Origin of the sequence: Streptomyces sp. NBC_00859 (genome assembly GCF_045161865.1) — a bacterium.
In the GTDB taxonomy this organism is placed as follows: domain Bacteria; phylum Actinomycetota; class Actinomycetes; order Streptomycetales; family Streptomycetaceae; genus Streptomyces.
The window spans coordinates 7,948,688-8,001,606 of record NZ_CP108826.1; the positions used below are offsets into that span (position 1 = coordinate 7,948,688).

43 protein-coding genes and 1 pseudogene (1 of these 44 cut by a window edge) are annotated in these 52,919 nt (G+C 67.7%); 25 read left to right on the plus strand and 19 right to left on the minus strand.

Going from position 1 to position 52,919, the window contains the following annotated elements; all coding sequences use genetic code 11:
* The 10 genes and pseudogenes from OG584_RS34885 to OG584_RS34930 form a co-directional block, all read left to right on the plus strand.
* Positions 1 to 563: the 3' portion of an alpha/beta hydrolase gene (locus OG584_RS34885; protein WP_405773700.1), read on the plus strand. The gene continues 622 nt to the left of window position 1, outside the view; the window shows 563 of its 1,185 coding nt (coding positions 623–1,185); its start codon lies off the left edge, out of view; its stop codon occupies positions 561 to 563.
* Positions 564 to 655: 92 nt separating this feature from the next.
* Positions 656 to 1,447, plus strand: a pseudogene (locus OG584_RS34890) (IS5 family transposase).
* A gap of 1,156 nt (positions 1,448 to 2,603) precedes the next feature.
* Positions 2,604 to 3,449 (plus strand): hypothetical protein, encoded by an 846-nt coding sequence (locus OG584_RS34895; RefSeq protein WP_405773698.1) that lies wholly within the window; start codon positions 2,604 to 2,606, stop codon positions 3,447 to 3,449.
* Between the two features lie 87 nt (positions 3,450 to 3,536).
* The gene (locus OG584_RS34900; protein ID WP_405773696.1) at positions 3,537 to 4,007 is read left to right on the plus strand and encodes a hypothetical protein; all 471 of its coding nucleotides are present in this window, start codon (positions 3,537 to 3,539) and stop codon (positions 4,005 to 4,007) included.
* A 29-nt stretch (positions 4,008 to 4,036) separates the two neighbouring features.
* The gene (locus OG584_RS34905) at positions 4,037 to 4,804 is read left to right on the plus strand and encodes a transposase (protein WP_405773694.1); all 768 of its coding nucleotides are present in this window, start codon (positions 4,037 to 4,039) and stop codon (positions 4,802 to 4,804) included.
* 127 nt (positions 4,805 to 4,931) lie between these two features.
* Entirely contained in the window at positions 4,932 to 5,138 is a 207-nt protein-coding gene (locus tag OG584_RS34910; protein ID WP_405773692.1) for a hypothetical protein, read from the plus strand.
* Between the two features lie 396 nt (positions 5,139 to 5,534).
* Positions 5,535 to 6,302, plus strand: coding sequence for a hypothetical protein (locus OG584_RS34915; protein WP_405773690.1), 768 nt, complete (start codon positions 5,535 to 5,537; stop codon positions 6,300 to 6,302).
* A gap of 427 nt (positions 6,303 to 6,729) precedes the next feature.
* Entirely contained in the window at positions 6,730 to 7,800 is a 1,071-nt protein-coding gene (locus OG584_RS34920; RefSeq protein ID WP_405773688.1) for a YaaC family protein, read from the plus strand.
* 400 nt (positions 7,801 to 8,200) lie between these two features.
* Positions 8,201 to 10,123 (plus strand): hypothetical protein, encoded by a 1,923-nt coding sequence (locus OG584_RS34925; RefSeq protein ID WP_405773686.1) that lies wholly within the window; start codon positions 8,201 to 8,203, stop codon positions 10,121 to 10,123.
* A 1,617-nt stretch (positions 10,124 to 11,740) separates the two neighbouring features.
* Entirely contained in the window at positions 11,741 to 13,570 is a 1,830-nt protein-coding gene (locus OG584_RS34930; RefSeq protein WP_405773684.1) for a hypothetical protein, read from the plus strand.
* 345 nt (positions 13,571 to 13,915) lie between these two features.
* Here the strand turns inward: OG584_RS34930 and OG584_RS34935 are convergent, their stop codons facing one another.
* The 8 genes from OG584_RS34935 to OG584_RS34970 all read right to left on the minus strand — a co-directional run bounded on the left by OG584_RS34935 (position 13,916) and on the right by OG584_RS34970 (position 23,331).
* Positions 13,916 to 14,908 (minus strand): hypothetical protein, encoded by a 993-nt coding sequence (locus tag OG584_RS34935; protein WP_405773682.1) that lies wholly within the window; start codon positions 14,906 to 14,908, stop codon positions 13,916 to 13,918.
* 220 nt (positions 14,909 to 15,128) lie between these two features.
* Positions 15,129 to 16,301, minus strand: a complete 1,173-nt coding sequence (locus OG584_RS34940; RefSeq protein WP_405773680.1) for an endonuclease domain-containing protein — start codon at positions 16,299 to 16,301, stop codon at positions 15,129 to 15,131.
* A gap of 218 nt (positions 16,302 to 16,519) precedes the next feature.
* Complete coding sequence (locus OG584_RS34945; RefSeq protein ID WP_405773678.1) at positions 16,520 to 17,668, minus strand: TniQ family protein; 1,149 nt, start codon at positions 17,666 to 17,668, stop codon at positions 16,520 to 16,522.
* Between the two features lie 158 nt (positions 17,669 to 17,826).
* Entirely contained in the window at positions 17,827 to 18,858 is a 1,032-nt protein-coding gene (locus OG584_RS34950; RefSeq protein ID WP_405773676.1) for an AAA family ATPase, read from the minus strand.
* Positions 18,846 to 20,984 (minus strand): transposase, encoded by a 2,139-nt coding sequence (locus tag OG584_RS34955; RefSeq protein WP_405773674.1) that lies wholly within the window; start codon positions 20,982 to 20,984, stop codon positions 18,846 to 18,848. The genes OG584_RS34950 and OG584_RS34955 overlap by 13 nt, the downstream gene beginning before the upstream one ends.
* On the minus strand, positions 20,981 to 21,685 hold the full coding sequence (locus OG584_RS34960; RefSeq protein ID WP_405773672.1) for a TnsA-like heteromeric transposase endonuclease subunit: 705 nt from the start codon (positions 21,683 to 21,685) through the stop codon (positions 20,981 to 20,983). Before OG584_RS34960 ends, OG584_RS34955 begins: the two co-directional genes overlap by 4 nt.
* Before the next feature lie 507 nt (positions 21,686 to 22,192).
* Complete coding sequence (locus OG584_RS34965) at positions 22,193 to 22,870, minus strand: hypothetical protein (protein ID WP_405773670.1); 678 nt, start codon at positions 22,868 to 22,870, stop codon at positions 22,193 to 22,195.
* Between the two features lie 251 nt (positions 22,871 to 23,121).
* Complete coding sequence (locus OG584_RS34970; protein WP_405773668.1) at positions 23,122 to 23,331, minus strand: hypothetical protein; 210 nt, start codon at positions 23,329 to 23,331, stop codon at positions 23,122 to 23,124.
* A 66-nt stretch (positions 23,332 to 23,397) separates the two neighbouring features.
* Between OG584_RS34970 and OG584_RS34975 the strand changes: the two genes are divergently transcribed.
* Positions 23,398 to 23,781 (plus strand): hypothetical protein, encoded by a 384-nt coding sequence (locus OG584_RS34975; protein WP_405773666.1) that lies wholly within the window; start codon positions 23,398 to 23,400, stop codon positions 23,779 to 23,781.
* 636 nt (positions 23,782 to 24,417) lie between these two features.
* On the opposite strand, the gene OG584_RS34980 is transcribed toward OG584_RS34975, so the two are convergent.
* The gene (locus tag OG584_RS34980) at positions 24,418 to 25,452 is read right to left on the minus strand and encodes a hypothetical protein (protein WP_405773664.1); all 1,035 of its coding nucleotides are present in this window, start codon (positions 25,450 to 25,452) and stop codon (positions 24,418 to 24,420) included.
* 170 nt (positions 25,453 to 25,622) lie between these two features.
* Between OG584_RS34980 and OG584_RS34985 the strand changes: the two genes are divergently transcribed.
* From OG584_RS34985 to OG584_RS35030, 10 genes are all read left to right on the plus strand, one after another.
* Positions 25,623 to 25,886, plus strand: a complete 264-nt coding sequence (locus OG584_RS34985; protein WP_405773662.1) for a helix-turn-helix transcriptional regulator — start codon at positions 25,623 to 25,625, stop codon at positions 25,884 to 25,886.
* 156 nt (positions 25,887 to 26,042) lie between these two features.
* Positions 26,043 to 26,903 carry a DUF6083 domain-containing protein gene (locus OG584_RS34990; protein WP_405773660.1) on the plus strand — a complete coding sequence of 287 codons (861 nt, stop codon included), beginning with the start codon at positions 26,043 to 26,045 and terminating at the stop codon, positions 26,901 to 26,903.
* A gap of 313 nt (positions 26,904 to 27,216) precedes the next feature.
* Complete coding sequence (locus tag OG584_RS34995; RefSeq protein WP_405773658.1) at positions 27,217 to 28,713, plus strand: UvrD-helicase domain-containing protein; 1,497 nt, start codon at positions 27,217 to 27,219, stop codon at positions 28,711 to 28,713.
* Positions 28,714 to 29,115: 402 nt separating this feature from the next.
* The gene (locus OG584_RS35000; protein ID WP_405773656.1) at positions 29,116 to 29,367 is read left to right on the plus strand and encodes a hypothetical protein; all 252 of its coding nucleotides are present in this window, start codon (positions 29,116 to 29,118) and stop codon (positions 29,365 to 29,367) included.
* Between the two features lie 163 nt (positions 29,368 to 29,530).
* Positions 29,531 to 30,073, plus strand: coding sequence for a hypothetical protein (locus OG584_RS35005; protein ID WP_405773654.1), 543 nt, complete (start codon positions 29,531 to 29,533; stop codon positions 30,071 to 30,073).
* 213 nt (positions 30,074 to 30,286) lie between these two features.
* Positions 30,287 to 32,329: a hypothetical protein gene (locus OG584_RS35010; protein WP_405773652.1), complete on the plus strand. Its 2,043-nt coding sequence runs from the start codon at positions 30,287 to 30,289 to the stop codon at positions 32,327 to 32,329.
* A complete protein-coding gene (locus OG584_RS35015) occupies positions 32,313 to 33,080 on the plus strand; it encodes a hypothetical protein (RefSeq protein WP_405773650.1) in 768 nt (255 codons plus the stop codon). The genes OG584_RS35010 and OG584_RS35015 overlap by 17 nt, the downstream gene beginning before the upstream one ends.
* A 322-nt stretch (positions 33,081 to 33,402) precedes the next feature.
* Positions 33,403 to 35,682 carry a DnaB-like helicase C-terminal domain-containing protein gene (locus OG584_RS35020; protein ID WP_405783800.1) on the plus strand — a complete coding sequence of 760 codons (2,280 nt, stop codon included), beginning with the start codon at positions 33,403 to 33,405 and terminating at the stop codon, positions 35,680 to 35,682.
* Positions 35,682 to 36,239 carry a hypothetical protein gene (locus OG584_RS35025; RefSeq protein ID WP_405773644.1) on the plus strand — a complete coding sequence of 186 codons (558 nt, stop codon included), beginning with the start codon at positions 35,682 to 35,684 and terminating at the stop codon, positions 36,237 to 36,239. Before OG584_RS35020 ends, OG584_RS35025 begins: the two co-directional genes overlap by 1 nt.
* A gap of 2 nt (positions 36,240 to 36,241) precedes the next feature.
* Positions 36,242 to 36,625 (plus strand): hypothetical protein, encoded by a 384-nt coding sequence (locus tag OG584_RS35030; RefSeq protein ID WP_405773642.1) that lies wholly within the window; start codon positions 36,242 to 36,244, stop codon positions 36,623 to 36,625.
* Positions 36,626 to 36,942: 317 nt separating this feature from the next.
* Here the strand turns inward: OG584_RS35030 and OG584_RS35035 are convergent, their stop codons facing one another.
* Entirely contained in the window at positions 36,943 to 37,074 is a 132-nt protein-coding gene (locus OG584_RS35035) for a hypothetical protein (RefSeq protein ID WP_405773640.1), read from the minus strand.
* 77 nt (positions 37,075 to 37,151) lie between these two features.
* Here OG584_RS35035 and OG584_RS35040 point away from each other — a divergent pair, with 77 nt between their 5' ends.
* Positions 37,152 to 37,412, plus strand: a complete 261-nt coding sequence (locus tag OG584_RS35040; protein ID WP_405773638.1) for a hypothetical protein — start codon at positions 37,152 to 37,154, stop codon at positions 37,410 to 37,412.
* A gap of 162 nt (positions 37,413 to 37,574) precedes the next feature.
* A complete protein-coding gene (locus OG584_RS35045; protein WP_405773636.1) occupies positions 37,575 to 37,952 on the plus strand; it encodes a hypothetical protein in 378 nt (125 codons plus the stop codon).
* Positions 37,953 to 38,473: 521 nt separating this feature from the next.
* On the opposite strand, the gene OG584_RS35050 is transcribed toward OG584_RS35045, so the two are convergent.
* The 9 genes from OG584_RS35050 to OG584_RS35090 all read right to left on the minus strand — a co-directional run bounded on the left by OG584_RS35050 (position 38,474) and on the right by OG584_RS35090 (position 49,556).
* A complete protein-coding gene (locus OG584_RS35050) occupies positions 38,474 to 40,486 on the minus strand; it encodes a class I tRNA ligase family protein (RefSeq protein ID WP_405773634.1) in 2,013 nt (670 codons plus the stop codon).
* On the minus strand, positions 40,483 to 41,562 hold the full coding sequence (locus tag OG584_RS35055; RefSeq protein WP_405773632.1) for an NAD(P)/FAD-dependent oxidoreductase: 1,080 nt from the start codon (positions 41,560 to 41,562) through the stop codon (positions 40,483 to 40,485). Before OG584_RS35055 ends, OG584_RS35050 begins: the two co-directional genes overlap by 4 nt.
* A gap of 5 nt (positions 41,563 to 41,567) precedes the next feature.
* Entirely contained in the window at positions 41,568 to 42,890 is a 1,323-nt protein-coding gene (locus OG584_RS35060) for a lysine N(6)-hydroxylase/L-ornithine N(5)-oxygenase family protein (protein ID WP_405783802.1), read from the minus strand.
* Between the two features lie 157 nt (positions 42,891 to 43,047).
* Positions 43,048 to 44,451, minus strand: a complete 1,404-nt coding sequence (locus tag OG584_RS35065; protein ID WP_405773631.1) for a KamA family radical SAM protein — start codon at positions 44,449 to 44,451, stop codon at positions 43,048 to 43,050.
* An 82-nt stretch (positions 44,452 to 44,533) separates the two neighbouring features.
* Positions 44,534 to 45,148, minus strand: coding sequence for an SET domain-containing protein (locus OG584_RS35070; RefSeq protein ID WP_405773629.1), 615 nt, complete (start codon positions 45,146 to 45,148; stop codon positions 44,534 to 44,536).
* 4 nt (positions 45,149 to 45,152) lie between these two features.
* The gene (locus OG584_RS35075) at positions 45,153 to 46,439 is read right to left on the minus strand and encodes a peptide ligase PGM1-related protein (RefSeq protein WP_405773628.1); all 1,287 of its coding nucleotides are present in this window, start codon (positions 46,437 to 46,439) and stop codon (positions 45,153 to 45,155) included.
* A gap of 11 nt (positions 46,440 to 46,450) precedes the next feature.
* Entirely contained in the window at positions 46,451 to 47,179 is a 729-nt protein-coding gene (locus OG584_RS35080) for a class I SAM-dependent methyltransferase (protein WP_405773627.1), read from the minus strand.
* Between the two features lie 259 nt (positions 47,180 to 47,438).
* Positions 47,439 to 48,299: an alpha/beta fold hydrolase gene (locus OG584_RS35085; protein ID WP_405773625.1), complete on the minus strand. Its 861-nt coding sequence runs from the start codon at positions 48,297 to 48,299 to the stop codon at positions 47,439 to 47,441.
* The gene (locus OG584_RS35090; protein WP_405773623.1) at positions 48,300 to 49,556 is read right to left on the minus strand and encodes an MFS transporter; all 1,257 of its coding nucleotides are present in this window, start codon (positions 49,554 to 49,556) and stop codon (positions 48,300 to 48,302) included. It abuts the gene before it with no gap.
* A 273-nt stretch (positions 49,557 to 49,829) separates the two neighbouring features.
* On the opposite strand from OG584_RS35090, the gene OG584_RS35095 reads away from it, so the two are divergent.
* Entirely contained in the window at positions 49,830 to 51,131 is a 1,302-nt protein-coding gene (locus tag OG584_RS35095; RefSeq protein WP_405773621.1) for an acetyl-CoA carboxylase biotin carboxylase subunit family protein, read from the plus strand.
* Positions 51,124 to 52,242, plus strand: a complete 1,119-nt coding sequence (locus OG584_RS35100) for a GNAT family N-acetyltransferase (protein WP_405773619.1) — start codon at positions 51,124 to 51,126, stop codon at positions 52,240 to 52,242. The genes OG584_RS35095 and OG584_RS35100 overlap by 8 nt, the downstream gene beginning before the upstream one ends.
* Positions 52,243 to 52,919: the final 677 nt, after the last annotated feature.

Sequence of the window (52,919 nt, forward strand, 5' to 3'; positions counted from 1 at the left end):
AGGGCTGGGTCTGCATCAGCGCCAACTACCGGCTGCGCCCCGACTTCCCGCATCCCGCCCATCTGATCGACGCGAAGAGGGTCATCTCCTGGGCGCGCGAACACGCAGCGGAGTACGGCGCGGCGCCTGCGGCGGCCGTGTTCGTGGCGGGGAGCTCCGCGGGTGGGCACATGGCGGCTCAGGCAGCACTCACCCCCAATGAGCCGGCCTACCAGCCCGGGTTCGAGGAGGCGGACACCTCCGTGACCGCCGCCGTCGTGCTCAACGGTTTTCTCGCGGAGTACTTCGACGGCGACCCGGCGACCTCGCCGGTGAACCTCGTCCGGACGGATGCACCACCATTCCTCATCGCGCACGGGGACCTGGACGAGCTGGTGGACACGGAGAACCCCAGGGCTCTTGTCACCGCTCTGGGGTCGGTCTCCACCTCGCCGATCGTGTACGTCGAACTACCGGGTGCCCACCACGCTTTCGACCTCTTCCACTCATTCCGGTTTGAGGCACTCATCGGCGGCGTCGAGGACTTCGCCGCGTGGGTGACGGCCCGGAAAAACCGGGCCTAGAGCTCGTAACAGGGACTTGTTGATGTGGGCTGGTTGGGCGTAACCGGTGTGATGATTCGGCCGTTCGTGAGGGTGTGGGTACTCGACCGTGGATCGTGGACGATGAGTTGTGGGCGTTGATCGAACCGTTGCTGCCGCCGTGGCCGGATCGGTCGCCGGGACCGCGGCCGGTGTCGGACCGGCTCTGCCTGCAGGGCATCCTATTCGTCCTCTACAACGACATAGCCTGGCAACTGCGCCCGGTTGAGCTGGGGTTCGGCTCGGGACAGACATGCTGGCGGCGGCTGGACCGGTGGCAAAAGGCAGGGGCTTTCGACCGGCTGCACCGGGTCCTGCTCGCCGAGCTGAACGCGGCCGGCGAGCTCGACTGGTCGCGGGCGTGCGTGGACGGCTCTCACATCCGTGTGAAAAAGGGGGACCCGACACCGGTCCGTCGCCGGTCGACCGGCGGAAGACGGGCAGCAAACACCACCTGATCTGCGACGGACGCGGCACCCCGCTCAAGGTCATCACTACCGCGGCCAACGTCAACGACGTCACCCAGACCCTCGCCCTGGTCGACGGCATCCCACTCGTCGCGGGGCCGCCCCGGCCGGCCCCGCCGACGACCAGAAGCCTTGCTCGGCGACAAGGGCTACGACTCCAACCCCAACCGCGACGAGCTCCGTCACCGACGGATCCTGCCCGTCATCTCCCGCAAGGGCTCACCCAACATCAAGGGCATCGGCAAGCTCCGCTACGTCGACGAGCAGACCTTCGCCCTGCTCCACCACTTCAAACGTCTCGCCGTCCGCTGGGAACGTCGCACCGAACTCCACGATGCCTTCCTCTCGCTCGCCTGCGGCCTCATTTGCTGGAGACGACTCAAGAAGGCCCGATCATGATCGTGTTACGAGCTCATAGAGGAGCGGACGTAATAAAGGTGGTGCCTGCCAGGCACCACCTTTTGCGTTGACCTACCAGTCGAGTGCGGTCCGTGGGTGCATCCGCCGTGAGGACTCGGACCCTCGCCGTATATGGGCTTCTGGCCGTATTGGTAGCGGGGAATGGCGATATCTTCGCAGGCCCAGTTGGCTCCTGCGTAGAGGTTTTTTAGCGGCATTCATCTCCGTGGAATTGACTGGGTGTCATCAAGGTTTTCAGTGTCCTCTCTGGGTTAAGATTGGCATAGACCAATTGACGGGCAGTCAGGGAAGATTATGGCACTTCCAGAGTTGGAGAGTGGCCACGTGTGAGAGAGGCTGACAGGTCGTCAATTCGGAGTGCATAGTGTAATAGAAGAGCCCGGGATGTGAGCGGCGCAGGACTGGCAACGAGGACCAGGACCACGGAAAGCATGCCGAGAAACATCATTTGACCAGCACAAACAGACGTACCTGCCGCTCTTTTGCTCGCAGCTGCCAAGGTCAGGCCGGAGGCCGGACCTACGGGCCGGAGGCCCGGCATCGTCACCGAAGGTGATGATGCATCAGGGCGCCGAAGGCGACCAAGGGTGCGGAGCACCCTGCATCTTGACGGCCCGTAGGTGTCGTGGCTCTCTCGAAGGTGAGCAGTGCCCAGGTGTCTGTGGCCTGCGGATTGCTCAGTTGGAGTGAGCAATTCTTGCCTGGTGACGGGAAATCGGCTGGTGTACAAGTGATCATGTCTACGTTCGGTAGAGGGGCTGACCTGCGCCTTCGAGGTGTGCGAGGGACTACTCACTAGGAGCGGTGAGTGCGCAGGGCTGAGGAGCGGCCAGTAGGGGTGGGTCGAAAAAGAGCCGTTCGGGGTTGAGGATGTGCCCCGCATGAACACCAGTTGAGATCTTTCGGAACCTCGAACCTGTTGCCCCCGCGGCCCTATCGGCGTCTGCACCTGCGCAGGAGAGCAACGGTGAGGAAGCGCATCTGAAGCCGGCAAGCGGACGGCGCGTCCGACACTCCTCGTGCACCACGGCACCCCCCTATGCACACTGCCGTGGAAACCAAGTGCGTTGCCACTGCCGGGCGTTAGAGTCCTGTCGCCGGTGCCGTGCTGACGGAGAGTAAAGGGGCGCCACGTATGAAGCGTGAACATGCGACGACAGTGCTGGAAGAGATGCTCGACCACCTGGAGCAGGGCATTTGGCCGGTGTGCCTAATCGAAGAAATCCATGTCTTCGGGTCCTACATCCGTGGCGCACTGAACGTGAATGACATCGACGTCGTGGTGCAGCACACCACCGACGAGCGCTGGACGCAGCACACGCTCAACGCGCTCTTCAGCGGCCGAGACGGCTACGCGCTCATGCGGCAGGCACTTCGCGGCCGACGACGCGGCGTCAGCTTTCAGTTCCAGGAGCGCAACGCCCTGAACGAGGAAGGGATCGCACTGCTCCTTCTCTGGCAGCGCGGCGAGCCGGCGGTCGTCGCCCGGCAGCGGCTGGCCGCGATCCCTCTGGACCCGGCCGCCGGCCGCGCACCGCGCGACCACGTCCTGCCCTCGTACGAGGCGCTCGCCGACCGGCTCCCACGCCCAGTCCGCATCGACCTCCACCGCCGGTGCACCGCCGGCACAGCGGCCGTCTCCGTCCTCGCCCTCCCCGACGCCCAGCCCCGTGCGCCACGTGACGGCACCCTCCTGGACGAGCGCTGGGTAGAGCACAGTCCGCTGCGCCGTGCCGCGAGCGCGGCACTCGCTCATCTGGCAAAGGCTGGCCAGAACCTGGACCGTGTAGAAGTGCACGGCCAGCATCTCGTCCCTGGTACAGCAGGCGAGGACATCGACGTCTTCGTGGACCTGGGGTGGCGCTATTGGCGAAGCTTGGACCGCTACCTAGACGACGGCCAGGCCTGGTTCGAGGTCCTGCCCGCCACAGCCCGCAAGCCCATGCATGCCCTGTACATCACTCCCGTTTCCTCCCGCTAGCCCGCGCCGGGCATGGGGGCCGTTGCCCAGGTTCCGTTCGTTCCATTTCCCGGTGGGGTGTCAGTGACCGCTTCTAGTCTCTGTGCCATGACAGTAGCGAGGCCCAAACGGCCGGTCACTGAGCTTCCGGGCGATCCCGCCCGCCTGCACCTGCACTACGGTCACGGACATTCCGCGGTGCCCTACGACAGTGAGGACACGCTGGAATCCTGGTACGCCGCCGTCACCTACAGGCTCGAGGGCGACGAGGAATGGGACGACGAGGCCGACGGGGACAGCCTTGCTCCCGCCCCGGGTACCACGGTCGGGCGCCTCGTCCTGTGGAGGCTGCGTGACGACACCGGCGACAACCGATGGGAAGTGGCCGACGCCGAGTCCGGCGATCTCGAAGTCATCGCCTCGGCTGTCCTCGGCCGATCCGGACGCGACGGTTACAGCGCTGCGTTCGAGAAAGCGATCACTCACCCTGTCGGTGACCTGCTGCTTCTTGACCGGGTGAGCCTCGACAAGGCGTGGAGGGGCTTCGGGCTGGGCCCGGTCCTAAGACCTGTCCCGTAACTGCTGGTCACAGGTGAGATGATCTTGCTGTGTCTGGTGTGATCACGGCGTCGGAGCCGTCCTGGATAGCCCCGTTCACCGGGCTGAGCCCGCGTATCTTCGGCAAGCTGGTGACCGCGCTGCGCCGCGAAGGTGCAGATCCGGTCCGCAAGGGCCGCCCGTGGTCTCTTCCGCTGGAGGACCGGGTGCTGCTGGTAGCGGCTTACTGGCGCACGAACTTGACGTTGCGCCAGATCGCCCCTCTCTTCGGTATCTCGAAGTCCGCGGCCGACCGCATCATCGACCACCTCGGCCCGTCCCTCGCGCTGCAGCCCCGCAAGCGGTTCCGCAAGGACACCGTGCTCATCGTGGACGGCACCCTGGTGCCCACCCGCGACCACACCATCGCCGAGCAGTCCAAGAACTACCGGTACTCCACGAACCACCAGGTCGTTATCGACGCCGACACTCGGCTCGTTGTGGTGGTCGGCCGGCCTCTGCCCGGCAACCGCAACGACTGCAAGGCGTGGGAGGAGTCCGGCGCGAAGGCCGCCGTCGGCAAGACGATGACAATCGCCGACGGCGGCTATCCGGGCACCGGGCTGGTGATGCCACACCGGCGCCGCAACGGCGAGGAACTGCCCGACTGGAAACACGCCCACAACAAGTCCCACAAACAGGTCCGCGCCCGCGTAGAGCACGTCTTCGCCCGCATGAAGACCTGGAAAATCCTCCGCGACTGCCGCCTCAAGGGCGACGGCGTCCACCACGCCATGCTCGGCATCGCCCGCCTGCACAACCTCAACCTCGCCGGATAGACGAGCGGTCGGGCTGGTCACCGCCCACGTCCACACCAGGCAGAGATCATTTACGGGACAGGTCTTAGTTGCCGAAGCGATTCGCCGCCTGTCCGGAGGCTGCTGCGCGGTCGCGGTGTACCCCGCCATGGGCGAGTATCCCGACGACCGTGAGCAGGTCACCGACGCCTACCGCCGCAAGGCGAAGAAAAAGATCGCTGCCCTGTGGCAGAGCATTGGCTTCCAGCCGTTCCGCCATGGCGTCTGGCTCCTGGACACGGCCCTGCGTCAACCCGAGGAACTCCTTCAAGCTCGCCGTGCCGAACTGCACACACTCAGCGCATCTTTCCAGTGACCCGACCCATCAGAGAGCAATCCGGCGACCGGCATCACTGCAGAGAACGGCACCCCGGCGTCGACCCGTACTGGCCGGGGCTGACGTCCTCGCAGCCGCTGCATCGCGTGACTGCGCAGGAACACCGAAGGGCGGCACCTGCGCTGTCTTCTTCAGTCCCACTCCTGGCAAGCAGAGGGCAGAAACCCAGCGCTGTGGCGGCTCCGGATGGCATATTGGAGGCTGCACTTGTGGACGCACACCGCCCCGCAGGGCCACCACCTCGGGTGAACCCGGCCGCCGCCAGGACCACAGTGATCTTCATCGGCTCCGCTCTGGTCTTCGTGCTTCCAGCGGTCTGCCGGAGACATTGTTGCGGTGGGATGTGTCCGATTGTGCAGGCCCGATGGGAACACAATGTCTGCTGGCCGTACGCACCGCACTCACCTGGCCCGCGCTTTCGCCCAGGCGCAGTCCGTGCCCTACCAAAAAGCCCTGGCTCACGTGATCGCCTGCAGCGAGGCCGGACTGCTTCCGCCCCGGCTTGACCAAGCGGGCATGGAGCAGGCTCTGACCATTCTGCGCCAGCACCTCGGCATGCCGACGGCCACGGAGCCCGAGGCCGCACCGACGGAGCCGAAGACCGCTGCGCTATCGCTCTCTCCGGTGGCCAAGCGTCCCTCACTGACCGCGGACCCGCGGTGCATTGCCCTGTCCGAGGCCCTGGTCCCCGTACTGCGGGCTACGAGCCCGGCCGGGGCCGGAGGCTACGGCGGTGCCTTGCAGGCCAACCTCCACCCCACAGATGCCCTGGCCCTAGGCGGAGTACCACTGATCCGTGCCGCGCTGCGCCGTGCGGCACGGCAACTGGGGTGGCGGGTTCAGACGCTGGGCTACCAGGGCAAACACGTCGCGCTGGTACTCGTCCACGACACCAGGCAGGAGCCTGCTGAATTCGCGGCAGCCCTGGAGGAACATCGTCAGCGGGCACGCGCGGAGGCGGCGGAACGTGCCTCGGCGTTCTTGGGCAGAAACAGCAGCGAAGGCCTGAGAGAGCTGGGGTCCAGTCCAGTTGAGCGGCAGACCCAGACGTTCCTGGAAGCAGTCCAGGCTGCCATGTCCGCTGCGCCAGAGGCATGGAGGCAGATGCAGTCAGTCCAGCAGCAGCCTGGGGCGACGCGATAATCATCTGGTGGACTGGCAATCGCCAAAGCTCGATTTCAGGGTGCACTGTCCAGTTCTGCGCCACGGACGTTCTCGGCCTTCACCGCTCACCTTTGCGGGGCCACCAGTGGTCGTGGTCGAGGATGAACTGCGGTTGTGTAGTTGTTCGCCGTCCGGTTGGTGGCCGGTGTGTTTCCTGCACTACCTCTTCGGTGGCCCGTCGTGTGAACAGCGGTCAGGGCGACGTGTCCGAAGAGGTGGTGTGGCGATACGGAGTTCACGGATCTGCAAGTCACATGCACCTTCAGCGCCGACGCCCGAGCGGAGACCGTTCGGGTGACGAGGACGGAGAGCCGAACCGACCAGGAGGGTCTCGGCGGTTGTCGGCGTGGAGGCGGCCCGGCTTCCTGCCCTCCTGGCGGGGCATCACCGCTGGCACAATGCCCGGATGGTACGAAGGCCATACCCCACTTACCGAGACCAGACCTATCCACCGACGGAAGCTGTCTGGCGTGCCCTGCGGGAACTACGGGCGGCTCCTCCCGGTCGGGCGGCGAAGGGCGCCCGTAAAGAAGTGTTCAGCGCAGCGCTTGAGCAGGCGGAGCAATTGTTCACCGCTGCCGCGGATACGGGCCCCGCCTCCCGTCCGCTGCTGCTGTTCTACGGCTTGAGCCAGGCCGGCCGGGCAGTCAATGCCTGTGCTGCCGGCGTCGCACACGATGACTTCCCACTCACCGGCCACGGCATCGTCATTGCCGATAACTCGATGACGCGCACGGACCTTGGCCTCGTGACGGTGAAGGACAAACTCTCCGCCAGAGGCAGAGAGTCCTTCGTGCAGGTCGCCGCTGCCCTCGGCTCCCGTTCTCTTCCAGAGCCGGCACGACTCGCCGACCTGTGGTCGACGATCGAAGAGGTAGAGCGCTGGCCTCTCACGTCGTCGACGCGGCCACTCGTCCATCTCAGCTGGGACATGCCCCATGACCAGCCGACGGGCGATTTCCTGCAGGCGATCGTTTCGGGCATGCCGGCAAGCCTCGCGAACATTCCCGACCCCGGGCAGCGGGAGGCCGAGGTGCGTGCATGGCTCGCGCAGTATCCAGCCCTCGGGGACTACGCGTTCCGGCGACCCGGCGCCATTCCAGATGCCGGGCCGGAGAGCTGGAGCGAGCGAGAAGCAACGATCGGCTGCCGCATCACCTGGACGGTGGAGAACCGTGACGGCGCCGCACGGGAGCAGTTCCGGCGCCTTGCGCCGTGGAACGGCCGACACCTCACCGACCAGGCGCGGACGCTACATGCCCAGTTGGGGTCCGACGGTCGTCAACTCCACCCGCTGCTCAGCTGGTGGGCTGTGCTCTTCGCCCTCTCGATGCTTGCCCGCTATCAGCCGGACCGATGGACTGCCTACATCAACGTGAACACGAGCAGGGACGCCGTGGCCGTCGAGTACCTGCTCGACGCAGCCCTCAAAGCCGTACCCGAACTGATTCTTGCGGCCATCGACGAGGTGCTGTGACCCCGCTGGCGGCATCACAGAACTGCGCCACGGCCTGGTCGTCTTGATCCTGGACGTAGGTTCGCGAGCACGTCGCTCTTCGGCGGGTGGCCCCGCGCTCACCCCTGCACCGAGCGCACCGCGCCGGCGAGTTCGCTGGCGCGGGCTAGGTCGAGGCTGCGGCGTTGTCTGGTGGCCTGGGGGAGCGCGGCGCGTATTTCGGCGCTGGTCGGGCTGGGCGTCGATACGCTGGGCGGGTGATCAATGGGGCGGCGCGTGGCGACAGCCGGGACGCGAGGGTGTGTGCCGAATCCGGGCGACCTGCCGCCTGCGCCGACCTGGGTGCGGCGGTCTTTAGGTTCAGGGGTGTGACGCAACAGCCCATCCAGCGTGCTGCCGGGACAGTGCGGGAGGCGGTCCGATGGTGATGATCGATTACATGGTCAGCGACCATTGGTCCGCTGACGATCCGGACTGGCAGAAGTCGCTCGTCTCGTCTCTCGACCGTCACCACGGCGTGAGCACCGTGCTGCCGCTGAGTGTGCTCGTGGAGGAGGTCTTGGAGTGGCTGGAGTTCGCCAGTGGTGTCGATGCCTGGAAGAAGGCCGCCAACCGCACCTCGCTGCGGCTCGATTTCGAGGAGTCCATCGGCGCGCTCGGCTCCTCGCTGAAAGCACACATCGGCGCAGCCCTCGCATCGTTCCAATCCGCTTTCGCACAGCTCAGCAGTAGCCCCAAAGCGGTTTTGGCGCAGCCGCCGGGCATCCGCACTGACCCTATCTGGACCGGCGTGACTGCGGCCGCGAAAAGGCTCCTCGCAGCGCTTGATGCGGACGAAGCCGTCCGTGCCAGCTGGGATGACCTCGTCGCCACAGCTCAAGACCGCGCCCTGGAGGGCCGGGAGTACCGCCCGATCGCCGAACTGCTCTTCGACCAGCTCCGCAGGCGCGGCCTGAACGCCGAGTGGGTCTTCCGCGACCTCGCCTCGATCGTCGCATTCGGCCGTAAACGCGAACATGTCTTCACCGCGCAGACGGACGTACCGCTGGAGGAACGGATCACGAAGGCCCGATCCCACGCCAGCACGCCGGCTGACGCCGAACTGATCGTGGTATGGCTTGGATATCAGGGCCGGGCCTTTCCCCACCTGTCAGCTGGCCGAGTTACCTTCATGGACGCCCACTGGGCAGTACCCAACGCCGAGCCCGAGGGCCAGGACTTCGCGCACAAGGCCGAGCTCTGGGAACTCGTGCAGGACCACCTCATCTTCAGGGTCGCCAAGCTGGCCGATGAGGAGTCCGATGTGGACTTCCTGGTGCGCGTGGACCTCGGCATCACCACGGCAGCCGGCGCGTTGGACCGTGCCGTGCGGATGGTGGACACCATCCTCAACGTCTCGATCCACAACTCGGGCGGGATCCGCCCGCACCTGGCCCAGCACGGGCTCCTGCGGTCCGGCCGGACCGGTTCCTTCAACTTCCTGGCCTCCCCGCGCGAGACGGGCTTCCACGACGACCACTACGGCGCGGGCATCACCGGCAGAGCGATCGGGGAGCACGGGCCGCGGATCGCCTCGGCGCTGGCCCGCGAAGAGCTTCCCCGGTTCCTCGCAGCCGCCCTCGAAGTACAGACCACCGCGGATTATCCTTTCGGCCGCGACATGGCGATGCGCGAGCCTTCCCAGGCCGACATCAGCAGTGTGATCCCCCTCGCGGACCGCGTGGTGCAACATGTCGCGGCACACGCAGCACTCGACCCCGACGACCTGTTCGGTCTCCTGGGCGGGCGCTGGCCACATGCCCGGTGGCTCAGTGATGTACGGCGCGCCGTGGGGATGTGCCTGCTCGGCGGCGGAGACCCGGCCAACCTGCTCCATCAGCTGAGGTGTGAGTGGCTCTCCAGAAAACCACCGCGCCCGTGGATGCTGTTCGTCGCCGACCGCTCGGGCGAACTGCTCTCGCTCCTTCGCGTCGAATCCGAGCGCACCTGGATCACACGCATGCTCGCCAGTGTGAGCGACCACGCCACCTACCGTGCCCTGATCGCGAACTACACCGCCGAAGGCACCGTGCTGGAAGCCAGACGCCGGCGGGCCCGCAATGCTCTGGTGCACGGCAATCCCAGCAGCTTCGCGATGGTCGAGTCCGTGCGCAGCTACGCCGAGTTCCTGAGCCGCAGCGCACTCAACCTCGGTCTCGCGTCCTACATCGAGGGCACGGTGCCCGCTGACGCGCTCATGCAGCGCACCGACGAGTTCACCGCGATGCAGGCAGGTCAGGACGCCGCCGGCTACTGGCAGGCGCGCTACCCCACCCCCACTGCACCGACGACGCGCCCGTCCTAGACGCCGGCACCTCGGCGTCATCTGGCCGGCGGACCTGAGCGTTACGCCCGCGCGCCCTCCACCAGGCCGTGCCCCGCCGTCGTACTTGTCGTCGGCGCACTGGAAGATCACATCCACCAGGACCGAGCTGGTGTCCCGGTCGTAGGCGAGAACCATCTCCTCGACGACCTCGTCGAGTGTCCGCGCCCGCCGTACGAGGGCCTCTGCGGCGAAGTACTCCATGAAGGTGCGGTGCGTGAAGCCGAACAGCCGGTGATCGACGGAGTCCGTGCCCTGGTAGGACAGCAGCCAGGCCCGGTCCGCGCGGAAGTCCAGGAAGTCCTGGGCCCGGGTGCGGGCGTCGACCTCGTCGACGGAAGCCGTGTCCGTGAAGAACGTGGCGATCAGCTTTCTCTAAAGAGCAGGGAGCGGGCGCGGTCGGGCATGGAGCGGGATGTCGTCCAGTTGGTCACGTCTGCGGGCTACGAGCCCTTGGCCCGCATGGACGTGATGCGCGCGCGAACGCCACCCTGCTCCCACAGAGGCTCCCGCGCCGCGTACCGCGCATCGTGGCCCGCGACTCGTCGTTGTACCGGGCGCCCCGCAGGTCGTGCGGGCGCCGGCACACGAGATGAGGTGACTTCCGTGCGGAACGGAGCTGTCGCATTGGAGCAGCGGGCCGGGGACGGCTGGGTGGTCTGGCGGATCCGCGTGGATGATCCTGAACAGAGGATCAGCGCACCGTATGAGTCAGCGGGCATGGGGTTTTTGTTGGCTGAGGAAAGCCGCGCGGAGATGGTGGAGTTCGCTGCCCGGCTGGGGTGCGTCTACGAAGGGTGCAGGGACGACGGGTCTTACGGGAGCGACAACGATCCCTGCTACACGTGGTGGCTTCGCGTGCCGCAGGCCGAGCATGCCCAGTGCGCTGCTCAGGGGTGGCCGCAGGCCGTGGAGGAGTGCCGGCAGAAGCTGAACGACATGTTCGCTGACACTCACTATTGGGAAGTCATGGTCGACGGCCCCCGCACCCGGGCCTTGGCGGCGGGGAAGAGCATGCCCGCGCTGCAGTGGGGAGGACCGTGTCCAGGCTGGCAGACCCGGTCCGTTCGACTCAGATGATGTCCTGCTTGCTGCCTTCCAGCGCCTGTCGGATGGCGGCCCCGTCGTCCTGGCACCACGCGAAAGAGCTCCTGATGCGTACCTTGCGGGCCGGCTCCGGATTATCGATCGGGCCACCGCAAGAGATTGAGGGCGGGCGTGCCGTTACCGCCCGAGCAACCGCCGCTGTATGCGGAGATGTTCGCCCCGAACGTGGGGAAGGAACGAGAGACGTCGACCTCCTGCCCCTGCATGCCGGCAGTCCGCCGTCGCGTACGGCTGTGGCGGCGCCCCGGACACGGTCGCCGCCTCTGCGCAAATGCGCACCTCCCCGGATCCGGCGGTTCCGCCGCGCGCCCGTCGGCCGTAGTGGTCCTGACCGCGGAACGGCACGACGTACAGAGGTCAACCCACAACCACCGGCTCCCCCGATGGAGCGCTTCGCACCGGACACCGACACCCACACCGTTCCACGACCTGTTAGGGCCCTGACACGCTGCACATCTCGGCCGCGTGCGACAGCCTGTGACGGAGCGGTGCATGCCCGGCAAATTCAGCTGGATCAAAGAGGAATTCCTCATCGACGGCGCGTGGGAGGGCATCCACCTCGAGGGCATGCTGCGCCAGATCCAGGCCGGCATCGGTGCCGGGAGCAGTTGCCTGGCCGACGCATTCTGGGCCACGCTGGGCGCCCGCTCCGTCAAATTGCTCCCCATCGTCACCGGGCAGGCCCAGGCGATGCGCGCCACCGTCGAATTCGACACCGGGATCTGGACCATCACCCACGATCTCCAGTCCCGGGAAGTGACCTTCCTTGCCCCCGCCACCGGCGAGGTGGACACCTTCCCCGTCGTCCCCGAAGCAGGCGAGCGCAGCGCCGGCTCCTACACCCTGGAGCTCATGGGGATTCCCGAGGTGGAGACCGCCCGGGGCAGCGTGACCATCGACAGTGTGATGACCCTGCTCTACCTGCAGCAGGTCTACGCCGGACAGATGGTCTACGGCGGAGCGAACCTGCAGGACCTCGCCGTGACGATCGAGGTGTGCTTCGGCCTGCTGGACGAACAGGCGGCCAAGCTGAAGGCCCAATCCACTGCCGCCAAACGCCGTGCCACAACGGCCGCCACCAAATTGAAGACCGCCCGCGAGCAGCGACTGGCCGACGGGCTGCCCACCTCGGTCGACCTGGACGCCGAGGAGGCCCGGCTGGCCAAGGCCCTTGACGCGGCGAACGCCGAGGCGGCGCGCCTGGACGGTGAACTCGAGGCCCGCCTGGCCGTCCTTGCCGCCCGGGTCGGCGAAGCAGCACGCGCCCTGCAGTCGGCGACCGATGCAGGCCTGGCCGCCGACCGGGCACAGCAGGCCCTCGCACCGCACTACCAGGCCCGCGGCCAAGCCCGCGCGGTCCTGGCCCAGGCCGAGCAGGACGCCAAGCCGCGCACTCACTGCCCCGATTGTGAACAGCCACTCCAGCAGCGCAACGGACCGGGCCCCACGTGTGGGCTGTGCCGACAGAGCGACCCCGGCCAGGCAGGGCGCCTGACGCGCAGGATGCAGAAGGAGGCTGCCGCCCGATCGGCCCTGGCGGCCGTCGAACAGGCACTGACAGCTGCACAGACCAACGCTCAGCACACCGTCGACGCCCGCCGCACGGCGGGAGACAACGCCCAGCAGGCCGCGGCCCGGTCCGACACCTACCGAGCGGCGGAAATCACCCCGCGCGAGCAGGGCAAGTCCAGGGCAGAAGCCGCTGCGGCCGGGTACCGGGCCGCGACCGCCGCCGTGCGGGAACGGCGCAAGGAACTGACCCGCATCACCGAACTCGACCGTGCTTTCCAACGGGCTGAGCACGACGCGCAAGACGCCCGCGAGGCGTGGACGGCGGCCGAAGGCGATGCGCAGCACGTTCGGGAACAGATGGCGAAGGAACTATCAGTGATCTTCGCGGAGAAGGTCATTCCAATGGCGCCGGACAAGATCCGGCATGCCAGCATCGACCCACGGACCTTCGCTCCGAAACTGAACGGCCGCACCATCAAGCAGGTGGCCCGCTCGGCCGGCCTGGTCAACATCGCGAATGCTGGCCTCCACCTGACCTTCTTCGAAGCATCCCGCACCCTCCCCGGCGTGCTGCTGCCCACCGCCCAGTGGCTCGATGCACCCCTGGACGGACTGGGAGGCGGCGCGGAAGGCGAACGTCTGATCACCCAGACTTTGCAGGTCATCACCACGACAGCGGCGGATGAGGCCCAGATCGTCCTGGCCACCGCGCAGGAGCTGCCGCCGTCTCCCTCCATTGTGAGTACCGTCCATGACAGCCACCGTCTGGTGATCCCCCACGCCCGATCCGAAGCTGACGACAGCCTCTGACCAGCCCGAGCTCGCGCTCCTTCCTCAAGCCGCGAAGCCTCATAAGCTCCCCTCCTTCCGCTAAGCGCCGCCCGAGGACAAGCCCACCGTCGATTGGGAAAGCCGATCGGTACCGCGGGCGAGGAGAAGGTCGCCTGACGGGCCCGAACGGCAAGCAGCCACCCCTTGTCAGTGGTGCCAGTACCAGATTGCCGCGGCGGCCGGTGCACCGGAGAGGCATCGTGCCCGCTCGCGGGCGGTGCTACCAGATCGCAAACCGCGACTCGCCCCCCGAGGGGTGTCGGCCGAACACCGGCCGACACCCGCTCACCCCGAACGGGCGGACGCCACTGTCCGGCGCTGTCCTCATGCCTCGCCGAACAGTGCCTCCTGCTCGCAGACGGCCTGGCGGGGCAGGAGCGTGGACGCTGTTTCGGCGGGCGCACCGAGTGCCTGTTGGCAGACCTCGCGCAGTTCGGACAGCGAGCGTCGGGCGCCCAGCAGTTGGAGGAACTTCTCCGGGCTCCAGCCGATCAGCCGGCCCTGCCGGGCGAGATAGAGACTGACCTGCTCGATCCCGTAGGCGTTGTCGTAGTCGAGGAGCAGATAGCCCGCCAGCTGATACAGCTCGGGCCGGCCCATGCGCCGCGGGCGGATTGTGGATTTGCAGTCGATGAGGTGTCCCGCGGCGATGAAGTCGGCGTCCGCGCCGCCGACATGGCCGCTGCCGCCGAAGACCGGCCCGCACACCCGGCCGGATACGGGGAGATTGAGGATCCATTGCAGAGTGTCGGGCCGGTCGGCGAGTGCCGCCTGCCCACCGAGGTCGCCGGGCACGTAGTCGGGCACCAAGGCCAACAGCCCCTCCAGCCCCTGCCCGGGCGGGGCCTGCAGCAGCGGGTTGCCGTCCCGCATGCCTTGGCGGAACACTTCCTCGAACCAGGCGGCGACAAAGCACAGCCGGGCCAGCCGTTCCTCGGCCACCGGGTCTAGCAGCATCGCCCCGGGCGTGGCCGCGGGGTGTGTCCGGAGCTCGGCGAGGAGACTGTCGCCCGCCTCCTGCACGGCGTCGGCGATCGGAATCGAGGCGAGGTAGGCGGTGTCCCCGACGGCCAGGTCGACACCGGCCTGCAGCGGTGCGCCGACCGGTGTGCCGAACGCGATGCGCAGCCGCAGATCGATGGCCTGGCCCAGACTGCGGTAGCTGAAGGGCGCCGTGCCGTGCGGGGTGACGGTCTCCGGGTCCAGTGGCAGTCGGGAGCGGTAGACCCGGGCCAAAGTCGCCACCGCCGGCAACTCGGCGGCCAGGAAACGGGAAAGGGGAGAGCGCGGGTCCTTGAGGCAGCGGGTGAGGCTCATCGGCGCACCACCGGGGGCGCATTGAGCAGCGCAGGACGGAAAGGGGACATGACGGCTCTTCTCCTAATAGGGGATGTCGCGGTGCACTCGGGCGTTGCGGTGGCGTAGGCGCCGCGAGGGTGCCGGCCGCGGGTAGGGCGAGAACACCGGGGGCGGGGTGTCTCTGCCGCCGGTGCGGATGCAGCAGTTCAGAGGCCAAGGCGGTGGCGGGGTGCTGTGCCTAGGCGGTCTCGGGCCCCAGGGTGCGGTCGATGACGATGCGCAGCAGTTCCCTCACGCGGGCGGCGGGCAGCGTCTGCTCCCACCGCTCCGCCTGGCCGCGGCAGTAGCAAACGAGGGGAAAGCGCACGGTCCCGTCTTCCTCCGTCTCCCCCCACACCTGTCGCGGTGTGGTCCCGCAAGGTGCGTGCGGTGCGAAATCGACGAACTCCAGCACGGCGTAGGGACGGTGCGCGGGCGGCAGAGAGCGCCGGGTACGGCATCCGGTGCACCGCAGCAGGTGCTCCACCCCGCCCGCCCGCTGGGCGAAGCGGCCGACCGAGCCCTCGGCGTTGTTGCAGCGCGGACAGACCGGCCCCCGGATGAACCCGTGCTCGTGACAGTGGTCCCAGTACAGGGCGCGTTGCGGCTCTGGACACAGGCAGCACAAGAAAGTGTCCGCCCGGGAGTTCTTGCTCAGTGAGGCGTAGGCAGTCCCGGCCAGATGACCGTGATAGGGACGGGCCGTGGAGGCGGCGCAGGCGGGGCACAGCGAGCTGAACCCGGCCGCGCTCGCGGTACGCCGCGTCCAGACGTCCACCCCGCTCCCGCAGCCGGTGCAGCGTGCGGCCTGCTCGGTCAACGTTGCGGCCAGGGCTGCGGAACGATCCAGCAGGGCCGCGTAGGCCGCCGGAACCATCCAGTGCGTTCCCGACCAGGTGAGCAGTGGCAGGGGCCGGGTGCCGGCGAGCGGCCGCTGGCCTTGGCGTTCCTGAAACTGCCTCCAGGTCAGCCCGCACGGCAGTCCCTCGGCGTTCTCCTGCACGTGGCGCTCGTCGGGTCCGTCGCACGTGCAGCCGTGCGCGGTCATTTCATCGTTGGTGGCCTGGGACATCCAGTTGCCGATCTGGGACTGCCACGCTGCGGCTGTGTCCCACTCGAGTCGGGCGGTGATCAGGTGACCCGGGTCGATGTCGAGGTCGGCGAGCCGGCCGGCGGCCCGCTCGATCTCCCGAGAGTCCAGCCGCCAGCGCTGCTTGTGTTTGTAGCCGCGCACGGCGACGTCACCGATCAACACATGGCCGTTGGTTTGGAACGCGTACCGGGACAGGTCAGTTTTGGCAGATGCCTGCACCAGGCTCTGTTCGGTCCGCTCCACCAGGATCCGGCGCGCCTCGTCCGGCGAGATCAGCACTGTGCACGACCGGTGACGACGGCACGGGACGGGGCCGGTACCGCACCGGGCGGCCGGGTAGGGATACAGCGCAAGGGCATGGGGAGTCTCCTTCGATCCAACGGAAAGTCAGCGGGGGAACACGGCGGCACGACCGGGCCGAGGCGGTCCACAGGCCCGCGCCGGGCCGGGCTACGGCACCGGGCGGTTCGGCGCGTACGCCGGGCGTTGCGGCAGTGTCACGGACACCTACCGGCCTCCGGCCCAGCCCGGGCCGGGGCGGGCTCCCAACCACCGGTCAGGGACGCTGCCTGGGCCTCCTCGGCGGCCGTGCGGGCACTGGTCTCGATGAGGAAGCTGGTGCGGTCGTTGTACCCCAGGGGGCGTACCGCCGGCCGCGGCACCTGCCACAGCCCGCCCTCGCAGCCTGGCTCCGTGTCTCCGGTGTGTATGAGGCGCGCCAGCCATCGCTGCAGCGGGTCGTCGGGGCCGGTGCCACGGTCCGGTGTGCGGGTGGTGCGCGAGCGGGCCGTCAGCCAGTCCGCGAGCCAGGAGCGGTCCGTGCGGTGCCCGAGCTCCGTCAGGAGCAGCCCGGTGGCTGCCGCACACCCGTAGGCGCCGCCCACTTCTCGCAGCCGACGCTGCCAGCGCCGGTCCGCCAAGAGGCGGGCGACGGCGACTGTCTCGGGGTAGGCGATCAGCGCGTGCGCTGCAACGGCCGGGTGGGTGCATCGGGTGAGCGCGGCCAAGCGCATAGTGCGCTGCTGCCAGACGGCTTCCTGGGCCCAGCCCTGGATCTGCCACGACCACACCACGGCGGCAGCCAGGGCCATCACCGCGGTGGCCTGGGGGTGGGTGCGGACCAGGGCGCTGTGCTGGCGGTGCGCGCCCAGGACTTCGGGCAGGGAGTGCAGGCCGAGGGCTTTGGGCCGGTCAGCGTCTGCGAGCAGCCAACGCTGATGCCGCGGGCAGATGTGCCCGGCCGCCTGCGGATACACCAGGACCGGCCGCAGCGGTGTGGCGAAACGGCCGGAGCACTGGGGGCACGCCGTCACCCACGCCTGGCGGGGCATGTACCAGGCGGCCCGGGGCAGCAAGTCCTCGGCGACCCGTTCGTGAGGTCTGGTGAACTCGGGCAGTCGGCCCGTGAGTTGTCGCGGGGCGGCGCTGAATCGCAGGAAGGCGGCTCGGGCGGGAGCGTTGAGGAACAGTTCGAGACCGGTGCGCGGTGTCCCGGTGATCTGGGCGCCGTCCGGGCCGGTGATGACGCTGCGCAGCAGGTCCTGGGCGGGCAGACGGTAGCCGTGGGCGAGTCGTCGCACCCAGGAGCCGGTCAGTTCCTTGCTGAGCGGCGGTACGCGGACCAGTGTGTGAGCGGTGACGTCCATGGGCGTGTTTCCTTCCGGGGCGCGCCGGGACCGGCGCATGTACGGGGACGGGGGATCTGCAGGGGGCACGGCGGCAGAACGCAGGTTCCTGGCAGCCGGGGCGTCCGGCCCCGTGCGCCCATGGGCGCACGGGCGGAGGACGGGGTGCCCGGGGGTGGTCAGCTCGCTTTCGCGGGCCCGTGGGGAGGCCGTGAGGCGTTCGTGGCCTGTACGTCGAGGACGATCTCCGACAGCAGCTTCTTCGTGATCGTCTGACTGCCGTCCAGCACCGCGGCGAGAGCCGCCTCCCGGACGAGCTGGGACAGGCTCGCCATCACACCCCCGGTCCGCAGATGGATGTAATCGGCGTGCCGCACGAGCATTCCCGTGCGGTGGTGCTGCAGCCGCAGGGCCGCCTCCATGTCCGTGAGGAGCTTGCGCCAGGCAGCGCGTTGCACCGCCGTGCCATTGAGCAGGGGCGGGGTGCGCAGCATCTTGAACCGGGCCGCGAGTTGCGCGCCGCGCGGGCCGGTGAGCACCGGGGCTCTCTCCACATCGACCCCGGCCAGCACGAAGGTGGCCGGGATACGCTCGGCGAGCGCTTTGAGCTGGTCGGAGGTGTCGGCTCCCGGCCTGGTCCGGGTGTTGAGCAGATGCACATCGTCGATGAACACGATCCTGGTCCCGCGCTCACCCAGCACGGCGCACACCGCGTCGGTGATGGTGGTCTCGGTCATCCGGTCGTGCACAGGCAGACACAGGAACCGGGCGAGCCCCCTGACTAGAGCCTTCGGCGAGTAGGCGGGCGGGATGCCGGCGAACGCGACCGGCAGGGTGTCGGTGGGGCCGTGCTGGCGCCGGTAGGTGAGCTCGAAGCTGCGGCCCAGCTCCATGAGCGTGGTGGACTTTCCCGCCCCCGGTGGCCCGGACACGATCAGCCCCCGCCGGGCGGTGCCCTCCTGGCGGTGGTTGAGCACCAGCAGCAGCCGCAGCTGACGGACCGCCTGCTCCATGGCCGGGGTCTGCAGGGTCACGAACGCGGAGTGATAGTCCAGTTGCGCCCGTGGCGTCCAGAGCGGATCACCTACCGGCGGGGCAATCTGACGCGGCTGCGCCAGGGAGGACCGCCACAGCGTGTAGTTCGTGATCGGGCTGAACGTCGGCCCCTCGTCCTCAAACGAGCCGCTGGCCAGCCCACTTACAGCAGCCACAGGTCGTCCTCCGTCCGGGTGTCGGTGCGAATCGCGGACCCGGCGCTCTCGCCAGGGGCGTCGTCCGGTGCAGAACCCTCTAGCCCGGCGAGGAGGGCATCGTCCTCGTCGGGCACCGTCTCGTCGTCAACCTCCGGCGCCTCGTACACACCCGCCAGCCCGAACGACAGGGTCGGGGCGCTCAGCAGATCGAGTTCGGCCGCCGGTGCGGCCAGCGTCTGGGCCGCATGCGACTTGGCCACCACCCGCCGCTCCCGGCGGGAGAGCTTCGTCTCCTTCTTCGACGCCCGCTTAAGGAAGTCATCCAGCGCCAGCGCGAGCTGCGCCTCGTGCTCATCGCGCGAGGCGGTGCGCTCGACCACCGCGCAGATGTGCTCCCAGACGTGGTGGGTGAACGGCAGGCTCACCCGGGTGGCATGAATCCAGGGCACCTCGACGAAACCGTCCGCCAAACGGACCCAGATGCGGGCGGGGTCGTAAGGGTTGTGGTGGACCTCCCACCGGCCCTGGCGCGCCGTCACCCCCGAGTCCTCACCGCGGTACCCGTTCAGACAAGCGCCGTCGTAGGTGCGGTAGTCGAACCTGATGCCGTTGTCGGTGATCGCCTGCCAGCGCACCGGCAGCAGCTCCACATAGTCCTGCGCGCCCAGCGGCACCGGCACGTAGCCCGCCACCGGAAGCAGCGCCGCCCACATCTGGTTGGGAGTGAGGGCCTTTTTCGGCATCAGCGGATGCCGCAGCCCCTGGTGCGGGCGATGGTGCCAATGCGCCAGGAACTCATCGAACAACGCCTGCAACTCCGTCAGAGTCCACAGCGGTTCCTTCTCCACCTTCGAGCCGCGCTCGGAGACGTTCGACCCCAGATATCCGGGCAGCCACTGGCAGAACAATGTGTTGACGGACCCGAACGTCCGCTCCACGTGCCCCTTGGCCGGCCCGTTGGCCGGCGGCACCGGCTGCAACGAAATGCCCAGGCTCTCGCATGCCGCCACGGTGGCGGGCGAGACGAACACCTTGCCCTGATCGACCACCACCGTCTCAGGCACGATCACCGGCCGGGCCGCGGCCTCAGCCAGCCGCTCGTCCAGAGCGGCCAGCCGCGCGTGCGGGATCACCGACGCGGCCATCGACAGACACTCGCCCCAGCCGGGCCGCATCACCAGCGGCGTCATCAGCTGCGCCAACAACACCGCCACATCGGTCAGTTTGCTGCCTGGCGGACGCAGGATCCCCCACAGCGAACCGGTCGCCACATCCAGCGCGGTCGTCAGCTCAGGCCGTCCCCTCACCCCGTTGTCCAAGACGCCCAGCACGTCCAGCGGCGTACTGTCCATCATCACCAGCTCACCCGGACGCAGCGCCACCGTCGCAGTGAACGGGGGAGCCGGCCGACTGGACCGCGAACGCCGCTGCGCCACCGTCCCCTCCAGCCGGTGGTGCTCCTCCATCCGGCGCAACAGCTTGGTGAACGTGGACGGCGCGGGCATCTCCACCACACCCACCCCGTGCTGCTCCTCCAGGCGCCACCGCGTCTGGCGGTACATCCGCTTCACGAACCCCCGCGACCGTGAGCGCTCCTCCTCCTGCCGCAACTCCTTCTCCAGCGCGGCGAGGACCCGGGCATCGGCCTGCCCCAGCACTGTCGTCCCGCGACGCTTGCGCACCAGCGCCCACACCCCGCCTCGCCCATACCGCTCCCGCCACCGGCGCACCGTCGCCCGGCTGACCGGGTGCCCCGCCGCGGTCAGCTCCTCCGCCTTGGCCTGCTCCCGCTGCGCCAGGGTGGTGCGCGCGGGGTCGAACGCGTCGCGCACCGGCCCCTCACCGCCCACCACCGGGTGACCGGTCTCCACCTCCCGCACGTGCCGCGCGATCGCCAGCGCCCGCTCGCGCACCTGCGCGGGCACGGTCTCCAGCAGGCCCGACTGGGGCACCTTCAGCGGGGGTGGCCCGCCGACCACCTCGAAGCCGGGATCACTGAGCAGGGTCGGCAGTGCGACCACCGCCGTCGTCCCGCCCGCGTCGTCCTGGCTCAGCCAAATCTGTCCCGGCCCGATCCCGCGCACACGCCACCGGCGGCCCTCAAAGACCACCAGGCTGTCGACCTCCACCACCGGGCGCGTCACCGCTGACTCCCCGGGCCGCGCCGGGCGGCCACCGCGAGGGCCTCCCCGTGCAACGCCACCTCGAGCGGAGCCTCCAGCACACCGCGCCACAGCGCGTGAAAGACCGCCGGCCACACCGCGAGAGGGTCGCCCAGTGCCCGTACCCCATCCACCAGAGGCCGCGGCGCGCGAAAGCACTGGGCGACCTGCTCCAGCCCGCCCGCCCCGCACCGCGGATGCCGGAATCCCGCCAGCCAGCGCACATTGGCCTCGGCCACCGCCGTGGGCGGCCCCACCAACCGGTAGTTCCAGCCTGCCGCCTCGGCCACCGCCTCCACGTGCACCGCCCGCTGGACCAGGCGCCGCCCGGCCCCCCGTACCCCGGCGCAATCCACCAGCACACCGCTGCCGTCGATCAACCGCGTCATCAGGTGCGGCGCGTGCGACACCACCACCCCGCCCCGGCCCCGCCACAGCAGCTCCACCGGGCGGCACGCGATGGCCGCCACCGACGGGTCGCGATCGAGCATCATCACCTGGGTGCGCATCGCGCCGAACCCGTAATGCACCAGCCGGCCGGTCGTCGCCGACCACCACCAGCCCGGCGCGGTCCGTCGGCCGCGCTGCACCGGAAATTTCTGGACGGGAACGCAGTCCTCCAGCGCGACCTCCCCGGCCGCCTGCAGCCAGGGCATCTGATGGTGCTGCCCGCCGGCGTCCACGAATCGGGCCTCCACCGCCGACGCGGGCACCCGTCGGCGGGATGCGTGCGGGCGGGCGGCAGCGTTCACACGTGGCGGAGACTCCCGCGGGACTGACGGTGTTTCAAGCATGGGTGATGGCACCTTTCGCTTAAGGAAGAAGACGAGGGAACACGGGGCGGTGCCCGGTGGTTTCGGAGTGCGGCTCGCGAGGGCATGCCGCAGTGCAGGCCGAGGCGGCCAGCCGGCGCCCCGCGCGCTCCGGGTACCGGGCAGCGCACCGCGCTGTCAGGGCACAGGGACGAGACGGCTCGGGCAGCGTGAGCCTGGGCTCGGAGGACAGGGGTACTGCGGCCGGGCCTGCAACGCCCCTCGATACGAGGGAGTATGAGGGTGGTTGATCGCCGAGCGGTGCGGCCGGATGCGGCGTACCGCACGCGTCACAGGGCAGCCCGCAGCACGGTCCTTCCCCGGGAGCGGTGCCGTGAGGGCCGTCCCGCGAGGGCAGGGACGGTGTGGCGGTCGTGCTCAGGCCGAGACGAGATCCACGAGCGTCGCCGCATGGTCGAGCAGCGCCATGTAGTGCTGCGGCGGGAGTGCTCGCAAGTCGCTGTGCGTCATACCCATGAGCAGAGCGGGCTCCGGAGCGCTTTGCGCGCCCGGTGGCTGTTGCGGCGGGACGGCGCCCGCGGCGGCTGTGAGCGCCGCCGACGGGCAGATCTTCATGGAGGCGTCGCGGTGCACCACAAGCGCCAGCACCAGCCACTCGACGAGATAGGTCCCGCGCCGTGCCTTGCCGGGCACACTCGGACACAGGCGCTGCCCCAGAGTCGCCTGATCCACCGGCGCGTCCTGCAGGGCAGCGCGTGCGGCCCGGGCCGACCAGTGCTGAAGGAACTGAGCCTGCAGCAGGAGACGCGCCTGCGTCTCGTCCCGGCGCTGCATCTCGGCAATCGCCCAACCGGCGGCGGTCACCGCGTACTTCCCGCGGGCTCCGCGCACGAGGCCGACTGTCTGGAGGAAACTCACCACGCTGCCGAGCGTCTCGGTGCCGACCTCGGTCCGCTCGGCAAGGGCGTGGCAGGTGATGACCTGCTCGCCGGGCCCGCTGAGGTCCGCGAGATCCAGGAAGATGCGCCACTGCTGGGCGGGGGCGGTCCTGTCACTGGGCGTCGGCCGCGCGCCCTGGTCAATGGGAAACGTCACTGTCCGCCCTCCTCACCGGTGAAGGGCGTATGAGGGCGCGGGACGGCATGCGTAGGGGGGACGTTCATCGTGAGGCCTCTTTCGGTCGTGCAGGGGGATGACACTGACGCGCGGAGCACCTCACCAGTTGAACTGGCTATAGTGACCGTGCGCGTGAGGCCTAAAGCATGCGCAGTTGCGAACTCCGCCGGGTACCGCCGGCGGAGTTTGCGCATGTCCAGGCCATGTGCGGTCCTTGACGCGCTGCTGGTTCAGTCCTTCATCGGCTCGCTCTCTGTGGGCACGCGCCGGTATACACCGGTCCGGGGACGCATCAACGTCCCCCGCTGGACCAGTCGGCCCAGGTCTCGGGCGCAGTTCTCCGCTCGCACATCCGGGCGCATCCGCCGTACCTGTTCGGTGATCTCGCCGTACGTCGCTTCGTCCCGCTCGCCGAGGAACGCGAGAATAAGGCTGCTCACACTGAGTGGGGTGCGTTGCGCTCGGCCGTTGGGGTCCGGCCGCGGGGGAGGGGAACTGGAGTGTCCGTGAGGTTCACCGGACTCTTCGGCGAGCTGACGGATCCGCATCCGGACCTTTTCCAGCATATGGTGCGAACTCCGGGCCATTCCGGCGGAGAGTTCGGCGTGCCGGTGGACTGCCTCCAGCTCGAGCGTCAGAGCCTGACGGCGCAATTCCGCCTCACGCAGATTTCCCTCGTCCTCAGGACAAGCACTTCCAACTGCGCCTGCCATGCCTTCAGTCGGACGGAATCCATCGGTTCCCTCCCCTCCACCGGTGTCTCGATGTCTGCTGCCGACCCTAGCGCCGGGCTCAAGGTTCATCCGGTCCATCTGCGGCCGTGCGGGCCGCGCAGCGCGCCGATGACCGGCCCGAAAGCCGTGCGGCGCCGGGCTGCCCTCCTGCGGTGAAGACGTCTGTACCCATCTGGGTGACGCAGGTCGCTGCGCTGACCCGGGCCGGGCAGGTGCGACGTCTGAATGATCAACAAGGCGTGGAGGACGGCGAATTGGAGCTTTCGGGCGGGCGGTGCGGGCTGTGAGGAGGCGCATTCGCGCGCCGAAAGCGTCCCCCGGTCGTCCGTCGGCGTTCTTATCTCCGGCGCAGTCGTGTTCCCCATCGCGCCGCCGCCGTGCGCCCCGCGGACAGCGCAGTTCCCAGGGTGCCGGGGCCCGGCTCCTCACCCCTTTCGATCGCCTCCGAGAACTTGCTTAAGCGAAGTTCTGGGTGGTGTGCGGGGGTGCGACCGCAGTGACTGGCCTGCTCGGCAGGCTGAGGGATCGTCTGCCGCACGTGGCTGTCTGGTACCTGCAGGTGAGGTCAAGGCGGTGCGCGAACCTGCGCGTGGAAGAAACTGTGGTCTCCCGCTCCCAGCAGGGCGACACTGCCTCCTGCGGTGTGTCTCGCACCGGGCCCGCTGCAGCTCGCCGGGCCGTGGGTAGATGCTCCGTTTCCCGATGGCGAAGAGGGACGCGGAGGGACTTGGCCGCCCCACGGCCGGACGGCACGGCCCCGGTGCCGTCCCTGGCCTTTGCTGAAACCTGAGGTCAGCGGTCCGCCGTCACGGTGGCGGCTGTGCGCACCGTGTCGATCAGCCAGTGCACCTCGGACTCTCCCCGGTTGTACTCCCAGACGTTCAAGACCCCGGCCTGGGCGAGTCGGGCCAGCACTGTCTCCAGCTGTTCCTCGGGCAGTGTGCAGATGCGGGCCATCGCGGCGCTGTCCGTGCTGCCCCGCGCAGCCCCGGGGGGCAGGTGTGTGCGCAGGGCGAGCGCCGTCAGGCGTACCTGCGGGCTGTGTCGGCGCAGAGCGGGGGAGAGCGTGGTGCGCAGCGCCCAATCGGCCGCTTGGGCCCGGCCGGCGCGGCCGGGTGTCTGGGTGAGCACGGTCGGGTCGAGGAGCTGTACCCGGTGGTCGCCGCTGGACGGTGGTGTGTGGTGCAGCCAGTGGGCCTGTTCCAATTCCCGCCACAGGTTCGCGCTGCCGTGGCGCATACCGCGCAGGAGCCCGGCGGGCAGGAGCACCTGTCCGCGGCGGTCCGTGCGCAGCGCGCACTGCAGGGCGAGCAGCCGGCCGGCCGCGCTGCAGACGGGGAGGGCGGCGGCGAGGTAGGAGAGCATGTCGCGGACCCGTTCGCTGGAGCCGGGCACCGGCGTGCCGTCGGGGGAGCAGGGGTGCCGCGGCACGGACCGTGCGTTCTGCGCATCGGGAACCGCCTCGGGGACGACGGCGGCGTACTGGGTGGCGGCGGCGCAGGCGGTGCATGTGTCGGCCAGGCGCCAGGTGCGCCCGCCGCGTTCGCGGGCGAGGACCAGCAGGACGGGGCCGGCGCAGCCGCGGTGTCGGGGGTGCCAGCGGCAGCCGCGCTCGTGGCACTGGCAGGTTCGCAAGTGCGGGGCCAAGGCGTCGCGCCGAGCGTGGCGGGCGAGATGGTCCAGGACGGCGGAGCGTGCCGAGGGGAGGGTGAAGCCCCCGCCGTCCGGGGTGCAGTGGGGGCAGACCAGGAGGCAGTCGCCCTGGTGGGGGCGCAGTTCCACGGTCCAGGTACGGCACCGCAGGGGTTCGGGGGCGCGGGGCCTCATCGGGCGGGGGCCTTTCTCTGTGCTACGCGTGTGCTTCCGTCGTGCGACGGACAGGGGGTGGGCCCGCACCATAGTGCAGACCTCTGCCCTGTGCACCTCGCCTGCCACCTGCACAGATAGGGCAGAGGTCTGCACTGACAGGGCAGGGGTCTGCACCGTCGGATGGTGGAGTGACGATCTTCCCGCCCGACCCCAACCTCGCCGCCCTGCGCCTGCAGCTGGCACGACTGCGGGGTGCGCGCGGATGGACCTACGACGAACTGGCCAGCCGCAGCGGCCTCTCCCGGCGCACCCTCATCGAAATCGAGCAGGGCCGCACCACCGGATCCCTCCCCACCTGGCACGCCCTCGCCCACGCCCTCGGCGTCCCCGTCGACCAGCTCCTGGGCTCTCTCTGTGAGGGCCACGAACCGCCCGCAGAGCCGACCGGCTGACGCCCTCCCGCCCTGGGCGTAATTCACCCGACCCAGCCACCTGACCGCACGGGTGCCCGAACAACCGCACACCCGTTCCCGAACCTTGGGCCATGCGAGGGACATTCACCGCCTGGATACCGCCCGGGGCGCGTGTCGCCTGTCACCTTCACGGCCATGCGCCCCACCACCTCCTCAACAACCCACCGCCGGGACGGCGACGGCACCATCCGCCGCCCCCACGCCCGGCGCTTGCGCGTCACCACCCACACCTCCAGCCGCCTGCTGCGCACCGCCCAGGCCGCCCGCTGCCCCACCGGCGGCAACCTGGTGGAGTGGTACGCCCGCCCCACTCAGCCGGCCGTCGCTCTCCATCCCCGCGAACTGCCCGCCAGCACTGTGCCCGACCACCAGCGCTGGCACGTCAGTTCCGGTTACGCGCACCCCGCCCACGACGGCACCCCCTGGTGCCGGATCTCCCACCTGCTCCTGTGCCCCACCCAGCCCCACCAGCAGGAGACCACCCCCCAGCTCGGCGGACTGCGCCGCCGACTGGCCCTGCACACCCGCCGCCTCCTCGACGCCAGCCAGCTGACCGCGCCTGAGCCCCGCGGCACCCCACCGCCGGCATGCAGGCCGGCTCGGCCGGTCATCCAGCTCCTCCACCTGCTCTACCTCGCCCGCCGTCCCGTCGAAGAATTGCAATGCGTCGCCCAGACCCGCGCCCGCCACCGCTGTCCGCACCCCGTTCGCGACCCGCACCACCCCGCCGGCCAGTGGATCCTCCTGCCCGCCACCTTCGGTGCCGGGCAACTCGCCGCGCCCCGCGCCGTCATGGCCGTCTACGACCTCACCCGCCTGCCCGCCACGGAGCAGCAGCGCTGGCGCACTCAGCGGTGCCCGGCCCACGCCGCCGCCCCCACCCCAGCCGATCTCGCACTGAGCGACTTCGACCTCTTCGACCCGCTCGTTCACCACCAGCACATCCACTCTCGCCTGCCCCGCACAGGCCCTCACCGCAACGGAGCACGGAGATGAACCACGCCCTCGGCTTCCCTCGCAACCCGCCCGCCACGAGGACCGAACTCACTCGTGCCGCCCCCCACGGCGGGGCTGGCCGCGCGCCACGACCACGCTCGCCTCACCGCCGTGGTCCTGGCCAAGACCACCTGCCGGGCAGATGCCCCCCACCCACAGCCGGCTCGCTGAACTGCTGCCGACCTGGCCACCTGCTCCCCGGACGCCGGCGGCCAGGCGCGCACTCGCCGACCGCATCCACCGCCGGGCCGACCAGCGCTGCAGCGCGCTGCAGACCCGCAGCAGACCCCACACTCACCCCCGGAGCACCGACATGCTGAACCCGACTGCCGAACAGACCGCGGCCGCAGAACGATTCCAGGCCGGGGAGCACCTGGCCCTCCAGGCCGGTGCGGGCACCGGCAAGACCACCACCCTGGCGCTGCTCGCCTCCCGAACCCCGCGCCCAGGCCGCTACATCGCCTACAACCGGGCTATCGCCCTGGACGCGGCCGCCCGCTTCCCCACCACCGTGATCTGCAAGACCGCCCACGCCCTGGCCTACGCCGCCCTCGGCCACCGCTACCGCACCCGCCTGAACGGCCCCCGCCAGGCTGGCTGGCGCACCGGCGCGGCCCTGGGCATCACCAGGCCGGTGCGGATCGGTGACCGGGACGTCTCGCCCCGGGCCCTGTCGCACACCGCGCTCCAGGCCGTGACCCGCTACTGCCACTCCGCCGACCGCACCTTGACCCGCCATCACGTACCGCCGCTGCGCGGCATCGAGGACCGCGGCCTGCACGCCGAACTCGTGGCCGTCGTCCTGCCCTTCGCACAGAAGGCCTGGGCCGATCTCCAGCACCCCGACAACGGCGTGGTGCGCTTCGACCACGACCACTACCTGAAGATGTGGGCTCTGTCCCAGCCGAAGATCGACGCCAGCTTCCTGCTCCTGGACGAGGCGCAGGACACCAACCCCGTCGTCGAGCAGATCTTCACCGCCCAGCGTGACCACGCCCAGCTGGTGATGGTCGGTGACTCCGCCCAGGCCATCTACGGCTGGCGCGGTGCCCGCGATGTGATGACCGGCTTCGACGGCACCGCCCTCACCCTCTCCCAGTCCTTCCGCTTCGGCCCTCATCTGGCCCAGGAGGCCAACCGGTGGCTGGCGATCGCCGGCGCGCCCATCCGCCTGGAGGGCACCGAATCCATCCGCACCGAACTCGGCGCCACCGATCACCCGCAGGCGGTGCTGTGCCGGACCAACGTCGGCGCCATGACCGAGGTGATGAAGCTCCTGGCCGTCGGTCGCCGCGTCGCCCTGGCCGGCGGGGGGTCAGCACTCAAGGCCCTCGCCCAGGCGGCCCGTGACCTCAAGGAAGGGCGCCGCACCGCCCACCCGGAACTCATCCTCTTCTCCAGCTGGGGCGAGCTCCAGGACTATGCCCAGCAGGATCCCGCCGGAAGCGACCTGCTCCCGCTGGTCGACCTCGTCCAGGAACATGGCGTCGACGCCATCCTCACCGCGGTCGACCAGCTCGTCGACGAGTCCCGCGCGGAGGTGACCGTCTCGACTGCGCACAAGGCCAAGGGACGCGAATGGCCCCAGGTGAAGATCGCAGACGACTTCCTCCCGCCCAAGGACACCGAGGAGAAAGACTCCCAAGGCCTGCCCGTGCCCGGACCTATCGACGAGACCGAGGCCCGCCTCGCCTACGTCGCCGTCACCCGCGCCCGCCACCGCCTCGACCTCGGAGGACTGTCCTGGATCCACCACCATCCGGACGGCAACCCGCCCCCGAGCACACCCCGCCACCTCCTCACACCGTGACAGCACCGCTGATGCGCGTCGGAAAAATGGGCACGCACAGTGCCTTGCTTACGGTCCGCGGCCGCACGGCCCACGCGGTCGGGCTGGATTGCCTGCACCGCCGGCTGCGTCACCTCTCCCGGTCGTCCTCGTCATTCATGCGACCCGCTGACGTCAATTCCTGGGACTCCTGAGGCACAGAGTATTTATTGGTGGTGCCGGGACATCAGGGAAACCTGTTGGTGCGCGTTTCTGGCCCGACCATGCACTTTGGCCGGGCGGAACAAGAGGCAGTGGAACGGCGCGTCACCCGGCGTGCATCCAAAAGCGAATGTCTTGTTCGCGGCGCCGGCAGCCCATGGCGCCTGCAGGGGTCGAAAAAGTGCCGTCCTCGCCCGGACAGAAGCAATCACGCTGGACGGTATGCGTCTGGCACTCACCCGATTCCTTCTGTCCCCTGTCGCCAGCTGGCGGGCCGCACGGGCGGCAGCCCGCAGTTCGGGCGACCTGTCCTTCGACACCGCGTGGCGGCGTGAACGCGTGGCCAGGCACCCGGACGAGGTGATCTACCAGCAATACGGGCACCAGCCGCCCACCCTCCCCGGCGGTGAGCGGGACACCGGCACGGCCGCTGGAGAACAGGTCCCCAAACCAGGCCCTGCCCAGGAGACCTGAAGAATCACCGATCCCGCAAGGCGTGACGAAAGAGGCAGAAGAAACCCGTGTTACCTAAGAGGAAAACCGGTTTCGGCCATCTTCTGTAACGCGCGATTTTCGCACGGTGAACGAGTGAAAATTCCTCGCGTCGTATCAACGCGTACCAGATCGGGGGGATTTCATGCCTGACTTCAGTGCCCTGTCCGCCGTGCTCGGCGCCGGGCTGCCCGCCACCTTCACATTCCTGTATCAACGCCTGGAACACCTCCTGGACCGACACGGCGCACCCGAAACCGCCCTGGCCGCACCGGTGCCCCTGAGCGGCGAACTCAGCCTGCCGCTCACCGCAGACCAAAACGAGCTCGCCACCCGCCAGGAGAACCTGGAAACGCTGCGCGACGTCCTGGACTCCTACCGGCGAGACCCCGCGCGGATCGACGCCGCGGACCCGGCGCTGCTGCGCCTGCTGGGACGGCTGCGCGGCACGCTCGAAGAGGTCTACGGACAGCGTCTGACGTTCGCGGGGGAGAAGGGCCGTGAACCCTCAGGTCCCTACGCGCGACAGAGAATCGGCACGGTCCACGGCGAAGCCGTTGCGATCGACGCCGACACCGTGAGTGGACGGGTGGATGCGGACCAGGACATCACCACCATCGAGGAGGGCGGCAGGGCGATAGGCATCCGCGTCCGCGATCTGAAAGGTCCTCCGTCGTCATCCCGGTAACGCACGGCCCATCCACCCGGCCGGCCTCGAGAAGGGCTTCCTGTGACCTCCGTTCCGCCCCCGCACGCCCCCGATGCTCCGCCGCCGCCCGTGTCTCCCGCCGTCAGCCTCGATACACCCCCCGCTGACACCTCAGCCGCGCGGCAGACCGATCCTGGCACCCCGCCTCCTCCAGACCCAGGCCCCGTCGATACCGCCGCGGGTGCCGGGGCCGTGGACGGATCCGACGCGAGCGCCGAGCCGTACTGGACCGGGAGCGTCAACCAGCGCATCAACACCAACCGGGGTGTCGTCATCGGCACGCTCATCGAGCAGAGCTTCCGGCGGCTGCGCGGTACCACCCTGTCCCACAGCGAGGTCACCGAGTACCTGCAGACCTATGTCCGGCACGAGGACGACGACCTGGCGATCGCCAAGATCCTCGACCACAGCCCCGTTGTCGTCCTGACCGGCGCGAACGGCAGCGGCCGCTTCAGCACCGCTCTGCACGTGCTGCAACGACGGGCCGGCGACACCATCCGTCAGGTCCGCAGAGAACCCGACACTCCGTTCGACATAGCCGGCCTGCGCGAACCCCACACCGGCTGGATCCTGGACCTGCGCACCGAAACACCCCCACCCGGCTTCGGACGCGAACTGGCCGAGGACGCAACCGAGTTGCCGGAGGGTTCTCTCCTCGCGGTCCTCATGAGCGCCACGGCGTGGGAGACGTGCAGCGGGGGAGCAGCAGACCTCAGCCACTCACTGACAGGCCCGCCCCGGGCGGACATCCTCCAGAGACAACTCGACCAGGCACCGCTCCTCATCGACAGCGGCAAGTGGGCCGCCGCCGTCCCCATCCGGGACGCCATCGCCCACCTGGTGCCGGCACACGTCGCCGCGTGGGCCGATGCCATCATCACCACCGAAGAGGTCGAACGCGACACGGGCCGCCTCACGCCCAGCACAAAGCTCGACGACGAGTATTTCCACGTCTTGGTCCAGAACGTCGTCAAGGCCGCCACGGACTGGCGCAGCGACCTCCTCGAATGGCACACCGCGCACGAGGACAGCGCCTACCGCAACTACCTCCTGGCCGCTGCGGTGCTGGAGGGTGCCACCTCGGAGAAGGTCTACGAAGCGTCCGTCACCCTGGCCAAGGCCCTCAAGGAGACCCCACCCGACCAGCCCGGACAACAAGGACTCGGCGTTGTCGCGCTCACCCAGCGAGCCAAAGCCGACCTCCAGGCGGACGGCACCATTCGTTTCCGCTACCACAACTACGCCGAAGCCGTCGTCGACTACTTCCTCGATGACCGCCCGCACCTCCTCAAGGAGTTCACCGGCTGGACCGCCGCCCAAGTCATCGGCCTCGAACCGCACATGGCCGCCCCGCTGGCCCACCGCGTCAGCCAGTGGGTCGTGCGCTACACGGCACGCCACCGCAGAACCCGTCTGCTGCGGTCACTGGCCGAGCAATGGTCTGCTCCCTACCACGATGCCGCGCGCGACCTCCTTGTCCTGGCCGCCATCGACGACCACGCCGGGGACCTGGCCCGCGCCGCCTACCGGCGATGGACCAAAGAGGCCGCCACCCTCACCGCCGACTTCAGAGTCGTCCTCATCCATGCCTGCCAGCGCCTGGCCGAGGTCTATCCCACCAGCATGCTCGCCCGCCTCGCCGAACTCGCCACCTCCACGAACCACGACGACGCCCGCGACGCACCCGTGGACGACACGGTCACCAAAGCCGTCAGCCAAGCCTTGAACTCCCTGTGGGACCAGAGCGATCAACGGCTCGCCATCCACCGGCAGCTCACCTTGTGGGCTCAAGACCATGACCTCCCGCACCAAGCGGCAGCGCAGAGCACGTTCGCCCACCTCGCCGCCCGCCGCACCCCCAACGGCCCCGCTCTCGTGACCGACTCCACGATCGGCACCCAATGGCTGACCGACATGTGGCGCAACGCCCTGCCCACGACCCGCTGGTCCCCGACCGTCGCCGACGCCTTCGCGTACTGGATGCAGACCGCGCTGAACAGACCCGACCTGAGCACCCGCATCCAACAGATCTTCCGCGACGCCGTACACCGCCCGACCGACCCGCACTACAGCGCCAACCGGCTGGTGGCCATGCAGAGCCTGCTCTTCAGCTGGGCCCCCACCCCGCCCTCACAGCAACCCGGCGACGCCGTGCATCTACGGGACCACCTGCTCACCGGCCTGATAGCCGAAGATCCCGCCGCAGCCCCGAACCCCGATGCACCGCAACCGTGACCGGGCCGGCTGGCCCGCGCCGCGTACCGGCCAGCTCACCATCACCGGACTAGCGCTGCCCAGCAACGTTCCCGCACACAGCTTCCAGGCGGACCTGGCCGGGCGCTGGGAAGAAATCCCCGCCCCCCGCCCCCACCACGATCCGCGCGCGGCCGCCGCCCACCACGCCGTTGCCACAGCCCGCGCCGTGGCCAGCCAATACCCGCTGACTGAACTGCACGCTGCGCAGGTCCACCTCAACAGCCGCCTGGGAGCCGAGAGCGACCTCGCCGACGCTCCCGTTCGGCTGCTGTGGGCCACCGTGCACCTGACCGCCACCGATCATGACCTCGCAGCCGTCACCGCTCTGCACCGCCGCATGCAGGACGAAGCCCTCAACGAACAGGTCCACAGGCAGCGACAGCAAAGGGCGGAGGAACTGCACCAGGCACTGGCCACCACGCCCACCCTGGCACTGACCTACTGGCTCACCCACCACCCCGATACGAGCGACGACACCCTCAAGGCGGTCGACCGGCTGAGCCGCGAGATCACCGCACACGCCCCCCAGAACGCCTGGGTACAGATCGCCCGGCTGCTCCAGACCTTCGTCGCAGAGCTCACCACAAAGCAGCGTCTGAACCTTGCGGAGAGCCTGACGCACATCGTCATCCGCTACGACCAACCGCATCTGGCTGAACAGCTGAGGGCCATCACCCTGAGCATGTCCTCCGAGGACAACCACGCCCGTCCTGACCCGCCACCGGGCTAGCCGACGTACCTCACACCGTTGCTTCCCCGCCCTCAGACCAGAGCAGGAAACGGGCACTGAACCGGGGGAAGCCCGCCAGCCCCGGAGCAGCTCTCGCCGGCGGCCCCGGGGCGCCGGGTCCCACTAAGCGCACCTCGCAAGGTGGCGACGGCCGTGTTCACGATGTCACCCGTAGGCGCGCCCAGCGAGTGCCCGCTTGACGCTTGAACCATGTGGCTATATTCACCCAATCCGGTCAACCTTATGGAATGAAAGCTCTTTTCTGGTGAGTATGAGCTAGGTTTCTTATGTCTTGGTGTTGTGGGTTGGGTAGGGGGTTGGGATGGCGGAGGACCAGGTAGCCGACGGCGGTGTGACGGTGGCGCGGAACGTTCCGCTCAGTGTGGACGATGCCCGTACCGCGCTGTACCAGCTCGTGAAGGACGCGGAAGAAGGCCGGACCACCGTGATCCGCCGCCGCCGCCAACTCGCCGAACTGGCACCGCTGCAGCGCCTTCCCGCCGCCCAGTACAAGGAGTCGGGCCTGGCCTCCCACACCCTGACCGCCGCCCAGAAGAAACTCGGCGACCTGGTGGCGGACGCAGCTGCAGGCAACCCCCAGGTGCTGCTGCGCCGCAGCACCCCCGTCGCAGTCCTCCTCCCCGTGACCGACGGGCAACTCGCCGCCACCAGCACCGCGCCTGCCCCCGAGACAACTGAACCCGTGCCCGCCGGTCCCCAGGAAGAGGTCCCCTTGCCCAGCGCCCGCAGCGCCTCGGCTGGGCCGGTGCGCCCGCGCAGGCTCGCCTCGCTCGGCGATGTCGTAGACGGTGTGCTCGCCGCCACTGCGGCACCGCCCGTCATGTACGGTCTCACGGCCTTGGATGCGGCGACCGGTGGTCTGCAGCCGGGTCATCTCGTGGTGATCGCGGCAGCGCCCGGCGCGGGCGGCTCGCTGCTGGCCACCGGGGCCGCACGGCATACCGCTCTGACCCTGGGGCGCCCGGTGCTGTACGCGGCGTCGGGTCTCAAGCATGAGGATGCGGCACGGCGGATGATCGCCGCCGAGGCGGGGGTCGACTACCAGCGGTTGCGCGCCGGGGAGTTGACCGGCCCCGAGCGGGTGGCGGTCGGGGAGGTCTCCCAGCGGCTGACCCAGGCCCGTCTGTTCTTCGACCACGGCGAGGACCTCACCGCCCAGACGATCGCGGAGAGCGCCCCCTATATCGAGGACCTGGCCCTGGTGGTCGTGGACCGTCTGCAGTATGCCGCTGACCCCCACACCCCCCTCTCGGGCCCCGCCGTCGTAGATGCGGCCCGGGCTCTGGCGCATTTGGCCCGCAGCCTGCAGGTGCCGGTCCTCGCCGCGTTCGACACCGACGATCCGGCGGCTGTCGCCGCGCTGGACCCCGACGTCACCCTCACCCTGACCCGCCGTGGCGAGCGCGCTCAAGTGGTCGTCAGCGAACGCGACTTCGGGCCCCTGGCGACGGTTGAGCTGCGCGCGGAGCTGCCTTACACCCGTTTCGCCGACCTCGGTACGGCTCCCGCCCCGGCGCCTTCCGCTTCCCGTCCCGCCGCGGTCCAGCCCACCGGACGTCCCGGGGCGCCGCCCGCGGAGAATGATGCGGTCGTCGCTGAGCAGGTGCTCGCGTCGGGGGAGGTTTCCGATGCGGAGATGGGGGTGGAGCCGGAGGTGGCGGAGAAGGGGACGGTCTTCCCGGCTCTGGCCATTCTGCGGGCGTGCGCGGACGAGCACTCGAAGATGCACCCGGTGAGGGTGATCCGTAAGGATCTGCGCGAGGGTGCGCCGTGGACGCTGTTCAGTGAGGTCATGGACGGGGAGCCGCGCTGGGTGCACCCCGAGGTGGAACGTGTGCGTACACGGGGCGGGAAGCGCGATGAGCTGATCGTGCCCGACAGCTTCGGCGCCGGGCAGCTCCTGACGATCGACCGCAACGGCTCCTATCCGTCCGCCTGTTCGGCCGTCCCGCTGGCGCCGAATATTCTTCATCACACCGGGCCGCTCGAGGCGCGTGCCAATGACCAGGCGGGAGCGTTCCAGATCACCGTGCCCGCATGGAACCATGCCGAGATGCCGCACCCGCTGGGCCGCATCGCCGACCGCATGGACGAAGACGGGCGCGCCTGGGTCACGACCCCGCACCTGAAGCACTTGGAGAAGCTGATCCGCCAAGGACTTATCACCGAGCCCCTGACCATCCACGACTCGTGGACCGGCCGGCTGAACGAGTCGCTCTTCAAGCCCTTCTACCAAGCAGCGAAGGACGCCCGCACCGAACTGCTCGCCGCCGGGGGTGGGGAGCCGTACGTGGAGTACAAGCGGCGTCTGTCGATCGGGCTGCGTCTGATCTGGCCCAAGGGTGAGAAGGTCATCTCCCCGTTCTGGCGCCCGGATTGGCGCATGAGCCTGGTTGCGGAGGCCTCCGTACGCCACTGGGCCACCGCCTGGCGGGCCGTCCAGGCGGGCGCGACCCTCGTTGCCCTGCGCAACGTCGACGAAGCGGTCTTCTTCACCTCCGACGTGACCGCCCCCGCCCCGTACAAGGTCGGCACCGGCTTCGGCGAGGTCAAGATCAAGACCGAGGGGGATGACGTCTGATGGCATGGGGAGACAATCTCGGCGCCGCTCTGAACGCTCTCCTGCGGGCGCACGGCGCTCACCCCGGGGACCGGTTGAAGTCCTACCGGGCGAAGTCCTGGCATGCCCAGCTGGTTCAGCTCACGTCCACTGCCCGCGGGTATGCGGCGCTTGAAGCGGCCGGCCTTACGGTGAAGCCCCGCACCTTGGCGAGTTGGCTGGCTGATGAGGAGTATCAGGTGCGGTCCTCCTACCGGACGATCATCGCCAGGGCGTACGAGGCCGTAGCGACGATCCCTCCCACCCCTGTCCCGCAGAGTTTCAAGGACAACCAGTTCGAGATCAGGGGAGTGGTGAAGACCGGAGCCGACGAACGCGACCGCGGAGCGGATGGCACCGCACCGCTGCGGATCGACGGCCGCAACGGCAACTGGGATGCCATCGAGACCAAGTGGCTTGCAGGAGTCCTCACGGACGAGGAATTCGAAGACTGCTTCATCAACGACGTGGTCGTCGAAGACATCGGTGAGGGCACCGATGGGTGGGAGTTCTCGGGGTCTTCGTACAACATCACCTGACGGTGGTGCTTCAGGGCGTCGGTGCCAGGAAGGATCCCAAGCTCGTCACACTGTCAGTGCTGTCGGGTACGGTGTTTCTTGGCGAGCTGAACGCCCATCCTGCTGTCGCGTGCCCAGGCTGCGCGAGTTCCGGGAGAAGGTCCTTCGGGATCCAGACGGTTGAACCGGCCGATCCTCTTCTTCTTTCACTGGCCGTTGGCTTCGAGGTCGAGTTGATCCCGAAATGCGGCATCCCCGCTGTACGCCGCGACAAGCTGGTCGAGATTCGAGATCCGAGGTCCGGGAGCGACGACCGGCCCCGCTCGGGCGGGCTCGACGCCCTGGTCATCGACGGTCTGCCGCAGAGCGAGCGTTCGCCGCGAGCTCCTGGCCCGGACGCCAGGTGAACGTTGGCCGCGCCCATTTCGGGACGGGGCGGGCGGCAGCCGGCTCCCAGTGACCGGTGTGCGCAACGAGCTGGAGCACCTGGATGCCTGCGTCGTCAGTGGCAACGGGGATTCGGCTATGGCATCGGGGAGGACAGGGTGTGGCCCTCATCCCGGAAGATCACCAGTCGATGGCCGTCGAACTCAACCTCTGCCTCACCAGCAGTCGACATGCGACGAGAGTCGTACTATTAATGACAAAGCGGACTCACTCGCAGGGGAGTCACCGTGGGTTCCATTACAAGAAGGTCCGCGAACTGGACGAGCTGGAGATCCTGTCAGCCGAGATCGGCAAGGACTATGAGGACGCCGATGGCACCCTCATCCCCATCACCGACCAGGACCTTGCCGCTCTGCCGCTCCCGACCACGAAGACCATCGAGATCGGCGAGATCGTCGCGTTCGGCCACGTTGCCTGGGTCGACCCCCTCCAGATGGACACCGCCTACTGCCGGGTCGCCAACGGAGCATCCGCTACCAGCCGTACGTGCTGCTGCGCGAGGTCCTCAAGCGCAGCCGGAGGGTGGGCATACTGCGCCACGGCGGGGCCTGGTCATGCTCCGCGGCGTCGACGAGGTCATCGCCATGCCCGGATTGCTTCTGGCCCGACGAAATCCGCGCCTCCGATGCCGAGGTGATGATCCGCGACGTCGAACTCCACCTGGCCGGCGCTCTGATGACCACCCTCGGCGGAGTGGCCGGGAGCCACTGCAAGACGACAACGGTGCGGCCGTGGGGGAGAGGGTGACCGCGAAGGTCTGGAACTGCCACCGCGCCGGCATCGGAGTGCGCGCCGACGGGGGAAAGGTCATGGAACTCATTCAGGGACGCCAAGGCGGCAAGCAAGCGTGCCGCCCTCATCACCGCTCAGGCAGAAGCCGTCTGACTGCCACCGACTGGGAGTAAGTAAGTGAGCCGCTACAGCATTGACGTTGTCCAGAGCTTCCGGTCTACCGGCTTCCTGGTCGGTAAGACACAGACCCCGAACGGCTTCACTTTTACGGTGACCGACTCAGAGACTGGCCGGATCATCAAGTCCGGTCATGCGTTCACTCACAAGCAGGCTGTAGCGGCCGCTAACAAGGTTGTTACCAACCTGAATGCGGTGGGGACGGCCAAGGCTCCCAAGGGTGGCTCGGGCAAGAACCTGACCGCCCTTGACCCCACTGGGATGGCGCGCAACCTGCGACGCAACGCTGACATGTACGAGAGCAAGGGCAAGGGCCGCAAGGCCGCTAAGCTCCGTGCCAAGGCTGACGCCCTGGAACAAGAAGACAGCAGCGACTAAGAAGATGACGTTGAAGACGGCATCGGTATAGCTGCTCACGATGCGGGCCGGCGACGCTCTACGTGAGGCCGAGGCTGTCCAGGGCGGTGGTCCAGTCGGCGACGATCGCATGCTGCGCCAAGGTGAGCGTGGTCTGAGCAATTGTCAAAATCTGTGGATCAGTAGCCGTTCACCATGACTCGTGCTTCAGGTGGACGAGCCCTTCGATGGACTCCAGCTGACCTCGCAGGGCGGGGCTGGTGGCTGAAGTGGTCGTCAGCAACAACACCTGAAAGGTGGGGTGTTCGTCGGCGTAGAGGTCGCCTTCTTCGTCGTCGCCGGGGATCGGGTTGGGCTGGATCTCGACCCGTACTGTTCACCTTCGCGTGTGAGTCCGGCCCCGGCCACCCGTTTACTCGGCGGCCACCCGCTGAGCGGGGCGGCCCACCGCGCCGGGTGGCGGTGAGCCTGGGCGGGTCGAGCCGACGGCCCCGGCCGGGCAGTTGCTGCGATCGTTCGTCCGCCATACCTTGGTCCCGAGGTCAAAGCCCGTTCGCTTCCGCGTGATCAGCGGCGATGACCGTCGTTCGGAAGAAGACCGTCGACGACAGCCGGACCTTGCTTCCCGGGGTGAGAAGTTCGACCGTCCTGGGCCATTCGGCGGGCTCGGGAAGGCCGAGCGCGTCAGCGAGACGGGACGCGAAGCGAGGCATGACCGGGGCTGCCGTGACCGCGAGCAGACGGGCCGCGGCGAGTTCGAGAGCGATGGCTGTACGGCTCTCGTCCTCCCAGGCCGCACTGCGGGCCAGCAGGTTGGCCGCCTGGCCGAAGCGCACCACGTCTTCGACGAGGGCGTTGAGTTCTGCGGCTGCCTCCCGAAGGGAGAACCCATCGGGGCTGAGGCTTCCGGTGAGCGCGGCCAACCGGGTGCCCAGGCGGCCCAGGAAGGCCGAATGCTCCGGTGTCCAGTTGCCCGCGTCCGGTGCGATGCCGCCATGGCGCTGGTCGATGCGGTGCCCCAGGTCGTTCAGCCACTTCTGCCAGGTTCCTATGAGAGTGTTCCGGAGCACCGATTCGTAAGCGGCGAGCTCGAAGTTGGTCCGCTGCCCCTCGGGTCGGGTACTGGAGAGGAAGTAGCGGACGGCGTCGACGCTGTCCGGGCCGAGGATGTCCTTGCCCCAGATGGCGTGCCTACGGCTGGTGGAGAACTTGCGGCCTTCCAGCAGGTAGAACTCATTGACGTGGTAGTCGATGTCCGGTACCCAGTCCGGGAAGGCCAGTTTGTAAAGCACGGGATAGAGCACCGAATGGTAGAAGCTGTTGTCGTAGCCGAAGAAGTGCACGATCTTCCAGCTCTCGCGCGGAGCCAGAGCGTTCCAGTCCCGGCCGAGCCGCCCGCCCAGAGCCTCGATGCCGTGCAGGAATCCGTACGACATTTCCGGCCATACCCAAATCACCTGCCCCCCGATGGAACTTTCAGCGGGTGCTACTCCCCAGGAGGACGGGTGGGTAACGGGGAGGTCGAAGCGTGGCCGGTCGAAGACCCGGTTCGCGAATTCGCCGAGCCGGGCCGGGACACGGCCTAGACGGTGATGCTCGCGGACAACCTCACGGAACTCGTGCAAGGGCAGGGTGAACCGGTCGATGGCGGCACGGTCGGGTGCAGCCGTCGACCCTCCCGACGTCGGATTCTTCAGATCCACGACGAGATTCGGTTCGCCGCACTCCTCACAGATGTTCCCACTCGTGCTGGAGGGGCAATACGGGCAGCCGCCGCTGACATCGGCCTCGTAGAGGTACTGGCCCGTCTCGGAGTCGAAGAGCGCCTCGCCTTTCGCGACGGTCACCGAGCCCGAGGCGACCAGGCTGGAGAAGAACTGCCGCAGTCTCGCGGGATACGCCTCGTCCGTGCTTGTCACGGTGTACTGGTCCAACGGGATGTCCATGAGTAGCAACGTCTCGGCTATTTCGGCGCTATATTGTGCTGCCGTCTCCGCCGCATTTCGGCTCTCCGCGCGCGCGGCACCGAGCACATAGCTCTGGAAGTCGTCACTGCCGGTGAGGTGCCACGCCTGGAAACCGTTCAGGCGCTGGAAGCGCACATAGGCGTCGGCGCCGAGGTATGGCCCGGAGAGGTGCCCGAGGTGCAGGTCCCCGTTGGGTGTTGGCGGCGTGGAAAAGACGAAGATCGGCCGGTCCCCGAAGCCCTTACGCTCGGCCGAACCCGCCGACCTGAGCGCTCGGCCCGCGTCCCGCCAGTACTGCGTTAGGAAGATGAGGTCCGTAGCACCGGTGTTATGCAGCACATGGGATTCGAAGGGTTCGAACAACGCGACCGTGCCGGGTTCCGCGGGAGACCGCTCCCCGTCGACGACGAACTCGCCGCGTCCCGCGATGATGGCGAAGAACTCGGTCTCGTCATGGTGATGGCTGTCTGAGCTGCGGCCCGGGGCGACCCTGCCCCAGCCGGCGCCCACCCCGAGCCCCTCGATGCTGCTCATCTCGATACCGAAGGCCGAGTGCAGCGCTTCAGGGTCGTACGTGTTGATGATCACGACTGGTCCTTCTCTCCGTGGTGGGGAAGATTGAGGAGGCCTACCGCCTCCGCCGCGATGGCAGGGGCGAGCCGGTAGCCCGAGCCGTTGGCCGCACCCGCGAACACCAGACGCCCGTGGCCGTCGAGGGAAGTCACCAAGGGCGCGCCGCCGGGGCTGAAGGCGTCGCAGAAGACCCGCCCGGACACACAGTGCTCGACGAGGCCGGGCGCGTAACGGCCCAGGACGGCCCGCGCCTCGCTCAGGTTCTCCCGGGACAGCCCGTCCGCGACGCTCTCCGGGTCGACGTCCCACTCCTGGCAGGTGTAGCTGAACAGCCAGCGGCCCTCGTTGTAACGGGGCAGCAGGAAGGCGTCCTCGTCGTGGAGGACGATCGCGTGGTCGTCCTTCCCGGGCCGGACGCCGATGTGCATCGCCACGACCTTCTTCACCCGGGCGTTCAACGGCGCGACGAGGTCCTTCCAGGCGGGAGCAGCGAGCCATGGCCCCGGTGCGAGCACGGCCCGGCCGGCGGTCACGGTCTCGCCGGTGCCCAGGCGCAGCACGACGGCGTCCTGCTCGGGCCGTACCTCGTCTACTCGCACGCTTTCCCGTACGGAGACCGGCCCTCGCAGCCGTCGGCTGAGGAACTGCGTGAGAGCGTGCACGTCGGCGTACTGGCAGCCTTCGCCCTGCCAGGCCGCGGAGCCCGGAGGAATCCGGATCCGACCGTCCGGATCCGGTGTGGAGCGCCTTAGCTGTGCGCTGTCGAGATACACACCGCGCAGTGCTGCCCCGCTCGCTTCGGCTGCGATCACGGTCATGGGCAGCGGATGGACGGGCAGGTCAGGATGGAGCGCCAACAGCTTCGCGTAGTAGTCCTGGCTGTAGGCGGACATACGACGTACTCGCTCGACAGCGCCGCGGGGGAAGTGCAGCCCCGCCGAGCGCCGAGTGGCACCGGAGCCGGTCATGTCCCGGTCCAAGACCATGACCGAAGTACCGGGGCTGCGAGCCAGGATCTCGCGTGCGGTCATGCAACCGATAACTCCGGCCCCGACGACCGCGACGTCCACGTCCAGGTTCTTACTCGCCACGGTCATCATCCCATCACCCATGAGTTATCGGCGGTGTCCTTCGTCGACCACTCGATGAAGGACGCGAGCTGCTCATCGCTGCGCACTCCGCGCACCCGGTCGGCTATGCGTTGACTGCGCCAGGCGTTCAGGCTGAGGTTGGGATCGGCGAGGCCACGCTGTTGCCGTGCGCCGTTCTGGACGAAGATGCTGTGGTGGGACGGCCCGTCCCAGCGCACGGCGAAGTCCTGGTCGACACGGAGCTCGCCGTCCTCGCGCTCCAGCCTGTCGGCGATCGGGGCGAGGAAGTCCGTCGCTGCGGGACTGTAGCCCGTCGCCCAGATGATGACATCCGCCTCGTGGTGCTCCACTTCGCCCGGTTGGTCGTTGTGCCGGGTCGCGATGTCCCATGCGCAGACGATGCCCCGGCTCACCTCGGTCACCTCGCGGTTGGGGTAGAGGCCGACCAGATCCGGCAGCCCGTTGATGAACCGGTGAACGTACAGCCGCTGGTAGATCGACCGGAGGGTCTCCTCGGAGATCCCGTCGCTGCTCAGGAGTTGACGCTCGTTGAACACTTTGCGGGCGTCGCTGGGTAGGTTGTAGAAGTAGTCGGAGTGGGACGGCATGTAGAAGTCGTTGGTGAACGGTGAGTCGTCGATCGGGAAGTAGTTCCGGCGACGCGAGACCCACACGACCCGCCGGGGCAGTTCGGCGGCGGTGCGGGAAATGAGATCCAGGAAGGCTTCCGCGCCCGACTGACCTCCGCCGATCACTACGACCCGCTTGCCGCCGAGATCACGCGCTAAGTCCATAAATTCGCTCACGTGGTACTGGGTAGGCCCCAGTTGTGGCCGCGCATGAGGCGGCACGAACGGACGGCTTCCGACTCCAAGCACTATGTTGTCGGCGGTCACAGTGCGGCAGCCGGTGCGTATTCGGAAGACGCCTTCGAAGCCGACCTCATGCACTTCCTCGCCGAAGACGATGTTGGAGTTACGCGCGCAGGCCCAGGCCAGGTAGTTGCGGAACTCCTGCCGCGGCACGGCGGAGAAGTCCGCGTTGAGAAAGTGGTAGAGGCGCCCCTGGTCGTGCAGATACGCGAGAAACGAGAAGGGATTCGTCGGATCCGCAAGGCTGACCAGGTCTTTGAACAGAGACACCTGGAGGGTTGCGCCAGGCATCTGTTGTCCGTCGTGCCAGCCGAAGGCCGCTTTCCGATCGAGGAAAAGGTTGGACACTTCGGCGTGTCCGTGGAGGAGCGATGCCAGGCTCAGGTTCGCCGGACCCACTCCAACCCCGACACACCGGTAGTGCGCCAAAGGGTGGTTTGGATTTTCATGCCCCATATCCGAACCTCTTCTTTCGAGTGACGATGAACCGATCATTGGCTCCTGCCGGCGGGCCGGGGTAGGAGGTGACTATCTCGGTACATGGGCAGACTTCAGTGATCGCCCGGAAGGGCCGGCCGGTCGTCCAGCCACCGCGACGTGGCACGCGGCAACGTCAATGTGCTGCGGAGAAGCGGGGTCGGGGAGAAGGGACACTGTGGACGTGCGATTGCCACCACTCCTGGCCTTCGGGCGGAAGGGTGTAGATGGGGTCGTAGTACTCGTGAAGCCGGGTCAGACCGTCGGCGTCGCCTTGGTCGAGTGTGGTGCGGTAGTTCTTCGACCAGTACGAGATCCCGTGCACCCGGTCGTAGTCGGCGAGCTGGTGGACCCAGCGCTTTCCGACGAACGGAACGTCGCAGACAATGCGCGGGGTCGCGAAACCGGGTAGATACCCCATGATCGCGTGCTGCAGGTCCTGAGCTTCCGCGACCGAGGTCCGCCAGTGCTCGCTGTACGGGATCATGTCGCAGGTATAGAAGTAGTAGGGCATGATCGCTGCACTGTCGAGCAGGGCGAAGCACAGGTCGAGGAGCGCCGTGGGGCTGTCGTTCACCGTGCGCAGCAGCACCGCCTGATTACGGATGTCGCGCAGACCGGCGTCCAGCAGCAAATTCGAGGCCTGGGAAACGCTCTTCGTGACCTGCTGCGAGGCATTGGCATGGGTGTGCAGCGAGATCTGTACTCCACGCGAGCGGGCTGTGGCGGTCAGTCTTGCGACACCGGCCAGCACCTTGGCGTCCATCCAGTACTGCGGTAATCCGATCAATGCCTTGCTCGCCAGCCGTATGTCGCGAATGGAGTCGATCTCCATCAGCGCGTTGACGAATGATTCGAGACGGGGCCAGGGAACGTTGGCGACGTCGCCGCCGGAGACGACGACGTCTCGGACGACTGGAGTCGTCTGCAGATAATCGATCATGGCCTGGAGTCGGGCTTCGGGCTTCAGCGCGAACGTGGTCTTGCTGACCTGTGGAGTGGAGTTACCTACAAGATCCATTCGGGTGCAATGCCCGCAATACTGGGGGCAGGTGGATACCAGCTCCACTAGAACCTTGGTGGGATAGCGATGGGTCAGGCCCTCGGTGGCCCACATGTCGCGCTCGTGCAGCGAATCCCGCTCGGCATACGGGTGGGAAGGGAAGTCCGTCCGGCGGTCGGAGAAGACCGGCAGCATATAGCGGCGGACCGGATCGGTGTAGAAAGCGTCGGTCAGGCTTCCGGCCCCGTCCGCTTTCGTGTCATGCGCCATGGTGTTGATCATGTGCGGGGTGATGAGCAGGGACATCGTCGCGCGCTCGCTCTGGTCGCGCTCCAAGTCGGCGAAGAAGGTGTCACCCAGCAGGTCACCGGTGACGTCGCGCAGCTGGCGGAGGTTCTTGACGCAGTGGGCGCGCTGCCACTGGGGGGAGTTCCATTCGTCATCGGTCACGCCACGCCACCCGGGGAAGCGACGCTGGTCGGGTTCGTTGGCTTCGTGCTGGCGGTAGGAATAGGGCTGCTGAGGGCCGTCAGACATGCGAATCCTCTCAGTGGGCTTCATATCGGTGACAATCGGCGGGCCCGCGGCGGAGAACCGCCGCCGCAGGCCCGGACCGAGTTCACGGCGATGCGAAGGCCGGCGCACAGACACTGGCACCGGTGGACACCTGCTCCAACGAGGTCATCCCTTTCAGTACGCGGCGGTAGGGCTCGCTCAGTTCGACGAGCACGTCGTGCAGCGGCTGATCTACTTCGGCGGCATGCCGCAGCGCGCTCTCCACCTGCCCGCGCCAGCGGCTTCTGATCATCAGGTCACCGCCCTGCTCCGTGGTGATCAGGTGTCGGCAGCGCGGGCTGTGGCATCGGCATTCCATGCTCCAGCCGCCGTCCTCGGTGAAGGTCGCGTAGTCACACGTAACCTCCTCACCGGCTGCGATGTCCCGGACAGCCACACCGAAGTCGAGGCCCGTGTCAAGGACGTTGGCCTCGCAAGAGTGGTTCATCAGGTAGGCGCCCAGGCACGGCAGTAACAGGCTGCCGTCCGACAGGAGATGCCCGTAGATGTCGAGTGCCGCGAAGCGCGCCTCGGGCAGCGCCGCGACCTCCTCTTTGGACCATCGTGAGCACTTGACGCACGGGTTCCAGATAGCCGTCCCGATTGGAATGGGCTCGGTGGCGAACAACCCCACGTTGTGCGTACGACTCGCGCGTACGTCGATTCCTTTGGTCAGCACGGGGTCACGAGAGTTTCAGCGCATCGACCAGACCGGATTCCAGCTCTTCCACCCTGCGGTGGCTCTTTCCGAGGATCAGATAGCGCCACTTGCCGTCGAAGGCGAGGGTGTCCGAGGTGATGACGACTCCCTCGTCCGAACCTGTCTCGAAGCTCAGACCTGCCTGCCGCACTCGCGCGACTCCGGCGGCGAACTCCCGTTCCACGCCGCCGACCCTGGAGTCGGCGATCCACACGGCGTCCGCGGCCCGCTCCTCTCCGAGGAGCCGCTTGACTAGGAGGTCCAGGTAGGTGCAGCCGGTCTTGCGGAGGTTACTCTCGGTGGAGTAGAGGACATCGTCGGCAGTGATCCCACCATCGACGTCGAATGGTCCCCAGTAGCCGACCTGATGCAGGTGGCGGCCCAGCGCGAGCCCGCCTTCGACCAGTTCCTTCACCGCCGAAGTGCTCGCGACCAGGGGTGTGATCTGACCACTGAAGCTGCCGTTTGGGGTTCTCATCTCTCCAACGTGCATCACGCGCGGCCCGTTCTCGTCCACCTCCATCTCCACGGTGACGATACGGACGAAGTCGAGTCGCTCCTCGACGACCCAGCCCGGAGGCTGGTCGGCTACCGACAACAGGTACGCGGCGAGTTTGGCGTCGAGGTCGGGCAGGTCGCCGGCCTCCCAGAAGGCCACCCCGTACCCGTTGGACCCCCGGGCCAGCTTCGTGACCGCGGCGCCCTTGTCGGTCAGTACATCCCGCAGGGCGGCAGCCAGCTCGGCCGGAGTGCCACAGCTGAACCCGTGGGGGACCCTGATGCCCAGTTTGCCCGCGAGCTCCCGGAAGCCGGGCTTGGTGTTGATCCGGTAGGCAGCTGCCACCGCGGTGGCGGGAACTCCCTCGACGGGGTAGCCCTCCACAGGAACGCCGATCTCGGCGGCGAGTTCGATGGCGGGGCGGTCCTGGGCGAAGGCCTGGAAGCGTATGCCTGGCCGTTGCTGCGCTTCCGAACGCAGCCTGTCCACGAGGCCGTTGCGGCGGACCGCTTCGGTCAGCGTCGCCAGGCCGTCGGTAGGCGCGTGCAGAAACGTTACGTCGGTCGCCGAGAATCCGAGCAGGTCGCAGGCATAGTCACGCAGGGGCTCCGACATGGCCCTGGGCGTCACCAGGACATCGCCCGGCTGGGTCAGCCAGACCTTGCGCGGGGAGACGGCGACCAAGGCGTCGGCGTGCCGGTGCACCGGCACGGTGACCATCAGTTCGTTGACGAAGTTACCGAAGACCAGCAAGGGGTAGGGTCGCTGCACGATGGTTGTCCTCACTTTCCGGGCTTCAGGCCGCCGTAAATGGCGTGGCCCGCTTTCAGCCAGTGGACATCGACTTCGCTGAATCCCGCGTCACGCAGCCAACTGAGCTGATCGAAGATCGGGGATGGCTTGTCGAGATCGTCCGGGTACTCGTAGCAGCTCCACTCAAGGGTGTGGAACTTCTCGTACGGCTCCAGGCTCCCGGTTCCGGCGAGGCCCTGTTCCTTGACGGCTTCGTTCCACATCCGACGCGTGAGCGCGACGCCGCGTTCGCCTACTGGCTGGATCAAGTCAGCGATCACCAGAACTCCACCCGGGCGGAGCATTTCGAACACGTCGCCGAAGAGCTCCTGCTTTCCTTCCCCGTCCAGGTGGTGGACTGCCAGCGACGAGACCACGGCGGCCGGTGCCTCGTCGCGTGTTCGCCAGGCCTTTTCCGCGAGGTCGAACTGTTCGGTGCGGAATTGCTTTTCGTAGGCCGACAGCTCCCGTCGTGCGACGCCCAGCATAGTGGGGCTGAGGTCCATCCCGACCACGGTGGCCTGAGGGAAGGCCTTGATCAGCCCCTCGCTCAGTCGGCCCTGGCCGCAACACAGATCGAGTATCTCGAACGGTGCCTGCTGCTCGGGGATCAGGGAGGTCACCACATCGATTTGCGTCTGTCGCTCAGGAACGAAATATTCACCAAATTCGATGAATTCGCTAGAATCCTGTTCTTCCCAATCCTGTTGCAAGCTCAATTTACTTCCTTCCGTCTTGTTTTCGTGAACGTGGCATTGTGTCCATTGTTCGAGTGGGCGACGAACTGCGGCATGGTCCTCGAAGCGAGAACAGCCGTTGTGAATGGGAGGGCGAGAGATGTGTCATCGGGTGCGGCACCATGGCGCGATCGAACGGCCGGCCTGGGCGTCGATACAGACGCGAAGAAAAAGAAGGCATGCCTCAGCTGATGGGCGTGGAGTGAGTTTTGAATAACGTACACGTGCTGCCCCACCCAGCTCACATGAGATTTTCATGTGCTCTGCTTTCCTGCAAGAATTTATCGACTAACGTCACCACAGTTTGAGTCGCATCGACGTGGCACATGTGCCCCGACCCGGGTATGACTTCGGTTCGGCAGTCTTGGATGGCTTGCGTGAGTCGGCCGAGATGGTCCGGACCCGCCCAGCCGTCGAGTTCTCCGCCTATGGCTAGAGTAGGGCAGGCCACTTTTCCTAAATGGCTCATCTCCTCCTCCAGTGATGGGAATACCGATTCATTAAAATAGCGAAGCGCGTCGATATTCGCAGGCCGCCGGGCGAGATGTGACTGCCAGGACCTGGTTCGTGCCGACATCGGACCCACCCAGAGGGGGATGACTGCAGCGATGAGCCGACCGAGGGCGGCATCGTCCGGGGGATACTCTTCCCCCTGAGCCCCCAGAACCGCCAAGGCTTCCGCCACCTCGGGCTCGGACAGTCGCGCACGTTGGAAGGCCTCTGCCATGTCCTCAGCCTCGTCGCCGCCGTAGGCCGGTGTCCCTAAAAGTACGAGGCTCCTCACCAGGCGCGGATCACGGGCGGCAACCAGCGAGGCGACCGCCCCACCGTGCGAGTGCCCCAGGAGATCGACGGGTTCTCCGTTCGCCTCTCGCTCGATCCAGGCGCTCAGGTCGTCCGCGTACTCTTCCAGGGAATAGGCTCCTCGATCGCTGGGCCGTGGACTGTCACCCGTTCCGCGCGGGTGGACCAGCGCCACCGTGTGGTGGGCCGCCAGATCGGCCAACGGCTCCAAATAGCCGGGGTGCATCCCTGGCCCCCCCGGTTGGCACACCAACAAGGGGCCATTGCCGTGCCTGGTGTCAGTCAACTGCATCACCATTCATGCCTCCTTGGGGACAAGAAGGCGCGCGCACACCGCAGAGGCCAAGGTGAGAGCTGCCGCGACCGCGAGAGCCTTGGCCGGCGTGGTGGCGCCGACCAGGAATCCCCCCAGGGCGGTTCCGACAGGGAATCCGATCAGATTGACGCTGATGGACACCGTCATGATGCGGCCGATCCACCCCGGGTCCGTACGCCGCTGCCGCAAGGAGAGCAGACTCACATTGACGGTACCTTCCATGAGGCCGAATAGTGCGAGGCCGGCCCCGAGGGCCACGAGCGAGCCCAGCGCGCTGATCGGGAAGATCGCGGCGGATGCCACTGCGGTCGCGCCCACCATGTAGCGGCGCTCCACCCCTGAGCGCACGAGCTTCCCAGCTGCCAGGGCTCCCAGTCCTCCGCAAAGGCCCACGACGGCCCAGATCAGCCCGACATAGCGGCCCGACGAACTTCCGGGCGTCACCCACTCGGTGACCGCGACCGGGACGATGAGGATCAGCATCCCGTACGACACCTGGAACAAGGAGTAGGAGGCTGCGAGTCCGCGCAGCGTGGAATTGCGCAGCAGATACGTGATCCCTTCCCACGCCGCGCGCAGCAGGTGTTGCTGCCGCTCGCCCTTGGGAGCAGGCTTGGGGTCGCCGCGCAGCAGGGCGAGGCTCAGCGTCGCCAGCGCGTACAGGCCGACCACAGTGAAAAGGGCAGGGTTGGCTCCTGCCCACGCGAAGAGCGAGCCGGCGACCAGGGGGCCGCCTACCTCGATCGCCGAGTAGGTACTCAGGTCCAGGGCGTTCGCCTTGTCGTAGGCGATGTCGGGAACGAACTGCGGGAACAGCGTTCGGATTCCGCCGTCGGTCAGCGGGCTGGTCAGCGAGAACAGTGCGAGCAAGACGTAGAGAACCCCAGGAGTCAGGTTCCCGACCAGAGAAAAGACGCCGATTCCGCCGATCAATACCGCGCTTGCCGCCGTATCCATGGCAACCGCACGGAGCGCTCCGAACCTGTCCAGAACAGCACCCGCGATAGGGCTTATCAGAAATCCCGGAAGGGTGAGGAAGAATCCACTCATTCCCGCGACGGCGGCGGAATCAAACTCGGCTATTGAATAGAGAACGACGACGAGCAGGAGCATGCCGTGCGCCAACCTGGACAGGGAGGCAGCCAGCAGGAGTTGTGGAACGTTACGGCTGGTGAGGATTTTTCTATATGTGACGACCGGGATTTCTTGATCATGTAATAGCTGAGGTATCGGTTTCATGATGTGGTTCTCATCTGAAGGTCGCAGCTCCTGAAGCCGAACGGATTCACATTCCCCAAACGATCTCGAGATTGCCATACCAAGGCGATCTATGCAAGCCTCTTCTCGCTCGTGCCAACGCGCCGATACCTAGATGCTCCTGACTCACCGAAACCTTGATCATTGGCCTGAAATGATCGTCAGGTTCTTCTTCGTCCAAAACATTTGATCCATGCGCTTTCGGACAACGCGGATGCGGTCGCCCCAGCGATTTCCTACAGGGAGAGGAGTGCTGTGACTGACAAGTTCTCGCACCAACCAGACACTGTTGACCTCGATGTTCTTTACCTCGGCTGGCAGCGGGAGGCCATCGAGGCGCTGCAGGGATTTGGTGGCAGGGTCACCTGCGTGGTCTCGTCGTCCGATCGCTTTAAGCCAGCCGAGGAGGGTTTCGAGGGGGCGGTGGCTGTGGCCCGCGACCACACATGCGTGGAGGACATCCTGGGGGCGCTGGCCGGATTAGCCTCTGCCCCGGATCGGTTCCGGGCGGTTTGCTCCGAGGACGAGTTCGCGATCGTCACGGCCGCGGTTCTCAGTCACCTCGTCTCCGAGCAGGCCGGCTCGGCGCACGATGCGCTGGCTCTGCGTGACAAGGCGTTCCAGAAACGGCTGATACGTGCCGCCGGGATCCCGACGGCCGACTACGCTCACTTCGCCGACCTCGACGCCGTCAGAATGGCCGTGCGCTCCGGCGAGGTCGCCACCCCGTTTGTGATCAAGCCGCCTGCTGGGGCTGGCTCCCAACACACACGCGTGATCAGGGACGAGGAGGGTGAGAAGGGTGACGTTGACGCACTGGCGGCTTTCGGGCGTGAGGCCGGTGCCACAGCGGGGCCTTGGCTGATCGAAAAGTTCATCTCGGGCGAAGAGCTGCATGTCGACGGCGCGGTCCGCGACGGCACCGTCCTGGTGGCCTCGGCAAGCCGGTACCTGCACAATGTCATCGAGGTGCATCACGGCCGCCTCATTGCTTCGGCCACGCTGGACGAGGACGCAGAGCGCGAACTATTCGACGGCGTCATTCGGCTGACCGAGCGCGCACTCGCCGCCCTGGGACACACCGACGGTGTCTTCCACCTGGAGGCGTTTCACGACGCTGGTGACCTGATCTTCAGCGAGTGCGCGGGGCGCATAGGCGGAGGGATGATCCTGGAGGCCGTGCGCGGCAAATACGGTGTCGATCTGTACCACGAGTGGGCCGCGGCAGTTCTCGGTGTCCCGTCGCCCGCCTCGCTCAGCGTTCGCGAACCCCTCAAGGACTCCTTCGGATGGGCGAACCTCACCACGCCTCCCGGACGCATCCGGAGCCTGCCGACCCGTGAGCTCATCAAGGCCAGACCTGGCGTGGTCGAGGGCCAGTTGTGGGCCAAGGCGGACGAGGTCGTCGGCGATATGCGTCAAGCCTCGCACCTCCTTGTGGCCAAGGCCTTGGTGCGCGCGCCGAGCGAGGCGACCGCCCGGTCCCAACTGAGGGCAGTCAGCGCCTGGTTCACGGATTCTGCGCGGGTGGACAGGCTCGGGGACGACCATGAGTAGCCTCCGGATACTGTCGCTCACGGAGGCCGGGGAACTGGCTCCCTGGGCCGAGATGTGCAGCTCGGCCGACCTGTTCTGCACCCCTCCATGGCTCGCCGTCGAACAGAGCGGATCTGGACCCTGGGTCCCTGCGGCCAGCGCATGTCTTGTCGCGGAGGACCACCTTCAGCTCTTGGCGGGGGTCACTCTCCAGCAGTTCGACCGCACGGTCGACGACGACACCTGCCGCGTCGACAAGATGCTGCGCGCCCTGCCGTGCGCGGATGGCATGTCCGATGCCGTGCTGGCCGGCGCGCTCCTGCCCTCCCTGATGTGCGGCGGTTGGTTCAACTCGACGGTCCTCTCCTCCCCCCGCGCCTCCGAAGCGGCTGTCACTGAGGCACGCCGTGAACTCATCGCGCGCGCCGTCGCCACCGGTCGGGATTGGGGCAGCGCCTCTGTCTTCTTCCCGTACGTTGACGCGGCAGACGCCGCACTGCGCACCGATCTCCGGGCGGCCGGTTTCCTTGAACTCTCAGCACCGGCACGGCATGTCTTCGACTGCGATTATCCGAGCCACGAGGCCTACCTCGCAGCCCTGCCCTCACGCCGAAGGGTGCGGATACGGAAGGAACTGCGACAGTTCGACGATGCCGGAGCTGTCACTGGCCAAGCTTTGCTAGACGACTCCAATGTGGAGCAGATCGCCACACTGGCCCACACTCTCGAACGCAAATATGGCCAAGCTTCCACGCTTGAGGAGTTGACGGGATGGTTCTCGGCAATCGCGAAGAACACACGAACCCGCGTGTTCACAGCAGCCCTCGGTGGGCAGGAGTTCGCGATGAGCCTGTGGCTGCACCACGAGAACCGCATGTACGGGTTTCACGCTGGCTTCGACTACGACATCGGCCGCGGCCTGCCGATGTACTCCGTGGTCGGGTACCACTTGCCCATCGCGTACGGCTGCTCGGCATCGGACACCACAGTGCTCGAGTACGGCATCAGCGCAGACGAGGCCAAGCTCCTTCGAGGCACTGAGGCCATGCCGCAGGTCCTCTGCCTCAAGCCGCTCTCCGAACAGTCGAAAACCGTTGTCGAAGGCCTGGCGATCCAGTCTCTTCCGACATGATCCCGGGAAGGAGTCCGTCACCGGGCGGGCACTGCGTACCGCGGCCGGAGACCGTACCCTCCGCGTACGAAGTGGCTGCCGCAACAGTCTTTTGCCATGGCCGAGTGGGTTCCGTTCCGCCAGGTCCGCGTGTTGGCGGCCGGCCTCGCAGTCTGCCGCGTGGCTCCGGGTGGCCCTTCCGTGCAGCCGCAGAGAGCGGAGCCAGGACAAGAAGGGCCACGGCAACAAGTACCTGCCGTGAGCTTCGCTGTCGATCGGGTTGAAGTATAGAAACACTCTGCCGGGGCATCTGGGTGGCGCATATTCTAAAATTCACGATTTGTGGAAACCTGGTGGGTCGTGGGGGTAGGTGTTGGCCCGGAGGGTGTTTTTCTTGTGGGTCAACAGGCTTGACCCACAAGGGAGCTAGGAAGTGAATGGAAGTAATGTAGATTCCTTTCCGTGCTTCTTTCCGTATTCTATTCCGCCCTTGAATTCGGAGAATTCGAGGGCGGAATTCAACCATCCACCCCATTCCGGAATTTGATTGCCCGTCATTTCTCTTTCGCCGACCGGAGGTCGGCAATTCTCCACCAGAAAAGGGCCGGAGGCCCTTCCCGATTACGACGCCGGAGGCGTCGCAATGCATTTTGCTTTTCGGGCTGGGAAGCCCGAGGCGCGCTTGCGCGCATTCGGCT

Bases quoted from the DNA above. Each gene is read 5' to 3' on its own strand.
- OG584_RS34995 (WP_405773658.1), top strand. From the start codon at position 27,217: ATGCTGAACCCGACTGCCGAACAGACCGCGGCCGCAGAACGATTCCAG.
- OG584_RS34945 (WP_405773678.1), bottom strand. From the start codon at position 17,668: ATGGACGTCACCGCTCACACACTGGTCCGCGTACCGCCGCTCAGCAAG.
- OG584_RS34925 (WP_405773686.1), top strand. From the start codon at position 8,201: ATGGTGATGATCGATTACATGGTCAGCGACCATTGGTCCGCTGACGAT.
- OG584_RS35090 (WP_405773623.1), bottom strand. From the start codon at position 49,556: ATGAAACCGATACCTCAGCTATTACATGATCAAGAAATCCCGGTCGTC.
- OG584_RS34920 (WP_405773688.1), top strand. From the start codon at position 6,730: ATGGTACGAAGGCCATACCCCACTTACCGAGACCAGACCTATCCACCG.
- OG584_RS34900 (WP_405773696.1), top strand. From the start codon at position 3,537: ATGACAGTAGCGAGGCCCAAACGGCCGGTCACTGAGCTTCCGGGCGAT.
- OG584_RS34930 (WP_405773684.1), top strand. From the start codon at position 11,741: ATGCCCGGCAAATTCAGCTGGATCAAAGAGGAATTCCTCATCGACGGC.
- OG584_RS35085 (WP_405773625.1), bottom strand. From the start codon at position 48,299: ATGGTGATGCAGTTGACTGACACCAGGCACGGCAATGGCCCCTTGTTG.
- OG584_RS34980 (WP_405773664.1), bottom strand. From the start codon at position 25,452: ATGAGGCCCCGCGCCCCCGAACCCCTGCGGTGCCGTACCTGGACCGTG.
- OG584_RS35100 (WP_405773619.1), top strand. From the start codon at position 51,124: ATGAGTAGCCTCCGGATACTGTCGCTCACGGAGGCCGGGGAACTGGCT.
- OG584_RS35025 (WP_405773644.1), top strand. From the start codon at position 35,682: ATGGCATGGGGAGACAATCTCGGCGCCGCTCTGAACGCTCTCCTGCGG.
- OG584_RS35020 (WP_405783800.1), top strand. From the start codon at position 33,403: ATGGCGGAGGACCAGGTAGCCGACGGCGGTGTGACGGTGGCGCGGAAC.
- OG584_RS35005 (WP_405773654.1), top strand. From the start codon at position 29,531: ATGCCTGACTTCAGTGCCCTGTCCGCCGTGCTCGGCGCCGGGCTGCCC.
- OG584_RS35065 (WP_405773631.1), bottom strand. From the start codon at position 44,451: ATGTCTGACGGCCCTCAGCAGCCCTATTCCTACCGCCAGCACGAAGCC.
- OG584_RS34910 (WP_405773692.1), top strand. From the start codon at position 4,932: ATGGGCGAGTATCCCGACGACCGTGAGCAGGTCACCGACGCCTACCGC.
- OG584_RS34915 (WP_405773690.1), top strand. From the start codon at position 5,535: ATGTCTGCTGGCCGTACGCACCGCACTCACCTGGCCCGCGCTTTCGCC.
- OG584_RS35060 (WP_405783802.1), bottom strand. From the start codon at position 42,890: ATGGGGCATGAAAATCCAAACCACCCTTTGGCGCACTACCGGTGTGTC.
- OG584_RS35000 (WP_405773656.1), top strand. From the start codon at position 29,116: ATGCGTCTGGCACTCACCCGATTCCTTCTGTCCCCTGTCGCCAGCTGG.
- OG584_RS34990 (WP_405773660.1), top strand. From the start codon at position 26,043: ATGCGCCCCACCACCTCCTCAACAACCCACCGCCGGGACGGCGACGGC.
- OG584_RS34935 (WP_405773682.1), bottom strand. From the start codon at position 14,908: ATGAGCCTCACCCGCTGCCTCAAGGACCCGCGCTCTCCCCTTTCCCGT.
- OG584_RS35015 (WP_405773650.1), top strand. From the start codon at position 32,313: ATGCACCGCAACCGTGACCGGGCCGGCTGGCCCGCGCCGCGTACCGGC.
- OG584_RS34895 (WP_405773698.1), top strand. From the start codon at position 2,604: ATGAAGCGTGAACATGCGACGACAGTGCTGGAAGAGATGCTCGACCAC.